This is a genomic window from Synergistota bacterium, assembly GCA_025060595.1.
In the GTDB taxonomy this organism is placed as follows: Bacteria; Synergistota; GBS-1; order GBS-1; family GBS-1; genus 42-11.
In genome coordinates this window covers 56138-113808 of the sequence record JANXBX010000006.1, presented here as the reverse complement: position 1 = coordinate 113808, position 57671 = coordinate 56138, and the positions used below count along the sequence as shown (strand labels likewise).

Below are 57671 nucleotides of genomic sequence, written 5' to 3'. Positions count from 1 at the left end.
AGTTCCTGGAGCTAGATTAGCTATAAATAGAACCTTAAGTGCCTCTCAGGCTACTTATATATCCTTTTTGCTTGAGGATAGGGGAGTTAAGGTTATAAATCCCTTTAGAACAATGGTCGTCTGTAACGATAAAGCTTTGACTACCGAGCTTTTGGCCAAGGAGGGAATTCCTGTTCCCCGTACCTATCTTGCTTTTACCCCTGAGAAGGCTTTAGAGGCCTTAGAGGAGATTGGTTATCCTGCTGTTATAAAGCCCGTTAACGGTTCCTGGGGAAGGCTCTTAGCAAAGGTTAATGATAGGGATGCTGCCGAAGCTATAATATTTTGTCGCTGGAACTTAGGAGGAGTTCATCAGAAGGCCTTTTATATTCAAGAGTATGTAAGGAAGCCTGGAAGGGATATCAGGGTTCTTGTTATAGGTGGGAAAGTTAAGTATGCGGTTTATAGAAGCTCTTCCCATTGGGTAACAAATACGGCTAGAGGAGCTAAAGCTGCGTTATGTTCCGTAAGTGATGAGTTAATTAGAATATCGGAAAAGGTGGCTTCTATCGTTGGTGGAGACTTTATAGCTTTGGATCTCTTTGAGAGCGAAAGAGGGCTTCTAGTTAATGAAGTTAATTCTACGCCAGAGTTTGCAAGATCATCCAGAGATGTTGGAATCGATGTGGGAGAGATGATAGCTGACTATGTTGAGGAGGTGCTTTCGTGATAAAGGCTATTGTGTTCGGAGGAAGGGGATACACTGGAGGAGAGCTGTTGAGGATACTTTCTTTTCATGAAGGGATAAAGGTTATAGGCGTTGCCTCTCAGGGGGCGGTAGGGGAGCCCATCTGGAGGTATCATCCTCACCTAAGGCCTTTTTTTAAGGATAACTTTATAAGTTACGGAGAAGCCCTTGATGAGGATTTTGATATAGCCTTTGTTGCTCTATCTCATGGTGAGGGAGCTGATCTCGTTAAAGAAATATACGATAAGGGGAAAAAGGTTGTTGACTTAAGCGCTAACTTCAGGCTTAAGGAGCCCAGGGAGTATGAAAAGTGGTACTCTTGGAGCCATCCTTATCCGGAGCTTCTGAAAAGTTCAGTCTATGGTCTTCCCGAGGCTCATAGAGAGGAGTTACGAAGCGCTAAGTTGATCTCGGGTGTGGGATGTAATGCAACAGCTATAAATTTGGCTCTTTTGCCATTGGCTGAGAAGAAGCTATTGGAAAGTTTTCATGCGGATGTAAGGGTTGGTTCTTCTGCGGGAGGAGCTAAGCCTTCAGAGGGCGGACATCATCCAGAAAGAAGCAGGGCCTTAAGGATCTATGCTACTTATGAGCATAGGCACCTTGCTGAGGTCACTCAAGAGACGGGAGTTAATGGAGAGATAAGGATAACAGCTGTTGAGCTTGTCAGAGGTATTCAAGCTGTTGTTAGATGTGAGCTTAAAGAGGATCTTAGTGAAAGGGAGATACTTAAGATCTATAGGGATAGATATTCTTCTGAATCTTTTATTGAGCTCTGTCCTTTTAAGCCGGAGCATCTTCGTTTTCCTGATCCAAGATGGGTTACAGGGACTAATCTTTGTATGATCGGGCTTAAACTTCATCCTGGTGGAAGAGCATTAACCGTGGTAAGCGTTATAGATAATCTGGTTAAAGGAGCATCAGGCAGTGCAGTTCAAGCGGCTAATATCGCTTTGGGATTGCCTGAAGATATGGGGTTAAAGCTTGTACCTGTTTATCCCGTTTAGGGGGGTGAAGTTTTTGATAGTTTTAAAGATAGGTGGAAGCCTGAATGGGAATTTCAAAAATGTATGCAGTGATATTAAAAGGCTTTATGATATGGGTGAAAAGCTTGTTATAGTCCATGGCGGTGGTGAGGCTACAAATGAGCTATCAAGGAAGCTAGGTGTCGAGGTAGAAAAGGTGGTTTCTCCTTCTGGGTTTGAAAGCAGAAGAACGACGAAAGAGGTTCTTGAAGTCTTTGTTATGGCGTGTGCTGGAAAGATAAACAGATTTCTTGTTGCTCAGCTTCAAAGCATAGGGGTTCAAGCTATAGGTTTAAGCGGAGCCGATGGTAGGCTGATTGAAGCCGAGAGGAAGATTATAAAGGCTCTTACACCTGATGGGAAGGTTAAGGTTATAAAAGATGACTACTCCGGCAAGATAGAGAGGATTAACGATTCTTTCTTAAGGGAGCTTTTAAATATGGGTTTTGTTCCTGTAGTAGCTCCCTTGGCCTTTGGCTTTAATGGAGAGCTCCTTAACGTTGATGGAGATACCCTTGCATCAAAGATAGCTTTGTCCTTAGGAAGTGAAAGCTTGGTTATTCTCTCGGATGTGCCAGGCCTCTTAAGGGATTTAAGTGATCCTGAAAGCTTAATTCAAGAGGTTTCTCTTGACATGGAAGAGGAGATACTTCAGATAGCCAAAGGTAGAATGAAGAAAAAGGTGATGGCATTGTTTGAAGCTGTTAGAGGAGGAGTCAGGGAAGGTGTAATAGCCTCTGGTTGTATCGAGAGCCCGATTATATCAGCTCTCCAGGGTAAAGGAACCATATTTAGAGGAAGGAGTGAGCTTAACCTTGAATCTGATAGAGCTGGAAGAGAAGTATGGAAGTGGAGTATATCCCAAGGTGCCCTTGAGGTTAGTTAGGGGAGAGGGAGCTAGAGTTTGGGATGATCAGGGGAGGGAATATATAGATTGTGTTGGAGGGCACGGGGTAGGCATAGTAGGGCATGCTAATCCTTATGTTCTTGAAGCTATAGAAACGCAGGCTAAAAAACTTATAGTTTGCTCCGAAACTTTTTATCATGAGGAGAGAGCCCTTCTTTATAAAGAGCTTCTTGATGTTATGCCGGAGTATATGGGTAGCGTTTTTTTATGTAACAGTGGTACAGAGGCTATTGAAGCGGCTATAAAGTTTGCGAGACTTCTAACAGGGAGAAAGAAGATAGTTGCTTTGAAAAGGGGTTTTCATGGAAGAACCTTTGGGGCCTTAAGCGCTACTTGGAATCCTAAATATAGAGAGCCTTTTGAACCGTTGGTTCCGGGTTTTGTTCACGTGGAACCAGAGAATGGGGAAGAGCTTGAGAAGGCGATAGATGAAGATACTGCAGCGTTTATATTCGAGCCCGTTCAGGGTGAAGGAGGGGTTTACCCTATAAGTGGGGGGTTTTTAAGATTTGCTCAGGATCTTTGTAAAAGTAAAGGGGCTTTATTTATATCTGATGAAATTCAAACTGGTTTCTGTAGAACCGGTAAGTTCTTCGGTTTCCAGTGGCATGATCTTTCCCCTGATATGGTTTGTTTAGCTAAAGGTATGGCAGGAGGTCTTCCTATAGGTGCAGTCGTAATGAGAGAGTCTTTAGGCAAAGTACCATCTAGAACCCATGGTTCGACCTTTGGCGGAAATCCTCTTTCATGTGCTGCTGCGAGGGCGGCAATAAGGTTTATGAGAGAGAAGGTCCTCGACAAAAGGGCTGAAAAATTAGGTGGTTTATTTATCGATGGATTGAAAAGCATAGATTCCCCCTTTGTTAAAGATGTAAGGGGTTTAGGTTTAATGATAGGTATCGAGTTAAAGAAAAGGAGCGCCCCTTACCTTAAGGCTCTGGCTGAAGAAGGGGTTTTAGCCCTTCAAGCTGGGCCTACTGTAATGAGGTTTCTTCCTCCTCTTGTTATAAGTGAGGAGGAAATCCTTTTTGTCGTAGATAAAGTTAGGAGGGTGCTTTCAAGAGATGTGTCCGATAGAGCTTCTTCGCAGGATGGTTGAGATAAAAAGCTTCGCTGGAGAGGAAAAGGAAATAGGTGAGTTTTTACTTGATGCTTCAAAGAATCTTAATTTTGATGAAGCTTATTTGGATGAGGTAGGAAACTTTATCGCTGTTCGTGGTAAAGGGCAAACCGAGGTTTATCTTGTGGGACATATGGATACAGCTCCTGGATGGATAGAGCCGAGAATCGATGGTGATCTTCTTTATGGTAGGGGAAGTGTTGATGCAAAAGGTCCGTTAGCAGCCTTTATAGTGGCTGCTTCTGAGGTTTCTATTCCTGAGCATCTTAAGCTTGTAGTAGTTGGTGCAGTTGAAGAGGAGGGACCATCGACAGGAGCTCTTCATCTTTTAAAGAAGGTTTCAAAGCCACCCTCTTATCTAATAATAGGTGAGCCGAGCGGTATTGATGGAGTTACATTAGGATACAAGGGCTCATTGTTTATAAAGAAGAGCTTTATCTCTGAGGTTTCTCACCCTGCTTCTGGAAACGATGGAGCTATAGAGGAAGGTTTAAGGAGCCTAAATGATATATCTAAGCTTTTAGAAGGGTTAAACGAAGGTAGAGATGGCTCTATAGATAGGGTTGATATAAAGGTTAGGGAAATAAGATCTTTTAGCGATGGTTTGTTTGAAAGGCTTGACCTGGGGATCTCCTTTAGGCTTCCCTTGTGGCTTGATCCCGATGATCTTCTTAATATATTAGGCGATGGTTGGGTACCACACTTTAAGGCTAAAGCTTATAAGTGTGACAGAAGCAATCCTTTAGTTTCAGCCTTTAACAGGGCTATAAGAAGAAGAGGCTTAACTCCGAAGCATAAGATGAAGAGCGGTACAGCCGATATGAACTTGCTTGCTCCGGCTTGGGGTTGTCCTTCAGTGGCTTATGGCCCTGGTGATAGCTCCCTTGATCACACTCCGAGAGAGCACATAAATTTGAAGGAATATCTTATTTCCATTGAGATATTGAAGGATGTTTTGAGCTCCATTCCTCCCACCCTATAGATAGATGGGGTAGGGGGTGCTCCCGCCCTCTACCCCAAAAATTTTTAATCTGATAAAATTATTGTTGTAATGTATAGAGTATTTCAGGTAGTTGAGTCCTTCGGCGGAGGGGTCTTTCAATCGGTAAGGCAGATATGTAATAATCTTCCTCGTGATCTTTTCGAAGTTTATCTCATTTATTCCTTAAGAAAGGAAACCCCTTCTAATTGGGAGTCTCTTATCAGAGAAGATGTAAAAAAGATATATCTTCCAATGACAAGGGAAATCTCTCCTATTGCGGATTTAAAGGCTCTCTTTGGTTTGATTAAGTTGATAAAAAGATATGATCCTCATATAATTCACCTTCACTCTTCTAAAGCTGGATTTTTAGGAAGGCTTGCTGCTTTTCTTCTCCGGAGGAAGAGGGTTTTTTACTCTCCAAGGGGTTTTTCTTTCTTAATGAAAGATGTCTCTGTATGGAAAAGAGCTCTATTTTTCTATCTTGAGAAGATAGCCGCTTCATTTGGGGGGGTAATACTCGCGTGTTCGCTTAGTGAGCTCGCTGAAGCTAAGAAGCTTTCGCTTAAAGCGAAGCTTTTGAATAACGCTATCGACCTTGAGGAGATAGACGAAATTCCACCTCATATCTTTAATGAGGATAAAATTAGAGTAGCTATCGTTGGTAGAGTGACTTATGCGAGAGCTCCATGGCTTTTTAAGAACATAGCTTGTAAACTTTCCTCTCCTTTAGTTGAGTTTTTGTGGATAGGCGGAGGAGAACTTGAAGACGAGATTAAAAGCTCTCCCGTAAAGGTTTTAGGCTGGCTTAGTAGAAAAGAGGCTATATCTTATCTTAAAGGCATAGATATATATCTTCAGACATCTTTATGGGAAGGTATGCCTATAGCTGTGCTTGAGGCTATGGCCTGCTCTAAACCTGTTGTTGCGACTGATGTGGTTGGAAATAGGGATGTAGTTATCCATGGGGAAACGGGCTTTGTGGGCAAAGACGAAAATGAGCTAGTTCTTTACCTTAGAAGGCTTATAGAGAATAGGGATTTAAGGTTAAAGATGGGAATACAGGGTAGAAGAAGGGTTGAAAGGGAATTTTCCCTTGAAGTTTTGATAGAAAAGCTTTCCTCGCTTTATTTAGAGGTGGTGAAAAGTTGAGAAAAATTTTCCCTATGCTTCTTTTGATCGGTGATGCTTTTGCTATACTTTTATCCTTCGTTTTATCTTATCTTTTAAGGCATGAGGTTTTAAAAGGTTTCTTCGTAGGGGGAGCTGTTCCATGGGGGGCATATCTTGATATAATACCTTTTATTCTTTTAATCTGGATATTAGCCCTAGCATGGGAAGGTCTATACGTGGAGTCCTTCTTAGATCCATTAGATGAGCTTTTTTATATAGGTAAGGCTACATTTATAACCGCTCTTTTATTCCTCTCTTTCAGCTTTCTTTATAGGCTTCTTGAGTTTTCTCGAGTTGTCGTATTGCTTTCTTTCTTGATATCTTTGCCGGTGATCTTCTATGTGAGATACTTAATAAGATATCTTTCTTTGAAGATCGGGCTTTTTAGAAAACAAACTCTAATAGTTGGAGCAGGAGAGACAGGCAAGTTAATATTGTCTAAGCTGAGGAAATACCCGCTTTGGGGATACGAAGCTATCGGTTTTATTGATAATGAAGCTTTTGAAGATGTTGTTGAAGGTCTTCCTGTTTTAGGGGGTTTAGAGGACATAGAAAGGATCATTAATGAGAGAAGGGTTGACATGGTCATCATTGCTGTTCCATCCCTGAGTCGTAACGGCCTTAACTCTATAGCCCTAAGATGCGGGCGACTTAACGTTCCAGTTAAAGTTGTTCCGGACATTTATGGGCTTTCCTCTGCCTCTGTTCGCCTTGAGGAGGTAGAGGGTCTATTTCTTATAGAAATAAAAAGAAACCTCATAAAGGGTTGGAATGCCTTAGTAAAGAGGGCTTTCGATCTTCTTATATCTATCCCTGCTTTGGTAATCTTATCCCCTATACTTCTACTTATATCTATATTAATTAAAATTGACTCTCCTGGTCCTGCTTTGTATGTAGCACCAAGACTTGGTAAGGGAGGTACTACATTTCCTTGTTATAAATTTAGGACCATGTACCTTAACGCTGACGATATCCTTGAGAAATATCTTAAAGAGAATCCAATGGCCCGAGAGGAGTGGGAAAAGTTTGCTAAACTAAGGGGACATGATCCAAGACTTACAAGGGTTGGGAGGTTTTTGAGGAGATGGAGCTTCGATGAGCTTCCTCAGCTCTGGAACGTTCTTAGGGGAGAGATGAGTATAGTTGGGCCGAGACCTTATCTTCCAAGGGAAAGGGAGAAAATAGGGGACTACTTTGACGTAATATTGGAGGTTAAACCTGGGATAACGGGGCTTTGGCAGATAAGCGGGCGCAACCTCACCACTTTCGAGGAGAGGCTGCGCCTTGATGCGTACTACATACAAAATTGGTCCTTATGGCTTGACTTGAAGATAATAATCAGGACACTCTTAGTTGTCCTTCTTGGAAAGGGAGCCTATTAAGAATAGAGGTATTAAGAAAAGAAGGTAGGAAAGCCCGTTTTCACACCCAGACGCTGTACATCCCCCTAAAAGCCAGATCTCTTCTTTACCTTCTCCTCTTAGGTAGACATAACAGGTGTCTTTTAAGGGATCGTTGCTTCGGATGACTACGTAGGCGGTATAGCTTTCATCCCTCTTTGGTTTGAAGGATACGCTTATATTACCTGATTCCCCTGGAGAAAGAGCTAAGCTTGCGGGAGATATGGAGAAGCTTGAAGAACCCTTCCCCTCTAAGCTCGCTTCTACAAATAATGTTCCTGTTCCCACGTTTTTAACCGTTATATTTCTGGTTTCGGTTTTATCCACTTTAACTTCTCCGAAGTCTATTTCCTCTGGTTTTACTTCTATCGATGGGATTTCTATCCTTTCACCGAGCTTGACCGTTCCATAATTAAGGGGAGAAAGATGTCCATAGTCAATGCCTGTTAAATCTTGTGGCCAGCAAATATCGTCCTGATTTTTTCCTCCATCATAAGCAAATATGTAAAGATGGACCTCATCACCAGGATTTGCCTTCCATCTTAGGGTATAATCTATCCTTATTTCGTAAACCAAATGTCCTGTAGAGAGAGACGTCGCAAAGGTAAGTTCGTTGCTTGAGAGACTTTCATAGTTTTCATCGGAGTTTGGCATCCCAGAATTGCCCCAGATGGCTCTAAAAACTCCCTCCCACTTTGTTCCATCGTATCTGATCCAATAGTTACCTTCGTTACCCCTGCTCTGAGGCCAGCTCCAATCTCCATTTGTATCAAAGTATATTCCTACCCTATCGTTTATGTTGAGCGTAGAGTCTTTTATATCATCTACGGCTATATAAATATATTTTTCATCGCACTTTAGGTAAATCTTAACTCCTTCCTTTTCTATAATATATGCGTCTTCCCACTCATTTCCTTTTATTATTCCATCTATATTAGGTTTAACATCGCTTTTTGGGATATCGGCTCGAGGCGCTGTTCCTTTCAGGTATTCCTTAAGCAGGTTATTCCATTTGGACAGGCTTAAGAACGTTCTTCTTGTATCGCTATAGAAAGGATTGTACTCTCTTCCTTGGGGAAAGTATATAGATATTCCTGAAGCATTGCTTAACTCTGAAGAGTTATATTTCTTGAAAACCGCGTTTCCTATTGCGCTCTTAAGGCTCGGGTCACTGGTGAAGTTTCCCAAGTCGATTTGATATCTATAATCTTCTTCATACGGAAAACTTAAAACGCTGCTTCTTGCGTTTTTAATGGAGTTCCAGTCCTTTCTTGAAATCGTTCCCTCTACGAAATTATCTAATGCCTCTATAACTTGGTTTAACTTACTCATATCTATTGCTGAGATGGTCACTGGAAGGACGCTACTTTTATAAAAGTCTCCATATTTTTCCACTATAATCTCGCATAAGCTCCTTGGTGTCATCGACGGATTAGATAAAAGGGAGCTCATTATCGTGTTGTAGGGTAGTCCATTTGCGGGTACCTCTGCTTCCGAACCTACGAAATAATCTGCTATTCCGAGAAGCTCGGTCATAGCTTCTATAGTTCCCATTAAACAGGCATCCATTGCGACTATGCTTAATCTCTTTCCTTTTAATGCCTCTTTCAACTCAAACATCCATAATACATCGTCGCTGGTATCATCGTAGAAAATCCACTTGGTGGGCTCTTTTCCTTCCTTTTCGCTTTTGTTTTTCCAACCTTGTCCGTGATTCCATAGCACAAGAAGGTAATTATTTGCTGGATAGTTAGTTATTGCCCATTCTACAAACTTCTTAAGCTCTCCTGGATCTCCCGTATTTATCTCTCTTCCACCCTTTCCATCTCCCCAATTTGAGATTGCATTACCTTCAGTTGGGGTCATTCCTCTAGTTACGTAAAACCTATGGGCTTTAGTCCAAGCCCCATATCTTGAATCGTATCCACCTCTGTCAAGCTGGACCACTATTTTAACGTTTGTGCTTGAGCCTACTGATGAAAGCTCTAAAAAATCATTTAAAGCATAATATTCTAGATCGTTATCCGCTGCCATGTAAATCATTACTGTCCAATTTGCTATCCCCCAAGCGTATCCGGGAAATAAAATCAAGGATGCAATAAGTATCATCTTTAATGTCGTTTTCAAATATATCCCCTCCTTAATAGGTTAAGATAAGCCTCTTATAACTTGCTCCCCTATATTTTATCTCGACTTCGACTGCATCAGGTTTATCTCCCTGAACTTCCCAAACCTCCATATATTTCTTATCCTTGATGAATTTAAAAGATATGCCAAAACTACCATCTTCCAACAAAACCTCATTATTTCTTAAAAGCTTTCCATCCTTTAGTTCGTAGTCGACCTTTTCTAATCCGTTTCTTCCAGCTTTTAGGAAAGATAGCCTCGTCTTTTCTCCTACAAAGTTTAAACCCGTCTTAATTTGAAAAGACGCTCTTAGATCGGAGTAAAGTAGTTCTAAAATTCCCCTTACTATCTGGTTTTCTAAAGCGACATTTTCTGAAAACTCTCTGCTTCTTGTAGCCCCCATAAGTAGCCCTAGGAGAGTTCCACCTATTAATGCTGCTATAGCTAAGGCTATAAGAAGCTCTATTAGCGTTAGCCCTTTCCTCATAAGAATGATTATATCAGAAAGCTTTGAGAGATTGTTTTACTTTTTATGAAACTGAGTTGCTTTATAGAGAACATTAAATATAATAAATCATGAGAACAAAAATGTTCATAATGAATATCAATACTTTGATCTAAATGATAGCTTGACATTGAAACCAAAATATGTTAACTTTAAATTGACAAGTAATCGCGGATGATATGAAGCTCTCAACAGGCACACTTAGGTTGAGTAAGGGGGGATTAAAAGAATGGACAAAATAATTAGGGTGGATGTTGGAACTAAGGAGATAAGAGTGGGAGCTGTTAAGGAAGATTATAAATTTTTAGGTGGAAGAGGGCTTACTTCAAGAATTGTTTTAGACGAAGTTGATGCTACCTGTGATCCTCTAGGTGAGTTTAATAAGCTTGTGATCGCTCCTGGTTTATTGGGTGGTACGGCAGTTTCAAGCGTAAGTAGGATATCTGTTGGTTGTAAAAGCCCCCTTACGAATGGCATAAAGGAGGCTAATAGTGGAGGTTTAGCCGGCACATACTTGTCGAGGGCTGGCATAAAGGCTTTGATTATTGAAGGATTGCCTAAGGATGAGGAGTTATATCTTCTGGAAATAGATGGGAATAATGTCAAGCTGTTGTCTGCCAACGATCTTAGGGGTTTAGGAACTTATGCTACGGTTGAAAGGCTTTATTCTAGGTATGGCAAAGATGTAGCGATAATCTGTATTGGACCTGCTGGGGAGATGAGGTTAAGATCTGCATCTATTGCCTTGAGTGATCCTAATGGGGAGCTTAAGTTTGCCGCTAGGGGTGGAGTTGGCGCTGTTATGGGGAGTAAGGGTATTAAAGCAATAGTAGTTAAGCCCTCTAAGGAAAGCGTTTCTTATTACGATAAGGATGCCTTTTTAGAGGTTGCGAAGAAGATAAATAGAGCGCTTTTAGAGGATCCTAAGACGGGTGATGCTTATAAAAAATATGGAACCGCTCAGATAGTCAATGCTGTAAATGCTATTGGTGCTCTTCCAACGATGAACTTTAGATATGGTGCTTTTGAATATGCTAAGAACTTAAGTGGGGAGGTTCTTTATGAAACGGTTGTGAAGAGAGGCGGAGAGGGTAGAACTGGTGTTACTTGTATGCCTGGTTGCATGATAATGTGCGGTAACATCTATCCGGATGAGCGTGGTAAGAAGATAGTTTCCACATTACAGTATGAGACTATAGCTCTTGTAGGTTCAAATCTTGGTTTTGATAATTTGGACTCCGTTGCAAGGTTAAATAGGGAGATAAACGATATCGGAATGGATACGATAGAGATAGGTGGCGTTTTAGGTGTTGCAATAGATGCTGGTTTAGCTAAGTTTGGTGATGAGAAAAGCTGTATGGTTCTCCTTGATGAGATAAGGAAAGGATCCGTTCTAGGTAGGGTTTTGGGTAATGGCGTTGAAATAACAGGGAAGGTTTTAGGTGTCTACAGAGTGCCTGTTGCAAAAGGGCAAGGTATTCCTGGATATGATCCAAGGGCTTTAAAAGGAAATGGCGTGCTTTACGCTACATCACCTATGGGTGCTGACCATACTGCGGGTAACGCTTTTGGTTCGAGGAATGAAGTTAATCCGTTAAGTAGAGAAAAGCAGGGGGAGCTTTCAAGAAACCTTCAGATAAAAATCACAACCTTAGAGTGTCTTGGTTTCTGTATATTTGCTAGACCGCCTCTTCTTAAGGAGCCTCAATTGCTTGCTGATATGCTTTATTATCGTTATGGGGTTAAGTTTACTGTCGATCAGGTATGGGAGATGGGAATCGAGACTCTCAAGGTAGAGAGGGAGTTTAATGTGAGAGCCGGAATAAGCCCGGCTCATGATAGACTTGCTGAGTTCTTCTATAAGGAGCCGCTTCCTCCAACAAACGCTGTTTTTGATGTTCCTGAAGAGGAGATGAAAAAGGCTATAGTTTAAGATATGGTAAAAGTAAGGTTTCACCTTTATCTTAAAAAGTATGCCAGGGCTGAGGAAAGGGAAATAGAGGTTAAAAATGGCCTTAAGATAGGAGATTTGCTTGTGAATATGGGAGTTCCTGTGGATCAAGTGGGAATAGTTACCGTGAACGGTAAATGGCAAGATATAGATTACCTTTTAAAAGATGGGGATAAGGTAGAGATTTTTCCCGTATATCTTGGAGGTTAAAACTTCTAGAGGAAAGGGGTAGATGAAGATGGCTAAATTCACTGTTCATGAAAGTGAAGTTGAAGGAGTAAAGAGGGTTCCTCCTAGGGTCTCTAAGGTTCTTATATGTAATAAGACTGTAGGAGCTACTAAGATTTCTATGGGGGTAAATGTTACAGAGGTGGGAAGTAGGATTCCTGCCCATTGTCATGAGGGTCATGAGGAAGCGATGTTTATTATCTCTGGTAGAGGAAAGCTTATAGTCGAGGGTTACGGTGAGTACGAGCTTACACCAGGAACAGCTATATTTGCTCCGTGTGGGGTAAAGCACGAGATAATTAATACGGGAGATGAGCCTATAAAGCTTGTCTGGGCTTATTCTCCACCGCTTCCTGAACACTTAGCGAAGTAATTTCAAAGGCCCATACGGGTAGAATAAGTAAATCCGTATGGGTTTTGTCACGCTTGGTATGGTGTTTCTATAAGGGGAGGAGGTGCAGTTTATGAGATATAAATACTCTACAGGCTCCATGGATAAAGCTGATGGTATATACTTTCAAAATATGACCTGGCGTCAGGTAGAGGAAAGACTTAAGAAGAACGATATCATAATAATTCCTGTAGGCTGTACGGAAAATCACGGTAAGGGACAGTGTTTTGGAGAGGATACTTTTATAGTTACAAGGATCGCTGAAACTGTTGCGAAGGAAACGGGTTGTACTGTATCACAGCCTATTTGGTTTGGCTCTCACCCATGGAATCAGGTAGGTCAGCCTGGTACTGTCATTGTTCCCGATGAGGTGTTTATTCCCTATCTTATGTCAGTTATAGCTGGTTACTGGAACGCGGGTTTTAGAAAGCAAATCCTTCTTAATGGTCATGGTCAAGAGTATGTTATTCCTCTTGCTATACAAGCTTTCTGGAAGCAATATCAAGTTCCTGCGATAATATGTATGGTTAACTGGCCAACGGTTGTAGCAAATGAGCTTAAAGATAAAGCTCACGGTGGGCCATGGGACACCCCCTTTAGGCATGCAGATGAGGTTGAAGCCTCTATATCTTTAGCTCTCTTTCCCGAGATGAACGAGCCTGAGCATATGGAGGACTCTGAGCCGTGGGGATTTATGCCCGAGGGGCATGTAGATAAAGGTGGGGATATATATCAATATCCCATACCTGGTCATGCTCAAGTGGGTATGGGTGGTTTGGAGCTTATGGTTTATCCTCAGGGGGTTATCGGAAAGCCATCTTTAGCCAGAGCTGAAAAGGCTTATAACGCTGTGGACAAGATTATAGATTATCTTATTAAGCTTCACAACGATATATTGGAGAGATTCCCGCCTGGCAAGCTTCCTGACGCTAAGTACTTAACAGAAAGAGATGAGAAGGAAGTTGAGGCATTGTTGAAAGGGCCTCGTAGAGGTGGAAAAAGCCTTTATTCCTTGGGGTTACCTCGCTTTTAGGGGTAACCCTGCCATAAAATTTAGGCAAGGAGGGAGCGATTGTGGATTCAAGAAAAGATACGTTTTTTCAAGTGGTTTACGAGAGAAGAAGTGTAAGGGATTATACTCCGGAAAAAGTATCTGAAGAAGATTTAAGGTTTATATTGGAATGCGCCCGTTGGGCACCTTCTGGTGAAAATGCTCAGCCTTGGAGGTTCATAATCGTTAGGGATGAGGAAGGGAAAAAGTTCTTGGCAGATGTGTCAAAGAAGGCAAGTGGAAGAAGGTTTACGGGTGAATTTTTAAGTAAGCACATGCAAGAGAGATTCAAAGGGCTTCAGGATGAACAGAAGAAATTAGCTGCTTTTAAGAAGCTTACATCTGGTGATGTATCTGGGTTCGTAAGTCAAGGAGATTTGATACTTATGGTCATAGGTAGAAAGGATGTTTGGGATCTTCCTTACGATACCTCTGCGGCTATAGAGAATATCCTTCTTGCGGTTGCAAGTCTGGGCTTGGGAGCCTGTTGGGTTATTGCTCCTTGCATAGATGTGAGGGATGAAGAGAAGGTAAGGACCTATTTTGAGATACCGGAGGACTATAAGGTAATAAGCATAATATCTATAGGTAAGCCTGCAAGAATGCCCAATCCTCGACCAAGGTTAGCTCTTAAGGACATAGTTTTTAGCGAGAAGTTTGGTAAGCCTTACTACTCCGAGTGATTCGAAAGGAGGTAAATCGAATGAGTTTATTTGAAAAGTTTATGGAGAATTTGGTTTTTGAGGTTCAGAAAGAGTTTTGGAATGAACGTGGGAAGGGAGCTCGTTATAGGCTTACGAGAGTTGGTGTTGCCTTCGCTAAGGATAAGCTTGGTGAAGGTATCAAGGATAGAGAGACGATAAAGAAATGGTTGAAGGAAAGCGGGTTCTGTGGTGAAGTGGAATTTGAAGAGGATAACTATACTCTTAAGATGAAGATAAAGGGATGTTGCTTGAAAAATGTAAGAGACGCTTTCTTAAGCTCTAAGATTAATCCTCTTTCCTGTCCTATAGCTAATATTTTCATGTACTCTATGGAGCTTAATAGTGGGCTTGCTCCTGAGCTTTTGCCTGTTGAAGTTGAAGATGGCGATTGTAAGATAACCCTTGCGAAGATGGGCACCTCCGAGGTCGTTAAGAGTTAAGGAGGTGAACCTGTTTTGAACAGCAAGGTGAGAGCTTTAAAGGATATCGTAGCTGAGATTCCCGATGGTGCTCATATAGCTCTAGGTGGTTTCGCTATAACGAGGAATCCTGTGGCCTTCGTTTTTGAGCTTATAAGGCAGGGTAAGAAGAATCTAACTGTATACCAAATAGTGGGCGGTATGGAGACAGATCTTCTTGTTGGGGCGGGATTAGTTAAGAGACTCGAGTACAGTGCTGGTTCTCTTGATAGATTTGGGAGGCTTGAGAGAATTAACGAGGCTATAGATAAAAAATTGATAGATGTTAGGGAGTATAGTGGAACAAGTATGGCTTTGAGGTTTTTAGCAGGATCTATGGGTATACCATTTATTCCTACAAAATACTTGTTGGGAACCGAAATGCTTAAAGTCTTGCTTGAGAAAAAGGATGACGCCGTTAGGGTTGAGAGATCTCCTTTTGATGGTGAAAAGTATGTATATCTTAAGGCTCTTCAACCGGATTTTGCGATTATTCACGCTCAATATGCCGATGAAAAGGGTAACGTTATCATTGAAGGCCCTTATTGGGATGTGGAGACTGCAAAGTCTGCGAAAAAGTTATTCGTTACTGTTGAAAAGGTAGTTTCAACTGAGTTTGTTAAGAGACATCCTGAAAAGGTCATTATACCCAGCGTTTATGTTCATGCTGTTGCTGAGGTACCTTTTGGGGCTTTTCCTAACGCTGTGTACAAGTGCTATGACTATGACAAGGAGATGCTTGAAGAATATGCTGAGGTTAGTAAGGACGGGGAAAAATTTAAGAAATTTGTTGATGAGTACATTTTAGGTACTAAGGATTTTGAGGAATTTTTGGAAAAAGTGGGTGGCGTTAGACGATTGAATAAGATAAAGGCGGATCCAGTATATGGTTATTAAGGGGTGATTTGAGGTGTCTTTACCTTACACAACTAATGAGTTAATGGCGGTTACGGCCGCAAGGCTTTTAAGGGATGGGGAGAATGTAGTTGTAGGATTGGGTTTGCCTCAGATAGCTGCTTTACTTGCTCAAAACACTCACGCTCCTAATTTAACGATAATTTATGAAATAGGGGTTATTAATCCTGAGGCTGAAGAGATGGGAGTGGGAGTTGCTGATCCAAGGCTTTGGTATAAAGCTGAGCACTTTACAAGCTTCGTCGGTACGCTGGGAGCTATTCTTCAGAAGGGCCTGATAGATGTTGGGTTTTTGGGAGGGCTTCAGGTTGATAAATATGGGAATATAAACAGCACGCTTGTTAAAACGGAGAAAGGTACAAGGCATATAAATGGTAGCGGTGGAGCTGCAGATATGGCTACAATGGCTAGGAGGCTTCTTATAATGATGAGGCACGAGAAGAGAAAGATAGTGGATAGCTTAGATTATCTAACGAGCGTAGGATATCTAAGGGGCTATGATAGCAGGAAGGAGGAGGGGCTTCCTGTACCTGAGGATGTAAAAATAATAACAAACCTATGTGTCTTTGGTTTTGATGAGAAGACCAAGGCTATTAAGGTTCTCTCTATTCATCCTGGTGTAAAGCCTGAAGATGTTATTCAAAATACAGGAGTCGCTTTAGATTTATCGAGCGGAGTTAAAACTACTGATGAGCCTACTGCCGAGGAAATTGATCTTCTTAGGAAAAAGATCGATCCTCAACGCATGTACATATAAAAGGGGGTGATAGAGGGAGAGGGAGGGAAAGCTTTTCATTGTCTAAATCTTAAAAATAAAGAAGGGGGTGGCATTTCATGCGTAAGGTAGTGGTATTAGGTTTGGTGGCCTTGATGGTGGTTTTGGCTTTGGGCTTTGTTACGAGCTCTTATGCGAAGTATCCTGAAAAACCTATTACTGTCTTTGTTGGTTTCCCTGCGGGTGGTGCTACTGATGTTATTGCTCGTGGTATACTCCCCATACTTCAGGAGAAGCTTGGTGTTGGAATCGGGATTACGAATGTCCCTGGAGCTGCAAGCGCTATAGCTGCTTCACAGGTTATGTCTCGTCCAAAGGATGGTTATACCTTAATGTTTGGTTCTGAAGCGATGTCTACTTGGCAGGTTATGGGAACAGCCGAGTTAAGTCCTTACATAGATTTTATCCCAATTAGACTTGTAGCTGAAGCTATTCCTGTGGTAGCTGTTCCTCCTAATTCTCCCTTTAATACCGTAGAGGAGTTTATAAAGTATGCTAAAGAGAATCCTGGAAAGCTTAAGTTGAGTACCGCTGGTCCGGCTACTGTTCCTCATGTTTGTGGACTTCTTTTGGAGAAGGAACTTGGTTGCAAATTCACCTTTGTTCCTTATCAGGGTGGAAAGCCAGCTGTAACTGCTTGTATGGGTGGCCATGTTGATTCTACTATAGAGATGGTTCAGCAGATGATCGAAGCTCACCAGAGTAAGATGATAAAGATATTGGCTTCCTTCACTAACGAACCTGTCCCAGGCTTGGACGTTACTCCTATGGGTAAGGCTTTCCCATCTCTTGCTAAGCATTTGCCTTATGGTCCTTACTTTGGGCTCTTTGCCCCAAGAGGTGTTCCACAAGAGGTTGTAGAGGTCTTAACGAAGGCTATGGATGAAGCTGCGAAAGACCCAAGATGGCTTGAGTATTGCAAGAAATTCTTCCTGGTGCCTTTGGATTACTCTGGTCCTTATGCTTATGAGTATGTTAAAAACTGGACGGCTAAGGCCGCCTGGCTTCTTTACGATGCTGGCGTTGCTAAGAAGTCACCAGAGGATTTCGGCATAAAGAGGCCTAAATAAATTTTGAGATTTAAAGGCTCACCCCTCCCTTTTAAAGAGGGGTGAGCCTATTTTAAAACGCGGAGGATACTTAAAAGGGGGAATAATCAATGCTGGTAGTCAATGTTAGTAAGTGCGAAGCTTGTGAAGCTTGTATTGCGGTCTGCGGAACTGGTGCAACTCAAATGGTTGATGGTAAGGCTTATATAAATGTGAATTTGTGTGTGGAGTGTTATGCCTGTAAGAGCGTTTGTCCAAGCGAGGCTATTGAAGAAAAAGCTTAGAGAAGGTGAGGGTGATGGATTACTCTAGGCTATTAGACATAGTAACCTTAGTTGTTATGTTTGTTGCGAATTCCCTTGTTTTTTATAGCCTTTACACTTTCAATAAAGTTGATAACATTCCTTTATTGACTATTGATTCTCCCTTGATCTTTCCTTTTTTGGTTGCTGTTACGCTTTTGATTCTATTGTTATCTATATTGATAACTCAGTTTAAGTTTTGGAAAGAGCATAAAATCGATAGAGAAACTCATCTCGCTAACATGAGGGACTTGCGGACTGTTATATTATATTTCCTTGCGCTCGTGGTGTATGTTATGGTTGTGGAGAAGCTTCACTTTAAACTTACTACGCTGATTTTCTGTATGGGAACGATGTTCGCTTTTTCTGGGAACGAGCTTAATGGGAATATCTTAAAGAAGACTGTAATTCTTCTTGCCATGTCTCTCTGTATCGTGTACTCAATAGATATTGTTTTTAATAAGATCTTTTTAGTTGCTTTACCGTAGCGTAAGGAGGGATTAGGATGAGTATAATTCTTCTTCTTGTGTACATCTTGATAGGAACAATCATTGGGTTAATAATGGGGGCACTGCCTGGTTTAACGGTGACCATGACTATGGTTCTGGTCGTCTCCTTAACCTTTGGCTGGCATATGATGGATGCTTTGGCTTTTATAATAGGTGCCTTCTGTGGAGGAGTTATGGGAGGTTCTATCTCAGCTATCACTTTGAACATTCCTGGAACTGCTGCTGCAGTAGCCACAGTATTCGATGGTTATCCCTTAAAGCAGAAAGGGGAAGCAGATACTGCCTTAGGCCTTTCCATGTTTGTAAGCTTACTTGGTGGTTTTTTTGGGATACTCTTTCTTGCTGTTCTTGGCCCCATTATTGGAAAATTTGCTTTAAGGTTTGGAGATCATGAGTACTTCTTGATGTGTCTTTGGGGTTTAACTCTTGTTTCCGTTTTAAGTAAGGGGAGTATGCTTAAGGGGCTGGCAGCGGCCTGTTTGGGTTTAATAATAGCCTTTGTAGGTATGGATCCCATAACAGGCTTAATGAGATTTACCTTTGGTATAACTGCTCTAGGGGGCGGGATAAACTACATCGTTGCAATGATTGGTCTTTTTGGTATGAAGGAGGTGTTTGTCCAGCTAAGTAGCAGGAGATCTTTTAAAGTTGAGGGATTTTATTTCAACCTTAGAGGGTTATTCCCTAGATTTGATGTTTTTAAAAAGGTAGCCAAATGTTTTATCTGGTCTGCCCCTATAGGGGCTATAATAGGGCTGCTTCCTGGAACTGGTGGAGACATAGGAGCGTTGGTATCTTATGGTGTTTCAAAACAGCTGATAAAGGAACCAACCAGACCTTTTGGTGAGGGAGCTTATGAGGGAGTTGCTGCACCTGAAATAGCCAATGATGCTGCTATTGGTGGAGCTATAACAACCCTTTTAACTCTTGGAATACCCGGTGATTCTGTTACAGCTGTTATGTTGGGTTCTTTCTACCTTCATGGGTTATTACCAGGTCCTACCTTTATGCTAACGGAAAGACATTATTTTTATATGATACTTGTTTTTCTAGTTATAGGAACGATTTTCGCTTATGTTCTTGGTATTCTTGGAAGCAACTTGATGCTTAGGATGTTGAACCTTCCTAAGTGGTTCTTGATTCCGTTTATTTCCGTACTTTGCATCGTTGGTTCTTATGCTCTGCAAAACAACGTTTATGATGTCCTTTTTATGATCATATTTGGCCTTCTTGGATATGCTATGGAAAAAGGTGGTTTCCCCGTCAGCCCCATAGTTTTATCTTTAATACTTGGTTCCATGATAGAGACGAACTTCAGAAAAGCTTTGATAATTTCTGGTGGCCTTGGAAATCTTTTCATATCTTTCTTTACTCGTCCCATAAGTCTTGTAATAATCCTGCTAGTGGTGGCAAGCTATCTTTTGCAGTATAGATATGTGAAGAAGGGAGTTTAAAGAGGTTTGGAAGGGATAGTGGCCCATGCGGGTATATTATCCGTATGGGCTCTTCTTTTATTGATGTTCGTTTTTGTAACAAGAATGTTTACAAAAAATATTTATAAGTTGTGCTCGAAGATTATATTGACAAGTTGGTTTGAAAGTGCTATATTAATGTTAGCATTGAAGAGAACTTAGATTTTTAAGGAGGGAATGAGTTATGTTCGATCGGACAAGAGCGTTTTTAAAGAAGCTTGGTTTACCTGGTTCAGATTCGTGGGATTTACCTACTTCTAATATGAGGTTTCCGGATGGGGCTCACTTCCGTATAGAGGTTCCCACCGTTAACTCTGCTGAGGCTTTGAGGGCCCTTTTGGATACTGCTAAAAGTTTGGGAATAACTATAAACCGTGTTGATGATACGTTCGGTATGATGCGTTACACCGCTAAGGAGATAAAGGAGTTTGTTGCTATTTGTAAGGATAATGGTATAGAGCTTAATATGTCTGTTGGTCCCAGAGCTACTTATGATACGAGCGCTACCATGTTAACTTCTCAGGGTGTTAGAATCGGTTATAGGCTAAGGGGTGCTGAGCAGCTTGTCAGGGCCATTGAGGATGTTTTGCGTGGTGTTGAGTTGGGTGTTAGGGGAATATTGGTTTATGATGAAGGTATGCTCTGGGTACTAAATGAGATGAGAAAGGCCGGAGAGCTTCCTAAGAATGTGAGGTTCAAGGTATCCGCTCACTGTGGACATGCTAATCCCGCGTCCTTCAAGTTGCTTGAGAATCTAGGTGCTGATTCTATTAACCCTGTTAGAGATATGCAGCTTCCCATGATAGCTGCCTTAAGACAGGCTGTTAAAGTTCCCTTGGATGTTCATGTAGATAATCCTCCAGCTTCTGGTGGTTTTATAAGGGTTTTTGAGGCTCCTGAGATGGTTAGAATAGCTGCTCCTATACATCTTAAGACGGGTAACTCCGTTGTTAGCGCTCATGGTGTAAAGACGACCGCTCAAAATGGTAAAGATATGGCTTATCAGGCTGCTCTAACTGTCGAGTTTGTGAGACGCTACTATCCTGAGGCTGTTCAGAGTGCGAACGGTCAGCCTGATATGGCTATTCCTGAGTAAAGAGATATCAACCCTTCGGGTTAGGATAAACATAATAAGATCGAGAGGGGGAAGTGATAGCGTAGCGATCCCCACCCCCCTCCCCCCTCCTTTTTTTATTTTACTTTAATTGATATAATAGCCTCTTGAAAGGTTCTGAAGGAGGTAAATAAAATGGAGTGCCTTATGAGTAATGTTGAGGTGAAGATGGATAGTTTGCGGAGTTTTTGCTCTTCCCTGTTGTCTTTAGTAGGAGTTCCTCAGAAGGATGCTGAGCTTTTCGTTGATTCTTTAATTTTTTCTGAGCTTAGAGGAGTAAAGTCTCATGGTATAGCTCGCCTTCCAGTTTATATTAAGAGGATAAACTTGGGCCTCATGAACCCTAAAACGGATATAAGGGAGGTTTCCTCGCGGGGGGCGGTTATACTTGCTGATGCGGGTAATGGTATAGCACCTGTTGTTGGATGTTGGGCGATCGATAGATGCATTGAGCTTGCCGGTAAATATGGTGTTGGAGTTGTAGGAGTTAGAAATTCTAATCATCTAGGAAGCTTGGCTTACTATGTTATAAGAGCTACTAAAGCTGGCATGATCGGTTTGGCCATATCTAACACTGCTCCAGCAATGGCTCCGTGGGGTGGGAAGACTCCTCTTTTTGGGACCAATCCTATAGCTATAGGTATACCAGCTAAGAACAAGCTTCCCATTGTTCTTGATATGGCTACCTCTGTAGTTGCTCGTGGAAGGATAAGATTGGCGGCTTTAAAAGGTGAAAAGATTCCTTTAGGTTGGGCTATAGATGAGAATGGATTGCCTACTGATGATCCGGTTAAGGCTTTGAAAGGGACTTTGCTTCCAATAGGCGGGCCTAAAGGTTATGGTCTTGCCTTGATAATAGATCTGTTAAGCGGCTTGTTGACAGGTTCGGCTTTTCTTGAGGATGTAGGAGCAAATGATGACTTTTCTAAGGTGATGAGAATAGGCCATTTATTTATGGTTTTGGATCCGTCAGTTTTTGTTCCTGGAGATTTCGAGACTCTCGTTGATGATTACATCAGAAAGGTAAAATCTTCTCCGACCAAAGAAGGGGAAAGGATTTATATGCCAGGAGAGATAGAGTTTCTAAAGGCGGCTGAAAGCGAAGGTAAAGACGTGCTTTTGACTTCTGAAGTGTTGAAGGAATTTAAAGATGTGTGCGAAAGAATAGGTGCCTCAGAGCTCTTTAATAGGTTTTTAAGTGAAGCAAGGAAAAAGGAATTATAGAGTTCATTAAAATAAAAGGGTTGATTCGATGGTAGATTAGGAGGGGGATTTGAGAAATAGGGGGGGTTGCAATGAAAAGGGGTAAAAGAGGATCGTCTTCCTCGGCTGAGGCATTAACCTTCGAAGAAGTATTTAATAAGGTTTACACGTCGCTCGTTACAGGTTATTTTCCAGAAGGAATGAGACTGAGAGAGGCTGAACTTATGGAGAAATTCGGGATATCAAGGAGGATTGCGAGGAAGATCCTTGAGAGACTTGCTTATGAGGGACTTGCAGTTTTAGAGGTAAGAAAAGGCGCTGTAATTGCTCCTGTGTCTGAGAAAACTTTGGCAGAGTGTTTTGAAGTTCGTGAAGGGCTAGAGATCACGGCTATTAGGCTTGCTTGTACTAGGGCAAGCGAGAAGGATATCGCTGAGCTGGGTGACATAATAAAAGAGATGAAAGATGCCTTAGAGAAATACGATTTTGTTCGTTACTCTGAGCTAAATAGTAAGTTCCATGATAAAATAATAAATCTCGCTAATAACTCCGTTTTGAAACAGCTTTATGAGCGTGCTAATGTTCATCTTATAAGATATAAGTTTCGCTCTCTTCTTACTGCAGGTAGAGCTTTGGACTCTTTGAGGGAACATGAAAAGATTTGGGAAGCTATAAAGGAAAGGGATCTTGTAAAGGCTGAGGAAGCAATAAGAGAGCATATACAAAATATATCCAAGAATGTGCTTTCTTCCCTTTAGCTCTATGTAAAGGAGGAGTGATCTGTGTGAGGGAGCTTCATGTAAACGAGATTATTCCTGTCATTGAGAAGATGTGTATAGAAGCTTGTAATATATTGCCCTCTGATGTTATGGATGCTATTAAAAAGGCTTACGACATTGAAGAATCCCCTATTGGTAAGAATATTCTCAATCTCCTTGTGGAAAACGCTCTCGTTGCTGCCAAAGAGGAGGTTCCTATTTGTCAAGATACAGGTATTGTGCTTGTTTTCGTTGAGTTAGGTCAGGATCTTCATATAGTTGGCGGTAATCTCTATGATGCTATAAACGAGGGTGTAAGGCGCGGCTATATAAACGGCTATTTGAGGAAATCTATTGTTGACGACCCGATCTTTGAGAGAAAGAATACGAAGGATAATACCCCTGCCGTGATTTACACTGATATCGTTCCTGGAGATAAACTTAAGATAGCTGTTATGCCTAAAGGTGGCGGTAGTGAGAACATGTCTCAGGTTAGAATGCTAATTCCAGCGGATGGCCCTCAGGGAATAAAGAAAGTTGTTTTAGAGGCTGTTGAAAAGGCTGGCCCTAATCCTTGTCCTCCTATATTAGTTGGTGTGGGTGTCGGCGGGACTATGGATAAGGCGGCGGTTCTCTCGAAGAAAGCTTTACTTAGAAAGGTAGGAGAGTTTCATCCGAATCCTAAAGTAGCTGCTCTTGAGAGGGAGATTTTAGAGGAAGTAAATAAATTAGGTATAGGTCCTCAGGGATTGGGTGGTAGAGTAACTGCTCTGGCAGTTAACATCGAGATGTATCCGACGCACTTGGTTGCTTTGCCTGTGGCAGTCAGTATTCAGTGTCATGTTGCAAGGCACGTTGAGGTAGTCCTTTAAGGGGGTGCTAACGCATGGTTAAAAGGATAACTACTCCTTTAACGGATGAAGTGGTTTTAAGCCTTAAATCGGGAGATGAAGTGTTGCTCTCTGGTGTTATATATACTGGTCGTGATGCAGCTCACAAGCGCTTATTTGAGATGATATCTCGTGGAGAAAAGCTTCCCGTTGATCTTCAGGGGCAAGTAATTTATTATGTTGGACCTTGTCCCCCTAAGCCTGGTCAGGTGATAGGCTCTGCTGGTCCTACCACGAGCGGTAGAATGGACCCTTATACTCCTACGTTAATAGAGCATGGGTTAAAGGGTATGATAGGTAAGGGGTTAAGAAAGCCTCAGGTTATTGAGGCTATGAAAAAGCATAAGGCAGTTTACTTTTTAGCCATAGGTGGACTTGGAGCTTTGCTTGCAAAGCGCATAAAGAAAGCAGAGGTTATAGCCTTTCCAGATCTCGGGCCCGAGGCCATATACAGGCTTGAGGTGGAGGATTTTCCTCTGATAGTGGGTATAGATGCTAATGGTAACGATCTTTATGTAGAGGGAGTAAAGAAATATAGAGTGCTTTAAGGGAGGGATACAGATGTTAACTAAGGAGGAGCTCTTAAAGAAGGCGAGCAAGCCAGCTGAGGATGCGATGAGATTGCACAAGTTTTACCGCGGTAAAATTCAAACTGGCTTAAGGTGTGCTGTAAGAAGCATCGACGATTTTGCTATTTGGTATACTCCTGGTGTTGCTGCTCCATGCAAAGCTATTCAGGCTAATAAGGAGCTTGTGTATGAGTATACCTGGAAGTGGAATGTAGTTGCTGTAGTAACTGATGGGACAAGGGTATTAGGATTAGGTGACATAGGTCCTGAAGCTGCCATGCCTGTTATGGAGGGTAAGTCTCTGCTCTTTAAGTACCTTGGTGGAGTTGATGCTGTTCCTGTGTGCCTTGATACTAAGGATCCCGATGAGTTTATTAAGACCGTTAAATACCTTCAACCTTCCTTTGGTGGAATAAATCTCGAGGATATAGAACAGCCTAAGTGTTTCTATATACTTGAGAGGTTAAGAAATGAAATGGAAATACCTGTATGGCATGATGATCAGCAAGGTACCGCCGCTGTGGTATTAGCTGGCTTGATTAACGCTGCTAAGATAGTAGGGAAGAAACTTCAGGATATGAAAATAGTCATTTTAGGTGCAGGTGCTTCCGGTATATGCACTGCGAGGCTTCTTATGGCTGCTGGCGTTCCTGGTGGAAACTTAATACTTTGTGATTCTAAGGGTACCCTTCATAAGGGTAGGACCGACATAGAAAAGAACAAAGATAAGTTTAAGGAGAAGTGGGAGATGTGTGAAAAGACCAACGCTGAAAAGGTGGCTGGGGATGCCCAAGCCGCTATGAAGGGTGCCGATGCATTAGTAGCTCTTTCCACCCCTGGGCCTGATACTGTGAAGAAGGATTGGGTAAAGGGTATGGCTAAGAATGCAGTGGTATTTGCTTGTGCTAACCCTATTCCTGAGATATGGCCATGGGATGCTAAGGAGGCGGGGGCTAAGGTAGTTGCAACAGGAAGATCTGATTTCCCAAATCAGGTTAATAACTCTCTTGGTTTTCCAGCCATATTCCGTGGAGCGTTGGATGTTAGAGCTAAAACTATAACTGATGAGATGTGTATAGCTGCTGCTACCGCCTTGGCTGACTATGTTGAGAAAAAGAATCTTCTTTCAGAGGATTTTATACTTCCTACCATGGAAATGTGGGAGGTATATGTGGAGGAAGCCGCGGCTGTCGGACTTAAGGCTATAGAGCAAGGTATAGCGAGGGTTAAGCTTACTCGTGAGGAACTGCTTAAGAAGGCGGAAGAGGCGATAAAGTCGTCAAGGGAAATGGTCAAGCTTTTAATGGAGTCGAAGATAATCCCACCTGCTCCAGAAGTTTAAGTAAAGGTTGAATTAAAGGCCTCCCCTTTTAAAAGGGGAGGCCTTATTTATTTTATGCTACCTTAAACTTCCTTATCATCTCCTGCAGGCTCTCAGTTATGGAGGATAGCTCTTCTGCAGAGGCACTGACGTTCTGGCTTGAGTCCGCTTGCTTCTTTGATACCTCAGTAGCAGCTTCAACCTGTTGAGCTATAGAGGTTATGGATCTTGTAGCTATGTCTAGAGCGCTACTCATCTCTTGAGTAGCTGCGCTTTGTTCTTGAGCTGTTGCCGCTAGGCTCTCTATTTGAGAGCTCATTCCTTCTATCTCTCTTAATATACTTAAGAGCTTATCTTTCACTCTTATGGAGCTTTCCATAGCCTTTTCTACCGCTTTTGCAGTTTCAGATGTGGCTAGGCCTGCAGTTTGAGCCCCTTGCTTTATTTGGTTTAGTATCTGGGATATCTTATTTGTCGCCACTTTGCTCCCTTCAGCAAGCTTTCTTATTTCATCAGCTACAACGGCAAATCCGCGACCAGCCTCTCCTGCGCGAGCTGCCTCGATAGCGGCATTTAATGCTAATAAGTTAGTCTGTTCAGCTATAGAGCTTATAGTTTGGAGTATATCTCCGATGTTTTTGGCCATTTCGGAAAGCTCAGATACCGCCCTTTCTGTATCTTTAGACTTTTCCTTAGTTTGATTTATTACATCAACTATAAGCTTTATGGCTTCCTCTCCCTCTTTAACGGCATTATCAACCTCTTTTGCCCTTTCCGTTAAGTCCTGTGCGGCTTTTGAGAGGTTTTGAGCGCTTGATGCTATCTCTTCGATACCAGCATTGACCTCTTCTATGGATGCAGAAGCATCTTGCGCTGCCTTGTTTATTTCCTCCATTTGCGCTACAAGCTCCTCACTTGCTGTGCTTACATTTTCTGCTATAGTTGCGAGGTTTTCTGCCGAGGATGTTACCTGATTGGATCCTTCACTTATGGTCTTTAAAGATTCTCTTAAGGAATTCGCCATTAGGTTTAATGCCTGAGCTATTTGGGCTACCTCATCTTTACCCTTTGCCTGGAAGCTAACCGTTAAATCTCCCTTACCGAAGTTTGCCACCTTCTGGGCAAGCTCCTTTAAAGGCTTGGATATGGAAAAGCTCACAAGGAGGATTATTAAAGCTGTTGCGCCTATTAATATTCCCAAAAGCACTATTATGTTTCTTACTATGCCTGCACTATAAGAATATAGCTCCTTCTCAGGCATGTCTACTAGGAAAGCCCAGCCCTTAGCGACCTTGATGGGAGCATAGAAAGTTAAATTAGTAGATCCATTAGGTAGAGTAACTTTGGTGTATCCTGTTTTGCCGTTTAGAATGTCTCCTGATGCTTCCTCAAGTCCCTTAAAGTTAGCTTTGGAGGCCTCGCTTATCTTAAGCTTCATGAGATATTCCTGGCGAGGATGCGCTACAACAGTTCCGCTTGCGTCTACTATCCATCCATATCCCGATTTTCCTAACTTTATTTCCGAGGCTATCTTAGAAAAGGTGGTAAGAGGTATGGCTGCAAAAATTATTCCCATAGTATTACCCTTTTCATCTTTCACTGCTTTAGCAATTACAAAGACAGGTTCATTTGTTACTCTTGAGATAATAGCGTTTCCGATATGGAGATCTTTACCTTGCTGAAATATTTGCTTAAAGTATTCTCTATCTTTTACATCTACAGTTGAGTCAGGGGTGGTCGGGCTTGCGGCCTTTCCCGTAGCATCAGCTATAAACAAATCTTGGAATGGTTTATTCTTTATTCTTGGCGGAAGGTAGTTTTTTAGCAGATTATTCCAGTCACCGCTCTTTAATGCATCCTTTACCGCATTCGTTCCTGCAAGCCAGTCCATGTCATTTACTACGCTCTTAAGCCACTCATCAATTATGTTAGCTCCTTTAACAGATAACTCAAGCGACATGTTTTCAACTATGGAGGCAATTGAGAAACTCAGTCTTTTTTCAGTAATAAATGTTATAATAGTTGATAGAGCTATGGTGGGAAGAAGTAGAAGGATTAACATCTTTAACCTGAGGCTTTTAATACCGCTCATAACTGAATAACCTCCTTTAAGGTTTTGGAGATATTTGTTGCGAAATCTCCAAAATTATATTGTTTTGATTTTGAAACTCTGTTGAAATGACCAGGAAGATTTTAATCTTTGTTTTTTCTTCTGTCAATAAGCTCTTAAAATTTTATGTCATGAGGGGGTATCTTGATGAGAGGTGAGGTCGATTACGGGAGCGACTTAAACAAGTTAAAGGCTCTTTTAAATTTAGCTCAAGTGATCATTCTCACCCTTGATAGGGATGGAAGGGTGACCTTCATCAATCGCAAGGGTTGTGAGATTTTAGGTTGTAGTGAAGAGGAGATTTTGGGTAAGAGCTGGTTTGATAATTTTCTCCCTCAGGAGATTAGAAAGGATGTTGAAAGGGTCTTTCAAAAGCTAATTAATGGGGAGCTTGAGCCAGTTAAGTATAATGAGAATCCGATACTTACTAAGGATGGCAGAAGAAGGCTTATAGCCTGGCACAATAGCTTTTTACGTGATGAGTCTGGTAATATAGTGGAAATTATAAGCGCTGGAGAGGATATAACTGAGCTTAAAACATATGTTAACTCAATGACTAATATGTATAACCTGGCTAAAGAGCTTATATTGGAAGATCTAGATTTTCTTAAGAGGGCGAGAATAGTCGTTAAAAGCTGTGTTGAACACTTTGGCTCTTATATGTCTCTGATAGGTTGGGCTGAGCCCGATGGACGGGTAAGGATATTAGCTAATTATCCTGAAGGTCACCCCTATTTCGATGGTCTGATAGTACGCTGGGATGATAGCCCTTATGGTATGGGTAGCGCTGGTAGGGCAATTAGAAGCGGTCTTCCTCAGGTTATAGAGGATATATATAAAGATGTTTTCTTCAAGGTATGGGGGGATAGGGCTGAGCCCTTCGGTATTAAAACGGTTGCCTCTTTCCCTATGATAAGTAAGGAAAAGGTCTATGGGGTTTTAACCTTGTACTCTAAGGAGCTAGGCTTCTTTACGAAAGAAAAAGTAGAGGTCTTTCAGGCCATTGCTAACTTTGCTGCCTCTTCTTTGGAAAGCGCTAGACTCTTTGAGGAGTCTCAAAAGAGGCTTAATAGGCTTCAAGCTTTAAGGAACATAGATAGGGCGATAAGTGGTAGCTTAGATCCAAAGTTAACGATAAAGGTTGTTCTCGAGGAGGTGGTAAATCAGCTTGGCGTTAACGCTGCTTCTGTGCTTCATCTTGATCCTTGGGTTATGGAGTTGGGGATCAATTGCTGTGGTTTCGGTTTCACTACCAGGAATTGGGAGAGGATCCGAATCAGGGTGGGGGAAGGATTAGCTGGAAGAGCTATCCTTGAAAAGCGAGTTCTGTGGCTAGAAAACGCGGATGAGGATCCGGTTAGGGGAAGGCTTATGAGAGAAGAGGGCTTTAAAAGCTATGTTGTTGCTCCACTTATAAGTAAGGGGAAGGTCCTGGGAGTTTTAGAAATTTTTAAGAGAAGTTTTATTGATGTCGATGAGGAGTGGCTTAGTTTCCTTGAAACCTTAGCTGGGCAGTTGGCAATAGCTATAGATAACATTGAGCTTTTAAGATCCCTTGAGACCACCAATTTTAAACTGATTCAAGCTTATGAGGCTACTATCGAGAGCTTGGCTAAGGTGCTTGAGCTTCGAGATAGGGAAACCGAAGGGCATAGCGAGAGGGTAACGGAATTAACGGTTAAAGTGGCGAAAAAGCTCGGGATATGCGGGGAAGCTCTCCTTCACATAAGAAGAGGGGCGTTGCTTCATGACATAGGTAAGCTCGCTATTCCAGATAGTATATTATTTAAACCTGGTAAGCTGAGCGAGGAAGATTGGGAGATAATGAAAAAGCATCCGGTTTATGCTTATGAGCTTCTCTCAAAAATAGAGTATCTTCGGCCAGCGTTAGAAATCCCCTATTATCATCACGAGAGATGGGATGGAAGCGGTTATCCTAAGGGCTTGAAGGGAGAGGAAATCCCTATTTCAGCGAGGATATTTGCTGTAGTTGATGTTTATGATGCTTTGATACATGATCGTCCCTACAGAAAAGCATGGAGCAGGGAAGAAGCCATCGATTATATAAAAAGAGAAAGCGGAAAGCTTTTTGATCCTAAGGTAGTTAAAGCTTTTCTTGAAGTTTTGAGAGAGGAGGGAAATGGTACAAAGAATAGTATATATTGACATAGCTAAGTTTTTAATTTATCATTTTTGCAGAAATATTTTATTTTAGAGAGGAGGGGAAGTTTAGATGAGAGTCCGTGTTCCTCACACCTTTGTTTTGCTCTTTTCCTTAGTGGTGATAGCTGCTATTCTTACTTATGCTCTTCCAGCTGGGGAGTTTGATAGGGTAAAGGATCCGAAGACTAATAAGACTGTGGTTGTTCCTGGAACCTATAAGCTGGTTGATCCTAATCCTGTCGGTTTCTTTGAAACCTTTATTGCCGTTCAGAAAGGGATGATAGATGCAGCTGAGGTCATATTTTTCGTCTTCATCGTTTATGCTTCCTTCTATATGGTTTTGAAGACGGGAGCATTGCACTCCTTTATAGGTTTCTTGCTGAGAAAGCTTGAGGGCAAAGAGATATTTATGATTCCTGTCTTCATGTATTTCTTCGCCCTATGCGGATCTGTTTTCGGTATGTTTGAAGAGGCCTTAGGCTTCGTTCCCCTTTTTGTTGGACTCGCTATAGCTATGGGTTATGATGCCATAGTTGGTTTAAGCATGGTTTGTTTTGGCGTTGGTATGGGATTTGCTGCAGCTTTTATGAATCCGTTTACCGTTGGTTTGGCTCAAAAGTTTTCGGAGTTACCGCTCTTTTCAGGTTTGGGCTTTAGGATCGTAAGCTGGTTTACCTTTGTAACTTTGGCCGTTTGGTGGACCATAAGATATGCCAGAAGAATTAAAAAGGATCCTAAGAAGAGCTTAATGTATGGCTTAGATATGGGTGTGTTAGCCTTAAGGCATGATGAGCTTATAGTTAGGGAGTTTACACTAAGGGAAAAATTAATTTTTGGTATTGTTATCTTTACAGTGGGCTTGCTTATTTGGGGAGTTATAGAGCTTGGTTGGTATTTCAATGAGTTAGCGGGTTTATTTTTAATTATGGGCGTTGTTTGTGCCCTAATAGCTGGTTTTACTCCTAATAAGATTGCTGAGTCCTTCCTTGAAGGTGCAAGAGATATAGTTTTTGGGGCGCTTGTTATAGGACTCTCAAGAGCGATACTCATAGTTATGAGAGAAGGACGAATAATAGATACCGTTATATACGGTTTGTCAAAACCTCTTGAGGGACTTCCTCCATGGGTTGGAGCTGAGGGTATGCTTGTTGTTCAAACAATAATAAACTTCTTCATACCTTCTGGTTCAGGACAGGCCTCTGTTACCATGCCTATTATGGCTCCCCTATCTGACTTGCTTGGCATAACGAGGCAAACTGCTGTTTTAGCCTTCCAGTATGGAGATGGTTTCTCTAATCTCCTTTGGCCTACGACTCTTCTCCCGGTCATATGTAGTATAGCTAAGGTCCCTATAGAAAGGTGGTGGAAGTTCTTTACTCCTTTCTTCCTGTTAATATTCCCTGTTCAAATGCTTTTTATAGCAATAGCTACTTTCATAGGATATCAGTGACATGATTTATGATTTAGCCATAATGGGAGATAAGGTCTGGGATGGTGAGTCCCAGACCTTTAAATCTGCTCTTATATTAATAAAAGATGTATATATAGAGAAGGTTGCAGATCTAGAAGCCGAGGTGAATGCTAAGAGGGTTATTGATGCTACTGGTCTTGTTGTTTCACCTGGCTTTATAGATACTCATATGCATGTAGATGAGGATCCTTCTGATCCTTATACGGTACAGAAGTTGCTCCTTCTTCAAGGTGTAACTACTGGGATTTCTGGAAACTGCGGCTCTGGTGCTTTGGTTAGAGAAATAGAAAAGGTCGTGAAAGATAAGTATATCAACCTTGGCTTTTTAACGGGTCATAGAGCCTTAAGGGAGTCTATAGGTATAAATGATCCTTATAGGTGTGCCAGTCCCTCTGAGATCGAGGCCATGAGAGAGATATTGAGAGAAGAGTTAAGACATGGTTCTTTCGGTTTTTCTCTCGGTCTTGAATATACTCCATATGTTGATAAAGATGAGATATATGGTCTAGCTTGGGTTTTAAGGGAATTCGAGAGGAGATTCATTTCTATACATATAAGGTATGATGGTCCAAGGTGTATTGAGGCAGTGAAGGAAGCCATTTCTTTAGCTAAAGATGTTAAGGTGAGAGTTATTATATCTCATTTAGGGAGTATGACGGCTTTTGGCTATTCTAAAGAGGCCTTAAGATTGATTGAGGAAGCGATATCGGAGGGTGTGGATTTGAGATTCGATAGCTATCCCTACTCTGCCTTTTGTACCTACATAGGTTCGGCTGTTTTCGATCCTGGGTTTGAGGAGAGGTGGGGTAAGGGGCTAGAATATATAGAGGTGGCAAGTGGAAGTTTCAGGGGGCGTAGGCTTGATCCCGAGCTTTTTAGCTTTTTAAGGCAAAATGCGCCAGAAACGTTGGTTGTTGCTCACGTTATGAATGAAGATGAGATGAGGCTTTGTATCCTTCACCCCATGTGTGCTATAGCTTCTGATGCTGTTATAAGAGGTGGTTGGGGACATCCCCGGGCATCTGGTGCCTTTCCTAGGGCGTTGTTGTGGCTTAGGGAAGCGGGATTTAGTTGGGAAGAGGCTTTAAGGCATGCTACAACGATTCCCGCAGATAATGCCTTCATGGAATATAGAGGAAAGATAAAGGAGGGCTTTTATGCGGATATAACCATATTTGATCCTAAGGAGTTTAAAGATATGGCTACCTTTAAGGAGCCATTAGCTTCCCCAAAGGGTATAAGGTATGTTGTGGTTAATGGAAAGGTTTCTGTGGAAGATGGGAAAATTATAGAACCGCCAGAAGGGAAGATCATAAGGAGGTAAATCATGGAAAAATACAGAGGGCTTTTTAACGAGATTGATAGATTAGTAGAGGAAAGCGCTCAGGAGGCCATAGCCTTAAGTGATTACCTTGCGGATAACCCTGAGCTTTCCGGAGAAGAGGAAAGATCAAGTAAGATCCACATGGATCTTCTTAGAAGACATGGATTTGATATGGAATCGCCATTTATAGGTATACCCTATTCCTTTATCGGTAAGGTGAAAAATGGTGATGGTGCTAAGGTGGTTCTTTTAGTGGAGTATGATGCTTTACCAGAGATTGGTCATGCTTGTGGTCATAACGTTCATGGTGCTATGTCCACATTAGCTGGGATAGCTTTGATAAAACTCTTTAAAAGGGGTGAGCTAAGAGGGGAGCTTTTAGTCATAGGTACTCCTTCTGAGGAAACGAGCGGGGCCAAAGTTTTGATGGCTGAAAGAGGAGTTTTTGATGATGTGGACTTAGCTATGATGATCCATGCGGGTGGAGGTATAAGTTTTGCCAAATATCGTTCGTTGGCTCTTGATGCCATAGAGTTTGAGTTTAAGGGGAAATCCTCCCATGCTGCTTCAGCTCCTTGGGAGGGTAGGAACGCTTTAAATGGTCTTCAGCTTTTCTTTCATGCTATAGATATGTTAAGGCAACATGTGAAGCCGGAAGTTAGAATGCATGGTGTTATAGTTGATGGTGGTAGTGTTCCTAATATAGTCCCGGAAAGGGCTGTAGCGAGGTTCTACTTTAGGGCACCATGGAGGGGTTATCTTAAAAGACTCGTTGAGCAGGTCTTTAATTGCGCTAAGGGTGCTGCTTTGGCTACAGCTACAGAGGTGACTTGGCGAAACTATGAGTTTAGCTTTGATAACATGCTTCCAAATGAGGTGGCTGAGAGGCTTTTCGAGGATATATTACGTGATCTTAAGGTTGAGCTGTCCGAGCCACCAGGTCCTATGGGCTCATCAGACATAGGTAATGTCAGTCATAGATGTCCAGCCATTCAACCTGTCTTAGATATAACTGGAAAGAAGGTACCTCTGCACACAAGGGAATTCTCAGAGCTTACTAAATCTGAGAGAGCTCATGAGGCCATAGTTTTAGGCGCTAAAGCCTTAGGAAGAATGGCTATTCTGGTTCTTAAGGACAAGGATATTAAAGAGGCATTAAGGAGGGCTTTCATAGAGGCTAAGAGGAAGGAAGAAAGCTTACCTTGAAAAGCGAGCGATACGCCTATAAAGCTTTCTTAATCGAAATTCTCATTGGTTATTCTCAGTGAGTTTAAGATTGTCATAAGAGCTACTCCTACATCCGCAAAGACCGCTTCCCACATATTTACCATTCCTAGCGAGGCCGTGATTAAAACGAGAAACTTTATGGATAAGGCAAGGAAGATGTTTTGCCACACTATCTTTTTGGTTTTTCTTGCTATATGTATAGCTGTAAGTATACTTTTAATTTGATCGTTCATGATGACCACGTCTGCAGCTTCGATGGCTGCATCTTGTCCTAATGCTCCCATTGCGATGCCTATATCTGCTCTAGCGATGACTGCTGCATCATTTATGCCATCTCCTGCGAAAATTATATTTCCTCTGCTTTTCTTGGTTTTTAATTCTTCCAGTTTCTCCACCTTTTGGTGGGGTAAAAGGTCATGGTAAAATTCGTCTATCCCTAGGCTTTCTGCAACGTATTTCGCTGCATTCTTATGATCCCCTGTGAAAAGTACGGTTTTAATTCCGATTTCCTTTAGGCGGTCGATCGTTTCCTTTGCGTCTTTCTTTATCTCATCTTCAAAGGTGATGTATCCTGCAAGCTTATCGTTGATGGCTACGTAAACTCCCGTTTCTGTTTCGATTTCTTTATCAATATCTATTCCTCTATCCGATAACAGTTTAGCATTTCCTACTAGAACTCTTTTATCGTTTATTTTCGCTTCTACCCCAAAGCCGGGTATTTCTCTGTACTCCTTTATCTTAGTTTCGTCTATATTGCTGTATTCGTTTAAAATTGATTGGGCTATGGGATGATTAGAGTAGAACTCTGCATGGGCTGCATAATTAAGGATATCTTCTCTTTCGTATCCTTTAGCTGACCATATGTTTTTTATTTTAAATCTTCCCATGGTTAAGGTTCCGGTCTTATCGAAGATTATCGTATTAACGTCGTTTAAGGCTTCTAAGTAGTTACTTCCTTTCATCAGAATGCCATTCCTTGAAGCTGATCCGATTCCTGCAAAGAAGCCAAGGGGTATCGATATTAGCAGTGCACATGGGCATGAGACTACTAAGAAAACCAAAGCTCTATATATCCATAGGGAGAAGGGTCGTCCGAACGCCATAGGCGGGATTAAAGCTATAAGTAGAGCCAGGAGAATGACAATAGGTGTGTAAAACCTTGCAAACTTAGTGATAAAGTTTTCGGTTCTTGCCTTTCTGGCACTTGCATTTTCAACTAGCTCTAAGATCTTACTAATCGTCGATTCCTTGAACTCCTTGGTTACCTTTATCTTTAACAGGCCATCTAGATTTATAAATCCCGCTAAAACCTCGTTTCCAACTGTTACGCTTCTCGGCATAGATTCCCCTGTAATAGTAGATGTGTCAACGCTTGAGCTTCCCTCTATGACTATGCCATCAAGCGGGATTCTCTCCCCCGGTCTCACAATTATTGTGTCTCCTATCTTTATCGCTTCTGCTTTAGTTTTTTTCGTTTCGTTTCCAATTAGTAAGTTTGCAAACTCCGGACGCAGGTCCAATAATGCGGTTATAGATCTTCTTGAGTTTTCTACTGCTATGTTTTGCAAAAGCTCGCCTATCTTATAAAAGAGCATTACGGAAATTGCTTCAGGCACCTCACCTATCAAAAGCGCTCCAGAGGTGGCAATTGACATTAACAGGTTTTCGTCGAATACTTGGCCGCTTAGTATATTTTTAAATGCCTTTAAAAGCACGCTGTGTCCAATTGCAATATAGGAAAGGATAAATAGCGCCTGCTTTAAGCTGCCATTAGCGAGAAAAGCTATCACAAAGGGAGAGGTTCCTAAAGCTAGTTTTATAATCTCTTTAGTTATCTTATGTTTATCTTCAAGGTCCTTTTCTAAGACTTTTATGTTTGTATCGTACTTATTAACCACAAGCTTTACCTGATTTAAGATGTCTGGCCAGCTACTTTCCTCCTCTATCGTTAAGGTTAGTTTTTGAGAGCTTAAGGATACTATCGCATCTTTAACTCCCTTTATGCCCTTTACATCCTTTTCGATTTTTACTGCACAGTTAGGGCAATCAAGTCCAATGAGGGATAGCTTTTTATATGTTCTCACTTTTTACACTCCATTAATTTTAAAACTTATGACTATTAGGGCTCCAGTATAATACTGGAGCCCTATAACATACTTGGTATCTAATTTTAATCTGATTTGAAGGTAATTTTCTATTTCTTTATCCTTTTTGCAAGTTCAACAAGCTCAGGTGGGTTTACTACGACCCCTTTATCTGTTATTTGAACTCCATCGATCCATACTGATGAATTTAAGCATATTCCATCGGTATGGGAGGCTGCAGGTACCCCTCCTGGTATATCTGGAACTAATCTGGGACCTATGTTTCCTATTCCCCATTCGGTTGCTCCCCATACTCTTTCATCTTCAACTATATCACCGGTAAGTTTTGCTCCCGGATTAAACCCATAAGAAATGTGGGCTAACTGATACATGTTTGGATCGTTAAAGCTTTTGATCCAGCTTTCAAGCTCCCTTGCCTCTCTTCCCCCTTCTATTTTTACTATTCTGCCCTTCTCGATGGTTAGTTTAATAGGTTCTTTTAGCAACCCTATAGGTGGATATATGGAGCCATCGAAAACTATGTACCCTTTTATAGTCTCGAGCTTGGGTGTCCAGCTTATCTGTCCAGGTAGCATTCCATAGGTCCCTTTAGGTATGTATCCTGAGTGAACTATAGGTGGCCTTTGCGGGTGATTATCAAATTCCACATCTGTTCCAGCGGGTGTTGTTACTCTCACGTGTTTCCCTTTCATAGTTATCTCTGCAATCGTTTTTAGGAATTGTGCTAAAACCTTTATATCCACCCTTCCTATGACTCTTACCATCATATCTGGGTTCATTCCCACAAGGCATATATATCTTAGGTTTTTGTTTTCCGCAATCACCCTATCAAATACCGTTGAGTATAAGAGCCACTGGTAGTTAAACTCTATCCATACATCTGCATTGTTTAAGGCTCCTATTAAGGCTTTTTGAGGAAGCATCGGATCAGCGGCTTTTCCAACCCCCAAGGGTGTGGCAACCCATATGGTCATAGGTTTTGCTCCAGCTTCGAAAACTGCTCTTGCGGTGGCGTTAGCCACAGCTTCGCTGGATAGCGTATCTGCTGTTATCGCTACTATTTCATCAGGTTGAACATCAAGTATATCTCTAACGAGCTTTTTTGCTGCAAGCCCAAGCTCAAACTCGTAAAGGGTCATATATCTTTTCACTTCCTTCCAAGCCTTAGTGTTGATCTGAAGAAGCTAACAAGTGTGGCTCCCGCTATAAAGCCTGCTCCAAGAACATAAAGGACGTTTTGTCCTTCCTGCTTATATTTGCTTAAGACCAAAAGCCTGATTCCTAAGGCCGCAAGTACTGTGAAACCAGCTAAGGGGTTTAATATTAGAAGACCTGTAGCGAGTAGTATTCCTATCTGTCTATCCGGTCCGCCAATTGCCTGTATTATAGCTCCAGGTATAGCCCATATGATTAGATATTTAGCTATTTGAGGGTTAGCTCCAGCTTCTATGGTCTTAACGTATACTCTGTCAACAGGGGGTACAAGATCCTGAACTAAGTATGTTTTGGCTAAAATCATTACCATGATGACTGCTACTACAAGTCCTGTTAACTCAGCTATATATTGTTGTTTCCTTCCTTCCATTTCTAGGGCTGGGTCTTTTCCATATCCTCTTATTATCCAACCAGTTTTAAGGTCGTATCCCATGTCTGCAAAAGCCGGTCCAGTTGAAGCCGTGTATCCTACAAGTAAGCCTAAAGCTATGGGTGGAAATCCCATAAGCATTCCTATGGTTAGGAATATTAATGCCGTTGCGAAAGCTGGGAACCACCCCGCATGCATTGCTGAAAGCCCCACCATAAGCTCAGAAACAAGCGCTGCTATAGCCGCAAATATTATCCACCATATAAACATTCCTGCTGACATATTCGTATATAATCCGCTGGTAACAGCTATAAGCAGGCCTATAGCTATGTATAGTATGAAACCTTTGCTTAAGCCCAGAGCTATGTCTTTATCAGGTCTCGAGGGCTTGTACTCTTTATGCTCTTCTCTAGTATAAGCTTTTTTCTCGCGCAAGACCATGAACATCTGGACTAAGGCTGCTACACCGGCACCTATCATTATCCCATGAGGTATGTAGTACTTATTAATATCGATGCCAAATAGCTTAACTGAGTATCCTCTAATTATTAAGCCTATGCCGAACATCGCTAAAGCCCATATATTCCCTATCCAAGCTACTCCAGCTACGTCAGCAGGTATGCCAAAATAAGCTAGGGTTCCCCCACCAAGCATTCCATATATGAGATACATAGCTCTTTTACCCTTTTGGGCGGCTGCAAGAAGGGTCTCAGCTGTAGCGATTCCTGGTGGCCAAGCATGTTTTGCTGGGAAAGCTCTTGTATCGAAAAGCCAATAAAGTATGGTCATGTCTACTACTGCTCCTAAGAAGGCCCCTATTAACATAGGCATAACAAGGTCAGGTCTTTTAAGAAGCCAAGGTATCGCTGCTGGCAGGAATATGGCATTTGCTGCTCCGAAGGTTGCTCCTGATATCGTGGTTTGAACCAAGTTTTGCCTATTAATATCTAAGAACTTCTGTAAAGCCATAACCGGAACCCTTGCAAGGATAATAGCTATTAAGGCACCGATAATTGAGGTATTGGTTGATATACCTAAACGAGTTATAAGTTCAAGCCCTATTATGGCTCCGAATACGGCCATCGCTATGTTAAGTATAAGGACCGCAGGCTCAAGCGCTGATGGGTGTCTTCCTTTCGCTTCCATTTGATTCCCCTCCTTTCTAAATTAGGAGCTTACCCTCTCTTATGAGAGGTCTTCCGTCTACGATAACTGTTGGAACCTTTATTACACCATCAAGATGAATTGGTGCCTTGATCGTTCCCCCAAAGTCTATATTGTTTCCTATCGCTATATGAATGGTTCCCAAAACCTTTTCATCTTCAAGAGTGTTTCCGCTTATCATGGCTTTTGGATTAGTTCCTATACCAAACTCTCCTATATTTTTCGCCTCTTCGCTATACCTCGATAGAATATCTTTGAGCTTTTCCGCCTCTTCACCTCCTTCTATAGTTTTGACCATTCCTTCATTAATTATTAGACGAATAGGCTTCTTTAACAAGCCTATTCCTGCCATCGATCCATCTATAATTGCTACTCCTTGAGCCGTCCCCTCTACCGGAGCTATGAAAGCTTCCGCTCCAGGGAGGTTGCCACACTCTCCAACCTTTCTATATATCCCTGTGCTTCTTTTAGCCTTTCTACCCTTTATGGAAAAGCTTAAATGTGTTCCAAGGGAAGTTATTATTTCAATGTTTTCTCCTTCGTCAAGGATGTCTGCCACTTTATTAGTTATCTTAAGCATTTCCTCATAGTTCGCGTTTAATGTTCTTATAAATATGTCTTCCGTTATTCCAGGAAGGGTTGCTACTCTCGTTCCACGTTCGCAAGCCTCCTTTTTAGCAAGGGTATGCGTTATGGATTTAGAGGTAGGTGCTAAAACTACATCTGCTGATTTCATAGCTTCAGCTATGGGTAGGGGTGGCTCTTCTCCGTGCATCTTTCTCGGTAACATTTCTACGTATATTGCTTCCGTTTTAAGCTCTTTTGCCTTTATCCATAGGTGTAAGCCTATATTTCTTTTTTCCTCGTCAGCTATTATAAGCACTATTTCATCTTCTTTTACTCCCATGCATTCCCTTAAAGCTGTCTCACAGGCGCTATATAGATCCCTATTAATTTCTATTTTCAATATTTCATCACCTCTCTAAGAGCTCTCCTATAACTCTTGCCATAAGGGTTCTTGGTAGGAGAACCGGTCTTTCTGTTATTTTCCCTATAAGGCTTTTTACCTTTAGGTTGTAGCCTATGCAGTCTAAAACCACCATGTCACAGTTCTTTAGTTTCTCTCCAGCGCTTAAAAAATCCTCTTCCCTTCCGGTATAAGGAGATACGCTACTTATCAATATTTCTTTTGCCTTGCCATCCCACTTTCTTAAGGTCATCTCCTCTTGTTCAGGTTCGGGAATCAGCACTCCGAGTCTTTCAACATTTAAAGCTTCAACTACCTTAGTTAATATAAGAGATGGCTCAATTAGAATTTTATTTGAGCGTAACTCTTTAAACTCTCCTGTGCACAATAGCCCTATTATATCTACCTCATTTTCGAGCCTTTTCACGCACTCTTTTAATCTTTGGGCTATTATGTTTCCGTTTAGCTTAACTTGTGTGCCATCCCTAAGTCTACTTACCAAAACTGGCTCTCCCTCTTTAGGATGAAGCTTTTTAATCTCCTCTAAGGAGAGACCATCTAATGCGCCAAGTTCGAATATCTCTACATCTTTGATATATGGTCGCATCTCTGGGACTACATCTGACCTTGGTGATTGACCTATGGTTATAAGGCCGAGCCTCATTTGCATTGCCTCCCCAGCCCTTGCAGATGGTTCATGGGACCGTAAAGTTCTATTAACCTTTTGAACTCCTCTTCGTTATAGAACTTCACCTTTCCTCTTCCAAATCCCTTTGCTACCTCTATACAAAATCTCCCAGCGAGCTCTATATCTATTGCTTGACTTGCTCCGGTAGCACAACCTGGAACCGGGATCTCAGCGGTGATGGCAACTCCTACAACTGGTGCATTTGTTGCTGTTGCAGGCTGCATGATGCTATTTAGGTGGTAGATGCCGTTGCCGTAAGGAGTTATATCTTGCATAGTTATAGGAACAACCGCTGGCATTCTCCCTGTTACATAGCCCATTATGTCAAGAAGGTCATCGCTTACTCTTAAAATCCATCCCTCTTTTACTGTTGGAGTTATGGCGAAGCCTCTAACGTTTATTATCCTGTTTCCCCTAGTGGTATCTATAGATAATATAGCATCCATTTGGGGATCTACCTCAAACTTGTTCATTGTAGCCATATCAACAGGTGAACCCATGAAGGGAACAGGCTCATGAGGCTGGGTTGGAGCATTTGGACATATGTGAGTTGCGATTATGACATCTCCCTCAAGGACGTCACCGTTTTTAATCATGTCTCCGAGTTTTAGCGCTACAGCTATGGCAGTTATAGCTCCGTCAGCGTCAGATACGAGTCCAATTCTTTCTGGTCTTGCTCCTATGCCTCCAAGCCTTCCTATTATTCCTAAAGTATGTGCGCTTCCACCAGAGGATTTTCCTCTTTTACCAGGTATCAGGATCTTTATAAAATCTGTAGAGCCCTTTTCTCCGCTGATCCTTTTAACTTCCACGTTATTAAGACCCCTCTGGTTTAAGGCCTCTTTTACCCTCTCCCCGTTAATATAAGCGCTGTCAAGAAGCTCAAATGCCTCAATGACCTGTTTTAGCATTTTTAATCGCCTCCTACTATCTTTTTACCTATAACTTTTTCTATCCCTTTTAAAATCTCTGGGTCCTTTACGCCTGAGCCTAGAAGGATTTTCTCTTTTGGTATCACTAGTAAAAGCGCTTCCATGCCTTCCTTCGCCTGAGAGGAAGTTAGAGGGATAGAGCTCCCAATTTCTATCATGGATATAAGGTCTGGGAAGGTTCCGAGCCTTTCACCGCTTAAGCTCTCCAAGGTCATAAATTCATTCCAGAAGGTTATTTCATAGCTGTCTTTTTCCCCTTTAACCATTATTTTCCCAACATCGAAGCCTCCCTCGGTCTTTAAAGATACTTCTTCTATTCTTACCTTGTCTATTATTTTTCCTTCGCCGAAGTAAGCTATGATCTTCTCTGATAGCGTGTATGGATCATCTTTGTATTTTTTCATAAGCCCTCCGATCTCTATTGCTTGTGTTATTCCTCCGATAGCTCCGTTTTCCTTAACGTACTCCCTTTTTACAGGGTTTCTTGTTACCGCTACTAAGCCTCCAGCTTGAACCGCAGCCTCTCTTACCATCCTTGAGGCTCTTTCAAGGCTTCCCTTAACGAGGATTTCTGTATATCTTCCCTCATCCTTATTTCCTCCTACGGCAGTTTGGATTGATATATAATCTCTAAGTTTGTGTAATCCCATAGCCCCCATTACTCCTGTTGGATGAGCTCTTCCATCTGCAGGCGCATCTACTATTGGTATACCGGTAAGTGCTGAAACTATCCATCCATTTATAGTTGAGTATCCACCGTTTTCAGAGGATATTATTCCATTAATTTCAAGTTTAATTGTTTCCCTTAGCAACTCGAAGGATTTGACCATGTGTGATGGAAGTACGTATCTTTCCTTTGCAGCTGGGGCACCTACTAAGGATGCAGTTACTATATAGCTATCTTGAGGTAAACTATCTATATCTGCTATTACTATTTCACCTAAGCCTAGTGCTAAGATGGCGTGAGAAAGCCCTAACTTTAAATCTCCGCCTCCACCGCCGCCTAGAAAGGCCCCTCCTAAAACTGCAGCCTCAGCGATTTTTTCATTCACCTTCAGTATCATGCTCTTCTCACCTACCTTTAAATATCTTTAAAGCATAAAGTGTAACTGCTCCTGAGGCTAAGACTGCATCTACTATGGGGATTTTAATCTCTTTCTCCAGTAAGGGGGCGAGCTCGATCGTTGAATATCCAGTGCAGGCGAAAGCTATAACCTGAGATCCTCTTTCCTTTAACCTTATGGCGGCTTCCAATGCCTTTTCCTTGCCCCAATCGGTTAGGAGATCTAAGGTGTTTTTAACTCCTTCGGGGCTATCTTCGGCAACCAAGTTTTCCTTTAAAATGCTTTTGAAAACCTTCGGTGTTTTTTCCGTTAAGTTTAGCACCCCCACCTTTTTACCAAGGGCCAATGCCATTGCAGCAGAGGAAGACCCTGCGCCTATTACTGGTATCTTCGATGTTTCCCTTGCCTCTTCAACTGCCGGATCCGCAGCACAGCTTATGATTATAGCTTCAACGCTTTCCTTTTCCTCGAATTCTCTGATTAACCGTAAAATCTTTGGCTTTGCTATTCTTTCTGTTTCTTCATCGTAAATTCCATTTGGTTGATCCTCTATGCATTTGCTTATAACTTTAAGTTCAGGGAAGGCCTTTTCTATCATTCTGCCATGAGCGTTTAAAAGCTCCTCGTTTTCTATAGTTAGAACCCTTATTAATCCCACTCTGTGTCTATTCATAAAGGCACCCCCTTGATGCTATTTTACCATTGCGAAGTCCTTTCAACAATGTCTTTTATAATGTCGAATCTAAATTTTAATATAGTTTTAATAAATTTATCCATTTTTCTTGGATCTTTTTGGAAATAAAGTAAGTGGCTTTTGCAGTTGCAGTCGCTTGATCCGAAGTTTAGGATGTAGCTATCTGCTATTGTCATAAGCTCATTAGCTATTTCGCACTCTATCTTGTTAGGGCTTTTTATGGTTATAGCTTTTAGAGTTTTCATGTGTCTTTTTATATAATCTATATGCCAGAAGTTTTTTCCTTCTTTTTTAATATGTCTCTTTATCCTTGAGGAGAGTCCCTTTAACGCTGAACCGGTATATATGTAAAAGCCTCTGGGGAAAAGGGCAGATTTTTCCCTTAATCCTCTTGAGAAGCTTATCTGTTTATCTTTCTCGTTAAACATGAGTATCAGATATACACCTTTGTCCTCTAAGAAGGGCTTAGTTGCTTCCCAGGGGATTTCCACCTTAGATATGGAATCTTCGATAAGGTTTAACTCTTCATCCCATTTTAAGCTTATAGCTTCTATAAGAATTTTATCCTTTGCCTTGAATATCTCCCTTGCGAACTCTAAATCTGTATGAAAGTTAGGCAGGAAATATTTAACCGGCTTTTGGATTAAAAAGAGGATACCACCTTTAAGGTCTGATTGCAGGTCTGAAAGCAGCTTTAAATGTTTGACTCCTCTTTTAGTAGGAGCGTCTGGAAAGGATGCCACATCTTGTGTAAATAGGGTACATCCCTTAATTTCTAATATAAGCTTTTCTCCCTCTTTCTCTAGTAGAAAATCGAATCTTGCGTTTTTATATCTCACCTCTCTTTGGGATATACTATATCCTTTTAATGAGGGGATATTATTTATAATTGCCGGGAATATCTCATTAATCTTTAAGGAGTCTATCATTATTGCGTTTCCATCTTCATCTATGGTTCCTGCTACCCTAAGAGGCAGTCCTCCACCGGGATTTTGAGTAACTAATATAACTCTACCGGGGATTAATAACTCCTCTAGGCTACCTGAATTAGGAAGATAGGCTTTCATAATATCTCCCTTATCGTTTGAGACTAAAAGTGTAAATCGATTCAACCTGTCTATTAAGCTTACCCTTTCTAGTTTTTGGAATAGCTTTATCATAGGAATATGATAGCAAAACCTTGACCGTTTTTTTAGACATGCTATCATTTATTTTAGGTTTTCATGTTTTTAAAATTTAATGGGAGGAGGGATTTTTGCCTTGAAAATCAGAGTATTCGCTCTATTTATTTTAACAGGTCTTTTTTTAGAGTTTATAGTTATTATTTATTTTTTAAGGGGGATTCCCTGGGCTCGACTGTCGCTACCATTGGGCTTGGCCATCCTGGGTGTAGGTAGCGGTATCTTTGGTCTATTTTGGGCCTTAAAGGATTTAAGGTTTTTGTCTAGGATTGAGGCTCTGATTAAGCTCCTAGGGAGCGGCGATATCGTAGGTGTTGATCACGCTCTTCTCAGAAGGAAGGAGGGGTTCCCTCAAAATGTCAGAAATGCTATCTTACCTCTTCTTGATGTCTTCTTCAAATTAATAGGCAATGTTCAGAGAAGCTCGGAGGAGCTTAGCCACTTTATATCTCTTCTTGATAAAGATGTTGAAATTAACAGGAAAGGGTTGAAGGAGGCATCTAATGCCATGAATGAGGTATCTACTGCCGCTGATGAAGAGGCTGGGGTAGCTCAGAAGGTAGCTAATAGCATAGAGGCTTTAGCTTCTTTGGCACAGGATATATCGAGCACTACATCGGGTGTAAGGAAGTTATCTGGTGAAGCAGAGGTTTTATCTCAAGAGGTTAAGGAAAAGATGGGATCGCTGTTGAGAGATATAAGACAGGTTACAATTTCCAATGAGGAGACCGCTAAAAGGGTGTTGGAGCTCGCTGAGCAAATGGAGCAGATTAATCGTTTTGTCGATACCTTGGCTGAGATAGCTGAGCAAACCAATCTTTTAGCCTTGAACGCTGCTATAGAGGCTGCTCGAGCTGGGGAAAGCGGAAGGGGCTTTGCTGTTGTGGCTGAAGAGGTAAGAAAGCTCGCTACAAGATCGAGAGCTTCGGCTTTGGATATAGCTACGCTAGCTAAGGAGATGAGGGGAAATGCTACATCTGTAGCTGCCGAGGTAACTAAGGGAGCTGAGCTTGTTAAAGGTAACTTGAAAAAGGGTGAAGAGGTTGTATCTTCCTTAGATAGATTTTCCCAAACCTTCTCTGAGGTTTCTAGGGCCTTAGATCTTATAGATGATAAGGTTAAGGGGCAGGTTGAGAGATTAAACGAGATAGCCCATGAGTCTGAAAGGTTGGCCTCCCTTTCTCAAGAGATGGCAGCAAGTATCCAGGAAGTTACCGCTTCCATAAATGAACAGAGCACCGCCATAGAGCATATAGAGGGCTATGTTAAGAGACTTGTTGATGTAGCTGGTCGATTGAGGAATATAGCTGGTCAATATACTAAGGAAACGTGGAGCAAAGAAACCAAGGAGCGCATGGCCAAAGAAAGCTTAAGTGTACTCTTGAAGTTAGCTGAAACTCCAGAGTTTAAAAATCTTGAACTTAATCGTTTAATTCCTCTTTTTGATAAGGCCTTTCAGGGCCATCCTTACATAAGAACGCCCCTTCTTGTTGGTTTAAACGGTAAGATAATCCACGCTGATTCTAAGCTTGATAGGAATATCGATTGGTCTTTTAGGCCCTGGTTCCAAGGCGCTTTGAAGGGTGAGCCCTTTGTTGGGGAGCCCTACGTGAGTTTGGGAACAAATAGACCTGCTTTTGCGGTATCTTGTCCCGTTAGAAATGACAAAGGAGAGATAGTGGCTGTCTTGGCTGCGAATGTAGATGATAGAGGATAAATTATGATTAATTTAAGCATGTTATAATTATAGTAGTGTAAGTTGTTAAAATCTTATTTAGCGAGGGGGGTAGGGATATGTCCGAAGCTAGGGGAAGTGCTCTAACACGTTTTGTCAACTGGATAGAAAGGGTAGGTAACAAGCTTCCGCATATGTTCTGGATTTTCCTTTTTCTTTGGATTTTAGTAATATTACTCTCTGGTGTGTTTGAAGGAGCCTCCGCTATAGATCCTTCAAAGGGTAAGGAGATAAAAGTGATAAGCCTTTTAAATAGGAGCGGTCTCGCTTGGATCCTTAATAACGTGGTTTCCAATTTTGCGAAGTTCCCACCATTAGGTTTGGTGTTAGTTATGGTTATGGCTGCTGGATTTGCTGAAAAGGTGGGTTTCATCCCGGCTCTCATGAGGACCATGACGAGAGTCTCGGACAAGTATCTTATACCAGCTATTTTTATTTTCGGCATTTGCGGTAATTTAGCTTCCGATGCGGCTTTAGTCATCATTCCTCCTTTATCAGCGGCTTTATTTTATTCAAGAAGACAGGATCCGATCTTTGGGCTTATTTTAGGCTATGTTGCAGCAGCTTCAGGTTTCACCGCTAACTTATTTATAGCTGGTACTGATATCTTGCTTGCGGGGATTACTGATACCGCTGTTAAGGCGGTAAATCCCAAGTATAGCGTATATCCTACCGCTAATTATTACTTTATGGTAGTTTCGACCTTCGTGCTTACCATAGTTGGTACTATATTCACCATAAAGTATGCTATGCCGAGATTCGCTAAATGGGAGGAAGAGTATGATCGTGCGCAAGTCCCACCTGAGTATTTAAGTCATCTTAGTGACAAGGAGATTAGTGCGCTTAGGAAAGCCTTATGGTCTTCTGGCATATATCTTTTAATAGTTCTTTTGCTAACGTTTATTCCCGGTGGTCCTTTAAGAGACCCTGCCAAGAATACGATAGTACCATCTACTCTCCTTGAAGGCATGGTTCCGATACTCTTTATCTTTTTTGTGATAGGAGGATATGTCTATGGTAAGAGCATGGAAAAGATCAAGAGGCCAACTGACATGGTTAACTACATGGTGGAAAGCATGAAAACTATGGCATCGTATATCGTTATAATACTTCCCATAGCTAACTTCATTTATACCTTTACTCAGACAAACATGGCCTCTGTGCTTGCTATAAAGCTTGCGGACTTCCTTAAGGGTGCAGGGTTCACAGGAATAGGTTTATTTGTTGCCATCACATTGATTTCAACCTTCATAAATCTTTTCATAACAAGCGGTTCTACCAAATGGGCGTTTATGGCTCCTGTTATAGTACCCATGATGTACTATCTTGGTTATACTCCTGAGTGGACATTAGTTTTATACAGAATAGGTGATTCAAGCACTAACTCATTTACTCCGCTTATGACTTACTTCCCGATAGTTATAGGTTATGCCTCAATTTACAAAAAAGACGTAGGTATAGGTACTATAATTTCAAGGACCTTCTTATATTCTATGCTGTTCTTAGTGACTTGGATAATTATGGCGATAATATGGTATTTCTTAGGCCTTCCGGTGGGACCAGGAGCTGGCATAAGACTTAAGTAGGGGGGATTAGGGTGAATGTGGAAGATAGGATCAAGGAGATCGCTAAGGAGTTAGAGCCCTATATAGTTAAAGTTAGGAGAGATCTTCATCAGCATCCAGAGCTTAGGTTTGAGGAATTCAGAACCTCTCAGTTTGTGGAAGAAGAGCTAGGGAGTCTGGGATTTAAAGTATTTAAAGCGGCTCAGACGGGCGTTGTGGGGGTTATTGTGGGTAGCGAGAAGGGAAAGACCGTTGCCCTCAGGGCAGACATGGATGCTTTACCTGTAGAGGAAGAAAATGATGTTCCTTACAAGTCTAAAGTTCCTGGCAAGATGCATGCTTGTGGGCACGATGCGCACACTGCTATGCTGCTTGCCTCAGCTAAGATATTGGCTGAGGTTAAAGATAATATTCGTGGTAAAGTAAAGCTCATCTTTCAACCAGCTGAGGAAGGTGGAGCTGGAGCGAAAAAGGTCGTTGATGAGGGGCATTTAAATGATGTAGATGCTATCTTCGGAATTCATGTATGGGCACATCTTCCCTCTGGAGTGATAGCTACAAGAAGGGGTCCGTTTATGGCTTCCTCTGATGGATATGTAATAAAGATTAAGGGGAAGGGAGGGCATGCTGCCTCTCCTCATCTTGCAATAGATCCAACTAATCCTGCATCTGATATTTACAATGCTCTTCAAAAGGTCGTTACAAGATATGTTAATCCCCTTCACCCTGTGGTGATAAGCACTCCAGTTATTAAGGGAAGTAACGGATATAACGTTATACCTGATGAGGTAGAGATAACTGGAACGCTTAGGACTTTTGATATGGAGCTCAGGGATAAAGTCATAGGGAAGATAGGGGATATAGTTAAGTATTACTCAAAGGCCTGGGATTGCGAGGGCAGTTTTGAACTCTTTAGGGTTTCCTATCCGCCTACGGTGAATACGCCTGAGTTTGCGGATTTCGTTATGAATGTAGCAAAGGCTATAGGTCCGGTTACCGAGGCTGAGATGACTATGGGGGCAGAAGATTTTGCCTTCTATCTCCAGAAGGTTCCAGGCGCTTTTATATTCTTGGGTATAAGAAATGAGGAAAGAGGGATAATCTATCCGCATCATCATCCGAAGTTTAATGTTGATGAAAGCGTACTATGGGAGGGAGCTGCCCTATACGCCCTTCTGGCTTATAGATATTTTGAAAAATTTTAAGGCTTAAGAGAAAATAAAATCTAGATAGCGAAATAATAAGGTCATAAGATTAGATATAGGGGGAGCCCTTTAGGAGGGTTTCCCCTATAGTTTTATGAGAAAATAGATATAAAAGTTTGACCTTTAGCGCTCTTAAAGGAGGTTATCGAAAGTGAACCTTAAGGCTCAAATTGTGATTTTATTTTTAACTCTGTTCTTTTACGTTTGGGCCCTTATAAGAGATAGAGGCAAAGTCAAAAAAGCATCCTCAAGAGGTCTTAAAAACTTATTAAGAAACTCAATTAGGATCCTTTCTATCTTCATCATTATAGGTATACTGCAAAGCTTTCTCGCTGAGGGAACGGTCGGGAAGTTTTTAATGAGCTTTTCTGGAATCAAGGGTATATTGATTGGTACCTTTGTAGGTGCCATAATGATGGGTCCTGTTATTTCCGGATACCCCATATGTAGATACCTTCTAGATCATGGGGCTAGCTTTGGTCTTATTTCCTCTTTTCTCTTCTCTTGGGTTATGGTAGGTGTAATTTCTATTCCCATTGAGTTAAAGAACTTTGGTGGGAGGTTTACTTTGCTTAGGAACTCTTTCGCTCTCATTTCTGCTATTATCTTAGCTTTGATAATGGAGGTTTTGCTATGAAGAAGCTCTTCGAGGACTATCCTGTTGAGCTTTCTATTGCCCTTCTGACTTTAAGCTTGGTTTTATTAAAACCTGACAGGATGATATCAGGTTTAATTTACGCGGTTAAAACGTATATAGAGCTTTTTCCTATGGTCCTTTCAGTGGCTTTTCTTGCAGGGTTGATATCTGAGCTTTTGACTTCGGATCTTGTTAAAAAGATAGTGGGTAAAGAAAGCGGTTTTAAGGGGATGCTTATAGGCGCTACCTTCGGAGCGCTTATGGTGGGACCCGCTTACGTGTTTTATCCCCTATTTAGGGATCTTATAGATAAGGGTGCTAGTTTAAGGGTGATCGCTGCTACTATAGGCGCTTGGGCTATAAGGCTTCAGGCTGTGCCTCTCGCTGTGGCGATCCTTGGTTTTAAGTTTATATTGTTTTTCAACTTACTGATATTTGTATATGCTTTAGTGTCTGGTTTCGTTATAGGTTTTTTCTGTGAGAAAGGTTAGCTTATAACTTATATAGGGTTATCGTGAATGATCTTAAGCTTTTGTGCCGCTTTTTGAGGAGCTACTGAGATAGTTTAAAAAGAAATTGAAGATTCAGATGGAGGTGTTTAACTTGCTTATTACTGATAGCATGGTATTTCTAATGGCTTCTGGATTATTTCTTTTAGCCTTGATATCTGGTATGTTAGGTCTTGGTGTAGCTTTCGTTGCTGTTCCCTTTTTAAGCTTCTTTTTCTCTGATCTCGTGCATCAAGTCCAGCCTCTATCCTTACTTCTTAATGGTGTGACTGCCTTCTTCGCTGTTTTTGGTTTTGCACAGAGTCGTTTGGTGAGTTGGCGCAAAGCCGTTCTTTTAGCTCTCGTTACTACGACCTTTGCTCCTTTGGGATCTTGGCTAGTACATCAGGTTGAGGTTCGTTTAGTTTGGTGGATTTACTTGGGGGCGGTGATTTACTTAGCTTATAATCTCTTTAAGCCAGTTAGAAAGGGATATGTGAGAGAAAGGTTTTCAATAGCGATGATTTTAGCCATGCCTATATCTGTTCTTTCGGGTTTCTTAGGTGTTGGGCCGGGCTTCCTTCTTATGCCCGTGTTGATTCTTACAGGTCATGATCCAAAACAAGCTGCAGCTATTAATGCTTTTGCTGTTATGCCTCCCTCATTTTCTGCTCTTTTACCTCATATTCACACCGCTCAGTTGAATTTAAATACTACTCTTATTCTTGTAACTGTGGGAGCTTTAGGAAGCTACTTAGGGTCTCGTATCACAAGCCTCTATGTGCCTCAGAGGCATCTGAAGCATATTTTTGGAGTGGTTCTTGTATTAGTTACTCTATATAGGTTTCTTCGAGTTTAGGAAAAATTTTATTTAACTATTGATTTTTTGAATGTTCCTGGTTATAATATACCAGAATAGATTAGCAGGGCTTAATAGAGTTAAAGGCTGTGAAGGGGTGAAGTAAGCTTTACCTTGCCGACAGAGAGGGAGCATCGGTGGGCTGAGAGTGCTCCTCGGTTTTAAGGTTAAGCTGAAACGGGCCCCTGAGCTGAGACTCGAAGAAAGGCTTGTGCCAAGTAGAGTCTCCGGATGGCTCCGTTAGCGGCCGTTAGAGTGGACAGGGAAGCTTAAAGTAAGATATGTATTCCCTGTCAAGAAGGGTGGCACCGCGAGGCTTGATAAAAAGCCCCGCCCCTTGTGGGGGGCGGGGCTTTTTTACGAGGAGGTGTAAAGATGAAGGCTCTCCTGGTTTTGGAAGACGGGACCGCCTTTGAAGGCTATTCATTTACCGGACCTGGCGAAGCTATTGGAGAAGTGGTATTTAATACCAGTATGACCGGTTATCAGGAAATAATAACCGATCCTTCTTACAAAGGGCAAATAGTCACCATGACTTACCCGTTGATAGGTAACTATGGAATTAATGAGGAGGATGTGGAGTCATCGCAAATTCAGGTTGAGGGGTTATTGGTTAAGGAGTATTGTCCGTTTCCGAGTAACTGGCGGTCCAAAAAGAGCTTAGCTGAATATTTAAAGGGAGCTGGAGTTTTAGGGGTTGAGGGCATAGATACGAGGGCCTTGACAAGAAGGTTACGTCTTTATGGTGCTATGAAGGGAATAGTTTCGACCGAGGATTTGAATCCTTCATCACTATTTGAACGACTCAAAGCTTTCCCAAGCATGGTCGGAAGAGATTTAGCTACGCCGATATCTACTAAGAAGCCTTATTTTTGGAGCGGTGGAGAAAGGATTTATGTAGAGAGCCTAAGTTGTTTGTCTTGGAGGGAGAGTGATAAACCATATAAAGTTGTGGTTTATGATGGGGGAGTCAAGCTTAATATTCTTAGGGAGCTTGAGAAAAGGGGTTGTGAGCTTTTGGTTGTTCCTATAAAGACCTCCGCTGAGGAGGTCTTTTTTTTAGGGCCTACAGGAGTTTTTCTTTCAAATGGACCGGGAGATCCTGCAGCTATAAAGGGGATCGTTTCTGAGGTTAGGGAGCTCATAGGAAAGATACCTATCTTTGGTATATGCCTTGGTCATCAGATAATAGGGCTTGCTATGGGTGGAAAAACCTTCAAGCTCAAATTCGGTCATAGGGGAGCTAATCATCCAGTAAAGAATTTAATAAGCGGTAGAGTTGAGATAACTTCTCAAAATCATGGCTTCTGCGTAGATGTGGATTCTTTAGTTGGGACCGGTATGGAGGTAACTCATGTGAATCTTAACGATGGTACTCTTGAGGGTATGAAGCATAGTAAGTTTCCGCTATTTTCTGTTCAATATCATCCCGAATCAAGCCCAGGCCCTCATGATTCAAAGTATCTCTTTGATGAGTTTATAGAGATTATGAGTTGAGGGGTGAGGGGAAGTGCCTAAGAGGACTGATATAAAGAAGATCCTTATTATAGGCTCGGGGCCGATAATAATAGGACAAGCTTGTGAGTTTGACTATTCAGGGAGCCAAGCTTGCAAGGCTTTGAAGGAAGATGGCTTTGAGGTTATTTTAGTTAATAGTAATCCAGCTACTATAATGACTGATCCTGAAATGGCTGATAGAACATATATAGAGCCTATTCTTCCGGAGGTAGTTGAAAAGATAATAGCAAGGGAGAGGCCGGATGCTATTCTCCCAACGTTAGGTGGTCAAACAGCTCTTAATACCGCTGTTGCTTTGGCTGAATCTGGGGTCTTAGAAAGATATGGTGTTGAAATGATAGGGGTTTCCGTTGAGGCCATAAAGAAGGCGGAAAGTAGAGAGCTCTTTAAGAAGGCCATGGAGAAAATAGGTTTAAGGGTTCCAAGAAGCGGCATAGCAAGGAGCATGGCTGATGTGAGGAGAATAGCTAAAGAGTTAGGCTTTCCTATAATAATAAGGCCGAGCTTCACCCTTGGTGGGACCGGTGGTGGGGTTGCTTACAGTTGGGAGGAGCTCGAGATCTTGGCCCAGGCTGGGCTTTCCGCAAGTATGGTTCATGAGATTTTGCTTGAGGAGTCTGTATTAGGCTGGAAAGAGTATGAGCTTGAGGTGATGAGAGATAAAAAGGATAACGTAGTTATAATATGTTCCATTGAGAATTTCGATCCGATGGGAATTCATACTGGTGATAGCATTACGGTTGCTCCGGCTCAAACTCTAACCGATAAGGAGTATCAGAGGATGAGAGATGCAGCCATAGCAATTATAAGGGAGATCGGTGTTGAAACGGGTGGAAGTAACATTCAGTTTGCTGTGAATCCAGAGAACGGTGAGATGGTTGTTATAGAGATGAATCCGCGCGTTTCTCGTAGTTCTGCTTTGGCTTCCAAGGCGACAGGTTTCCCAATAGCTAAAATTGCAGCTAAACTTGCTGTAGGTTATACTCTTGATGAAATACCAAACGATATAACGAGGGAGACTTTAGCTTCTTTTGAACCCACTATAGATTACTGTGTAGTTAAGATACCGAGATGGGACTTTAAGAAGTTTCCAGGTGCTAAGGATGAGCTTGGGACTTCTATGAGATCCGTGGGCGAGGTTATGGCTATAGGGCGCACTTTCAAGGAAGCTCTTCAAAAGGCCTTGAGATCCCTTGAGATAGGAAGATATGGGCTAGGTTCCGATGGAAGAGACCCTAAGGATCTAACAAGAGAGGAGATAGAGAGAAAGCTCTCTTATCCAAACTCTGAGAGGGTATTTTATCTTAAATATGCTCTTGAAAGCGGATTTACGGTTGAGGAGGTATATAAATTAACTAAGATAGATCCTTGGTTTTTGAATAACATAAAGCAGATAATAGAGCTCGAGGGGGAGCTTAAAAAGTTTAAGGGTCTTCCATTAGTTGAGATTCCACAGGATATATTTAAAAAGGCTAAATCCTATGGTTTTTCTGATAGACAGCTTGCTTACGTTTGGGGAAGCACTGAAGATGAGGTTAGAAAAGAGAGGGAAAGAAGGAATCTTTTCCCAGTTTACAAGCTTGTTGATACTTGTGCTGCGGAGTTTGAGGCTTACACGCCCTATTACTATTCCACATATGAGGTTGAGAACGAGGCTAAGATATCTACTAAAAGGAAGGTAGTTATACTAGGTGGGGGACCTAATAGGATAGGTCAGGGGATAGAGTTTGATTATTGTTGCGTCCATGCCTCCTTTGCCTTGAGGGAAGAGGGGATAGAAAGCATAATTATAAACAGTAACCCTGAAACGGTAAGTACAGATTATGATACCTCTACGAGGCTTTATTTTGAGCCATTGACCTTAGAGGATGTTTTACACGTAATTCGTCAAGAAAAGCCATGGGGAGTGATAGTTCAGTTTGGAGGGCAAACCCCATTAAACTTATCTTTACCCCTTTATAGAAATGGTGCTCCTATAATAGGAACTAGTCCATTGGATATAGATAGAGCTGAAAATAGGGATGAATTTAGGAAGTTCCTTGATAAGCTTGGTTTAAAACAGGCTCCTAGCGGTATAGCTTTAACGCTTGATGAGGCCTTAGAAATAGCTGAGGAGATAGGTTATCCTGTTTTAGTAAGGCCATCTTACGTTTTAGGTGGTAGAGCTATGGAGATAGTTTATAATGAGGATAGCTTAAAGAGCTTCTTTGAGAAGGCTATGGATGTGGCTCCTGGGGCTCCTATACTTGTAGATAAGTTTCTCGAGGGAGCCATAGAGGTTGATGTGGATGCCGTAGCTGATGGAGAGATATGTGTTATAGCTGGTGTGATGGAGCACATAGAGGAGGCAGGTATCCACTCGGGAGACAGCGCTTGTGTTCTTCCCCCTCATACTCTCCCGAGGGCTGTAGTAGAGGAGATAAAGCGTCAGACGAAGCTTTTGGCTAAAGAGCTTAATGTAATTGGCTTGATAAATGTTCAATATGCTGTTAAAGATGGAGATATCTATGTCCTTGAGGTCAACCCAAGGGCTTCTCGAACCATTCCTTTCGTTAGCAAGGCTACAGGTATCCCCTGGGCTAAGATAGCTACTAAGGTTATGATAGGTAAAAAGCTAAGGGAGCTTGGAATAGTAGAAGAGGTGGAAATAGATCATGTGGCTGTTAAGGAGGCGGTACTTCCCTTCTCTCGCTTCCCCAATGTTGATCCCAAGCTTGGTCCAGAGATGCGTTCTACAGGTGAGGTCATGGGTATAGATTATAGCTATCCAATGGCCTATGCTAAGGCTCAGCTTGCAGCAGGTATGAGGCTTCCTGTGGAAGGTAAGGTTTTATTGTCCATAGATGAGGATGTTTCACTGAAGATAATACCTATAGCTCATAAGCTTTTAAGTTTTGGATTTAATCTTGGTGTCTTTGGCCCTGCTGCCTTTAACTTAAGGCGTAACGGGATAGCCTGTGAGGTGGTTAGAGATCTATCTAAGATTAGGAGAGGGGATTACTCTCTTATAATAGGCATAGGGGCAAGTAAGGAGGCTTCGGAGGTTAGAAAGCTTGCCATTAGTTTGAACATTCCTTATGCTACTACCATTGCAGGTGCTAAAGCTATGATTGATGCTATAGAGGTTTTAAGGAAAGAGGATTTAGATGTAAGGGCGCTTCAGGATTACTATGTTCGGCATGCCTTATATCGTAAGGGGATTGATAAAAGGTTAAGGATAGTTTAATATCATATAAGGTGGTATTTTAGTGGAGTATACTTACATAATTATAAAGCCTAATGCGGATAAGTGGGCAGAGAATATCATTAGTGAGCTTCCCTGTGATCTTGAGATAGTTGCTCTTCATGTTTCCCTGCCCCGGCAGTTTTGGGAGAGCTTCTATATTGCTCATAGGGGGAAGAGCTTCTTTGAAAAGCTCCTTGATTTTATGTCAGGTGGGAGCACAAGTCATCTTATAGGTTATGGTAAGGATGTGATAAGGAAGGTTAGAGAGGCCATTGGTGTAACTGACCCATCTAAGGCGGCTCCTAATACCATAAGGGCAAGGTATGGCAAAAGTGTAACTGAAAACGCTATTCATGCTTCAGATAGCCTTTCCTCAGCGCATTTCGAGCTGAGTTGCGGATTGACTGGTCTGCTTGAATATGGCTACATAGACTTAAAGAGGTTTATAGAGCTTAAGGAGAGGTTTTTGGGCAAGGAGGAAGTGGGGTATGCCTAAGAGGCTTGTTGTCATAGGCGGTGTTGCGGCGGGCCCATCTGCAGCCTTTAAAGCTAAAAGGACGAACCCTGATCTGGAGGTCCTCTTGATAACTGATGAGGAGGATCTTTCATATGGTGCTTGTGGCCTTCCCTATTTGATATGTGAAAAGATCTCACATAGAAGGAGTCTCATAGCAAGGGATGTCGAAGCCTTTAAGAGAAGCGGTATCGAAGTTATGCTTAAAACTCGAGTTGAGTCTATAGATGTTAACAATAAGTTGGTTTCTGCTGGAGCTAAAAAGATACCTTACGATTTTCTTGTAATAGCTACGGGTGCAAGCTCGATAGTTCCTCCCTTTGAGGGTATTAACCTTGATGGCATCTTCACCCTGAGGACCCTTAGGGATGGAGATAAGATAATAGATTTTATAAGAAGGGAGGCTCCTAAAAGGGCTGTTATAGTTGGTGCTGGTTATATAGGGGTTGAAATGGCGGAGAGCTTTTTCTCCCTTGGTATTAAAGTTACCTTGATTGAGCTTATGCCTCAAATATTGATAAATATGGATTTCGATATGGCTGAGAAGGTGGAAAAATATCTTAATAGCAATGGAATTGACATATTGACTTCTACTAAAGTTTTGGGCTTTGAGGGAACGAAAAGGGTTGAAAGAGTTATAACCGATAAAGGAAAGGTAGAGACTGACATGGTTCTCCTTGCGATAGGAGTTAAGCCTAACTCAGAGCTCGCTAAGGAGGCTGGCCTAACCCTAGGGCCCAAGGGCTCTATCGATGTCAATAACTTAATGGAGACGTCTGTACCTGGAGTTTACGCTGCAGGTGATTGTGCGGATGCTTTGCATCTAGTTACGGGGAAGAAGGTTTACATCCCTTTAGGTAGCACTGCTAACAAGCAGGGAAGGGTTGCCGGAAGCAACGCGGCGGGAGAAAGAGCGGTGTTTCCTGGTGTTGTAGGTACTGCTATAGTTAAGGTTTTGAATATGGAGGTATCAAGAACCGGTTTAAGTTTAAGTGAAGCCAAATCTGAGGGGTTGAAGACGAAGAGCTCTCTTATAGAAAGCCATACTACAGCTGGTTATTATCCAGGTGGTTCATCTATATGGGTGAAGATAATTACTGAAGAGGGAACAGGCCGTATACTTGGCGGTCAGATAGTAGGTGGCCCTGGAAGCGCCACCAGGATAAATGTATTGGCTATTGCAGCCTCAGCTGGTATGAAAATATGGGATTTCGCTTATGCTGACTTAGCTTATGCACCTCCCTTTGCTCCCGTATGGGATCCTTTGCTAATAGCTGCCCAAAGCCTTCTTAAGGAGTATTAGCTATAGAATCGTAAACGAATTGGGCTAAAGTTAGAAAGTCAAACACAGGTAAACCGAGCTCCATCTGTACCCTCGGTGTATAAGGTGGAAGGTTATGGCATTCGAAAACGAAGCCCCTTATGTCTGGATGCTCTATAACTAGCTCTTTAGCGGTTTCTAATACCTCTTTTTCTATCTTTGTGAAATCTCCATCGGGAGAGTCTTCTAAAATAACCCTTCTAAACTCCTCTTTACCTTCAAGCCCTTTTATTACTACTGGAATTCCATTTGCTCCTGCAGCTTCAAGATGAGCTTGGGATAAGGACCTTGAGTTGGCGGTGATA

53 protein-coding genes and 1 other annotated feature (2 of these 54 running past the window's edge) are annotated in these 57671 nt (G+C 41.8%); of the genes, 40 read left to right on the top strand and 13 right to left on the bottom strand.

What is annotated here, in order from left to right; translation table 11 throughout:
• The 7 genes from lysX to NZ900_05725 form a co-directional block, all read left to right on the top strand.
• Nucleotides 1-709, top strand: partial view of a lysine biosynthesis protein LysX gene (gene lysX / locus NZ900_05755; protein MCS7233591.1) — the 3' portion only. Its footprint begins 167 nt before the window's first position; 709 of the gene's 876 nt are visible here — the last part of the coding sequence; its start codon lies off the left edge, out of view; its stop codon occupies nucleotides 707-709.
• Nucleotides 706-1734: an N-acetyl-gamma-glutamyl-phosphate reductase gene (gene argC / locus NZ900_05750; GenBank protein MCS7233590.1), complete on the top strand. Its 1029-nt coding sequence runs from the start codon at nucleotides 706-708 to the stop codon at nucleotides 1732-1734. Before lysX ends, argC begins: the two co-directional genes overlap by 4 nt.
• Before the next feature lie 13 nt (nucleotides 1735-1747).
• Nucleotides 1748-2638: a [LysW]-aminoadipate kinase gene (locus NZ900_05745; protein ID MCS7233589.1), complete on the top strand. Its 891-nt coding sequence runs from the start codon at nucleotides 1748-1750 to the stop codon at nucleotides 2636-2638.
• A complete protein-coding gene (locus tag NZ900_05740; protein MCS7233588.1) occupies nucleotides 2568-3758 on the top strand; it encodes an aspartate aminotransferase family protein in 1191 nt (396 codons plus the stop codon). Before NZ900_05745 ends, NZ900_05740 begins: the two co-directional genes overlap by 71 nt.
• Nucleotides 3724-4761 carry a M20/M25/M40 family metallo-hydrolase gene (locus NZ900_05735; protein MCS7233587.1) on the top strand — a complete coding sequence of 346 codons (1038 nt, stop codon included), beginning with the start codon at nucleotides 3724-3726 and terminating at the stop codon, nucleotides 4759-4761. The genes NZ900_05740 and NZ900_05735 overlap by 35 nt, the downstream gene beginning before the upstream one ends.
• A gap of 69 nt (nucleotides 4762-4830) precedes the next feature.
• The gene (locus NZ900_05730) at nucleotides 4831-5910 is read left to right on the top strand and encodes a glycosyltransferase family 4 protein (protein MCS7233586.1); all 1080 of its coding nucleotides are present in this window, start codon (nucleotides 4831-4833) and stop codon (nucleotides 5908-5910) included.
• Nucleotides 5907-7313, top strand: coding sequence for a sugar transferase (locus NZ900_05725; GenBank protein ID MCS7233585.1), 1407 nt, complete (start codon nucleotides 5907-5909; stop codon nucleotides 7311-7313). The genes NZ900_05730 and NZ900_05725 overlap by 4 nt, the downstream gene beginning before the upstream one ends.
• Here the strand turns inward: NZ900_05725 and NZ900_05720 are convergent.
• Both NZ900_05720 and NZ900_05715 read right to left on the bottom strand, forming a co-directional pair.
• Nucleotides 7281-9458, bottom strand: a complete 2178-nt coding sequence (locus tag NZ900_05720; protein ID MCS7233584.1) for a clostripain-related cysteine peptidase — start codon at nucleotides 9456-9458, stop codon at nucleotides 7281-7283. The two genes, NZ900_05725 and NZ900_05720, sit on opposite strands and share 33 nt — an antisense overlap.
• A gap of 13 nt (nucleotides 9459-9471) precedes the next feature.
• Nucleotides 9472-9945, bottom strand: coding sequence for a type II secretion system protein GspJ (locus tag NZ900_05715; protein ID MCS7233583.1), 474 nt, complete (start codon nucleotides 9943-9945; stop codon nucleotides 9472-9474).
• A gap of 247 nt (nucleotides 9946-10192) precedes the next feature.
• On the opposite strand from NZ900_05715, the gene NZ900_05710 reads away from it, so the two are divergent.
• The 19 genes from NZ900_05710 (at nucleotide 10193) to NZ900_05620 (ending at nucleotide 25644) form a co-directional block, all read left to right on the top strand.
• Nucleotides 10193-11896 carry an aldehyde ferredoxin oxidoreductase gene (locus NZ900_05710; protein ID MCS7233582.1) on the top strand — a complete coding sequence of 568 codons (1704 nt, stop codon included), beginning with the start codon at nucleotides 10193-10195 and terminating at the stop codon, nucleotides 11894-11896.
• A gap of 3 nt (nucleotides 11897-11899) precedes the next feature.
• The gene (locus NZ900_05705; protein MCS7233581.1) at nucleotides 11900-12124 is read left to right on the top strand and encodes a MoaD/ThiS family protein; all 225 of its coding nucleotides are present in this window, start codon (nucleotides 11900-11902) and stop codon (nucleotides 12122-12124) included.
• 22 nt (nucleotides 12125-12146) lie between these two features.
• Nucleotides 12147-12515, top strand: a complete 369-nt coding sequence (locus NZ900_05700; GenBank protein MCS7233580.1) for a cupin domain-containing protein — start codon at nucleotides 12147-12149, stop codon at nucleotides 12513-12515.
• A gap of 91 nt (nucleotides 12516-12606) precedes the next feature.
• Complete coding sequence (iolN, locus tag NZ900_05695) at nucleotides 12607-13566, top strand: 3-dehydro-scyllo-inosose hydrolase (protein ID MCS7233579.1); 960 nt, start codon at nucleotides 12607-12609, stop codon at nucleotides 13564-13566.
• A 41-nt stretch (nucleotides 13567-13607) separates the two neighbouring features.
• Nucleotides 13608-14267 (top strand): nitroreductase family protein, encoded by a 660-nt coding sequence (locus tag NZ900_05690; GenBank protein MCS7233578.1) that lies wholly within the window; start codon nucleotides 13608-13610, stop codon nucleotides 14265-14267.
• A gap of 20 nt (nucleotides 14268-14287) precedes the next feature.
• Nucleotides 14288-14728, top strand: a complete 441-nt coding sequence (locus NZ900_05685) for a hypothetical protein (protein MCS7233577.1) — start codon at nucleotides 14288-14290, stop codon at nucleotides 14726-14728.
• Nucleotides 14729-14743: 15 nt separating this feature from the next.
• Nucleotides 14744-15643 carry a CoA transferase subunit A gene (locus NZ900_05680; protein ID MCS7233576.1) on the top strand — a complete coding sequence of 300 codons (900 nt, stop codon included), beginning with the start codon at nucleotides 14744-14746 and terminating at the stop codon, nucleotides 15641-15643.
• 13 nt (nucleotides 15644-15656) lie between these two features.
• Nucleotides 15657-16418, top strand: a complete 762-nt coding sequence (locus NZ900_05675; GenBank protein MCS7233575.1) for a hypothetical protein — start codon at nucleotides 15657-15659, stop codon at nucleotides 16416-16418.
• Nucleotides 16419-16495: 77 nt separating this feature from the next.
• Complete coding sequence (locus NZ900_05670; GenBank protein ID MCS7233574.1) at nucleotides 16496-17506, top strand: tripartite tricarboxylate transporter substrate binding protein; 1011 nt, start codon at nucleotides 16496-16498, stop codon at nucleotides 17504-17506.
• An 89-nt stretch (nucleotides 17507-17595) separates the two neighbouring features.
• Complete coding sequence (locus tag NZ900_05665; protein ID MCS7233573.1) at nucleotides 17596-17769, top strand: 4Fe-4S binding protein; 174 nt, start codon at nucleotides 17596-17598, stop codon at nucleotides 17767-17769.
• A gap of 14 nt (nucleotides 17770-17783) precedes the next feature.
• Complete coding sequence (locus tag NZ900_05660) at nucleotides 17784-18275, top strand: tripartite tricarboxylate transporter TctB family protein (protein ID MCS7233572.1); 492 nt, start codon at nucleotides 17784-17786, stop codon at nucleotides 18273-18275.
• A 17-nt stretch (nucleotides 18276-18292) separates the two neighbouring features.
• Complete coding sequence (locus tag NZ900_05655) at nucleotides 18293-19750, top strand: tripartite tricarboxylate transporter permease (protein MCS7233571.1); 1458 nt, start codon at nucleotides 18293-18295, stop codon at nucleotides 19748-19750.
• A 6-nt stretch (nucleotides 19751-19756) separates the two neighbouring features.
• The gene (locus NZ900_05650) at nucleotides 19757-19930 is read left to right on the top strand and encodes a hypothetical protein (GenBank protein ID MCS7233570.1); all 174 of its coding nucleotides are present in this window, start codon (nucleotides 19757-19759) and stop codon (nucleotides 19928-19930) included.
• 22 nt (nucleotides 19931-19952) lie between these two features.
• Nucleotides 19953-20864: a peptidase gene (locus NZ900_05645; GenBank protein MCS7233569.1), complete on the top strand. Its 912-nt coding sequence runs from the start codon at nucleotides 19953-19955 to the stop codon at nucleotides 20862-20864.
• A gap of 153 nt (nucleotides 20865-21017) precedes the next feature.
• The gene (locus NZ900_05640; protein ID MCS7233568.1) at nucleotides 21018-22106 is read left to right on the top strand and encodes an Ldh family oxidoreductase; all 1089 of its coding nucleotides are present in this window, start codon (nucleotides 21018-21020) and stop codon (nucleotides 22104-22106) included.
• 71 nt (nucleotides 22107-22177) lie between these two features.
• Nucleotides 22178-22843 (top strand): GntR family transcriptional regulator, encoded by a 666-nt coding sequence (locus tag NZ900_05635; protein MCS7233567.1) that lies wholly within the window; start codon nucleotides 22178-22180, stop codon nucleotides 22841-22843.
• Nucleotides 22844-22869: 26 nt separating this feature from the next.
• Complete coding sequence (locus NZ900_05630) at nucleotides 22870-23715, top strand: fumarate hydratase (GenBank protein ID MCS7233566.1); 846 nt, start codon at nucleotides 22870-22872, stop codon at nucleotides 23713-23715.
• Between the two features lie 14 nt (nucleotides 23716-23729).
• On the top strand, nucleotides 23730-24281 hold the full coding sequence (locus NZ900_05625) for a Fe-S-containing hydro-lyase (GenBank protein MCS7233565.1): 552 nt from the start codon (nucleotides 23730-23732) through the stop codon (nucleotides 24279-24281).
• Between the two features lie 13 nt (nucleotides 24282-24294).
• The gene (locus NZ900_05620; protein ID MCS7233564.1) at nucleotides 24295-25644 is read left to right on the top strand and encodes an NADP-dependent malic enzyme; all 1350 of its coding nucleotides are present in this window, start codon (nucleotides 24295-24297) and stop codon (nucleotides 25642-25644) included.
• Between the two features lie 52 nt (nucleotides 25645-25696).
• On the opposite strand, the gene NZ900_05615 is transcribed toward NZ900_05620, so the two are convergent.
• Nucleotides 25697-27715, bottom strand: coding sequence for a methyl-accepting chemotaxis protein (locus NZ900_05615; protein ID MCS7233563.1), 2019 nt, complete (start codon nucleotides 27713-27715; stop codon nucleotides 25697-25699).
• A gap of 165 nt (nucleotides 27716-27880) precedes the next feature.
• Here NZ900_05615 and NZ900_05610 point away from each other — a divergent pair, with 165 nt between their 5' ends.
• The 4 genes from NZ900_05610 to NZ900_05595 all read left to right on the top strand — a co-directional run bounded on the left by NZ900_05610 (nucleotide 27881) and on the right by NZ900_05595 (nucleotide 33897).
• Nucleotides 27881-29899: a GAF domain-containing protein gene (locus NZ900_05610; GenBank protein MCS7233562.1), complete on the top strand. Its 2019-nt coding sequence runs from the start codon at nucleotides 27881-27883 to the stop codon at nucleotides 29897-29899.
• A 67-nt stretch (nucleotides 29900-29966) separates the two neighbouring features.
• Nucleotides 29967-31346, top strand: a complete 1380-nt coding sequence (locus tag NZ900_05605; GenBank protein ID MCS7233561.1) for a TIGR00366 family protein — start codon at nucleotides 29967-29969, stop codon at nucleotides 31344-31346.
• A 1-nt stretch (nucleotide 31347) separates the two neighbouring features.
• Nucleotides 31348-32691 carry an amidohydrolase family protein gene (locus NZ900_05600; protein MCS7233560.1) on the top strand — a complete coding sequence of 448 codons (1344 nt, stop codon included), beginning with the start codon at nucleotides 31348-31350 and terminating at the stop codon, nucleotides 32689-32691.
• A gap of 3 nt (nucleotides 32692-32694) precedes the next feature.
• Nucleotides 32695-33897 carry a M20 family metallopeptidase gene (locus NZ900_05595; GenBank protein MCS7233559.1) on the top strand — a complete coding sequence of 401 codons (1203 nt, stop codon included), beginning with the start codon at nucleotides 32695-32697 and terminating at the stop codon, nucleotides 33895-33897.
• Between the two features lie 29 nt (nucleotides 33898-33926).
• Here NZ900_05595 and NZ900_05590 read toward each other — a convergent pair whose 3' ends face one another.
• The 9 genes from NZ900_05590 to sfsA all read right to left on the bottom strand — a co-directional run bounded on the left by NZ900_05590 (nucleotide 33927) and on the right by sfsA (nucleotide 44277).
• Nucleotides 33927-36002, bottom strand: coding sequence for a heavy metal translocating P-type ATPase (locus NZ900_05590; GenBank protein MCS7233558.1), 2076 nt, complete (start codon nucleotides 36000-36002; stop codon nucleotides 33927-33929).
• A gap of 110 nt (nucleotides 36003-36112) precedes the next feature.
• Nucleotides 36113-37162 carry an aminopeptidase gene (locus NZ900_05585; protein MCS7233557.1) on the bottom strand — a complete coding sequence of 350 codons (1050 nt, stop codon included), beginning with the start codon at nucleotides 37160-37162 and terminating at the stop codon, nucleotides 36113-36115.
• 8 nt (nucleotides 37163-37170) lie between these two features.
• Complete coding sequence (locus NZ900_05580) at nucleotides 37171-38754, bottom strand: OPT/YSL family transporter (GenBank protein MCS7233556.1); 1584 nt, start codon at nucleotides 38752-38754, stop codon at nucleotides 37171-37173.
• Nucleotides 38755-38770: 16 nt separating this feature from the next.
• On the bottom strand, nucleotides 38771-39739 hold the full coding sequence (locus tag NZ900_05575; GenBank protein MCS7233555.1) for an aminopeptidase: 969 nt from the start codon (nucleotides 39737-39739) through the stop codon (nucleotides 38771-38773).
• A gap of 7 nt (nucleotides 39740-39746) precedes the next feature.
• Nucleotides 39747-40403 (bottom strand): AroM family protein, encoded by a 657-nt coding sequence (locus tag NZ900_05570; GenBank protein MCS7233554.1) that lies wholly within the window; start codon nucleotides 40401-40403, stop codon nucleotides 39747-39749.
• Nucleotides 40400-41338: a DUF1177 domain-containing protein gene (locus NZ900_05565; protein MCS7233553.1), complete on the bottom strand. Its 939-nt coding sequence runs from the start codon at nucleotides 41336-41338 to the stop codon at nucleotides 40400-40402. Before NZ900_05565 ends, NZ900_05570 begins: the two co-directional genes overlap by 4 nt.
• Nucleotides 41339-41340: 2 nt before the next feature.
• Nucleotides 41341-42423 carry a DUF917 family protein gene (locus NZ900_05560; protein MCS7233552.1) on the bottom strand — a complete coding sequence of 361 codons (1083 nt, stop codon included), beginning with the start codon at nucleotides 42421-42423 and terminating at the stop codon, nucleotides 41341-41343.
• A gap of 7 nt (nucleotides 42424-42430) precedes the next feature.
• Nucleotides 42431-43096 carry an aspartate/glutamate racemase family protein gene (locus NZ900_05555; GenBank protein ID MCS7233551.1) on the bottom strand — a complete coding sequence of 222 codons (666 nt, stop codon included), beginning with the start codon at nucleotides 43094-43096 and terminating at the stop codon, nucleotides 42431-42433.
• Nucleotides 43097-43119: 23 nt separating this feature from the next.
• Entirely contained in the window at nucleotides 43120-44277 is a 1158-nt protein-coding gene (gene sfsA / locus NZ900_05550) for a DNA/RNA nuclease SfsA (protein ID MCS7233550.1), read from the bottom strand.
• Between the two features lie 100 nt (nucleotides 44278-44377).
• Here sfsA and NZ900_05545 point away from each other — a divergent pair, with 100 nt between their 5' ends.
• The 10 genes from NZ900_05545 to NZ900_05500 all read left to right on the top strand — a co-directional run bounded on the left by NZ900_05545 (nucleotide 44378) and on the right by NZ900_05500 (nucleotide 57348).
• The gene (locus NZ900_05545; GenBank protein ID MCS7233549.1) at nucleotides 44378-46015 is read left to right on the top strand and encodes a methyl-accepting chemotaxis protein; all 1638 of its coding nucleotides are present in this window, start codon (nucleotides 44378-44380) and stop codon (nucleotides 46013-46015) included.
• Between the two features lie 77 nt (nucleotides 46016-46092).
• On the top strand, nucleotides 46093-47619 hold the full coding sequence (locus NZ900_05540; GenBank protein MCS7233548.1) for an AbgT family transporter: 1527 nt from the start codon (nucleotides 46093-46095) through the stop codon (nucleotides 47617-47619).
• Between the two features lie 11 nt (nucleotides 47620-47630).
• Nucleotides 47631-48803, top strand: a complete 1173-nt coding sequence (gene cpsA / locus NZ900_05535; protein MCS7233547.1) for a carboxypeptidase CpsA — start codon at nucleotides 47631-47633, stop codon at nucleotides 48801-48803.
• A gap of 151 nt (nucleotides 48804-48954) precedes the next feature.
• Complete coding sequence (locus NZ900_05530) at nucleotides 48955-49440, top strand: permease (protein ID MCS7233546.1); 486 nt, start codon at nucleotides 48955-48957, stop codon at nucleotides 49438-49440.
• Nucleotides 49437-49931, top strand: a complete 495-nt coding sequence (locus NZ900_05525) for a permease (protein ID MCS7233545.1) — start codon at nucleotides 49437-49439, stop codon at nucleotides 49929-49931. The genes NZ900_05530 and NZ900_05525 overlap by 4 nt, the downstream gene beginning before the upstream one ends.
• Before the next feature lie 112 nt (nucleotides 49932-50043).
• Nucleotides 50044-50787 carry a sulfite exporter TauE/SafE family protein gene (locus NZ900_05520; protein ID MCS7233544.1) on the top strand — a complete coding sequence of 248 codons (744 nt, stop codon included), beginning with the start codon at nucleotides 50044-50046 and terminating at the stop codon, nucleotides 50785-50787.
• 80 nt (nucleotides 50788-50867) lie between these two features.
• Nucleotides 50868-51128 (top strand) — a binding site (T-box leader).
• Nucleotides 51129-51162: 34 nt separating this feature from the next.
• Nucleotides 51163-52284, top strand: coding sequence for a glutamine-hydrolyzing carbamoyl-phosphate synthase small subunit (gene carA, locus NZ900_05515; GenBank protein MCS7233543.1), 1122 nt, complete (start codon nucleotides 51163-51165; stop codon nucleotides 52282-52284).
• Nucleotides 52285-52297: 13 nt separating this feature from the next.
• Nucleotides 52298-55531: a carbamoyl-phosphate synthase large subunit gene (carB, locus tag NZ900_05510; protein MCS7233542.1), complete on the top strand. Its 3234-nt coding sequence runs from the start codon at nucleotides 52298-52300 to the stop codon at nucleotides 55529-55531.
• Nucleotides 55532-55553: 22 nt separating this feature from the next.
• Nucleotides 55554-56027, top strand: a complete 474-nt coding sequence (locus tag NZ900_05505) for a nucleoside-diphosphate kinase (protein ID MCS7233541.1) — start codon at nucleotides 55554-55556, stop codon at nucleotides 56025-56027.
• A complete protein-coding gene (locus NZ900_05500; GenBank protein ID MCS7233540.1) occupies nucleotides 56020-57348 on the top strand; it encodes an FAD-dependent oxidoreductase in 1329 nt (442 codons plus the stop codon). The genes NZ900_05505 and NZ900_05500 overlap by 8 nt, the downstream gene beginning before the upstream one ends.
• Here the strand turns inward: NZ900_05500 and NZ900_05495 are convergent.
• On the bottom strand, nucleotides 57335-57671 hold the 3' end of the coding sequence (locus NZ900_05495) for an aspartate/glutamate racemase family protein (GenBank protein ID MCS7233539.1). It continues 350 nt past the right edge of the window; 337 of the gene's 687 nt are visible here — the last part of the coding sequence; its start codon lies beyond the right edge, outside the window; its stop codon occupies nucleotides 57335-57337. The genes NZ900_05500 and NZ900_05495 overlap by 14 nt on opposite strands.

Bases quoted from the DNA above. Each gene is read 5' to 3' on its own strand.
- NZ900_05580 (MCS7233556.1), bottom strand. From the start codon at position 38,754: ATGGAAGCGAAAGGAAGACACCCATCAGCGCTTGAGCCTGCGGTCCTT.
- NZ900_05615 (MCS7233563.1), bottom strand. From the start codon at position 27,715: ATGAGCGGTATTAAAAGCCTCAGGTTAAAGATGTTAATCCTTCTACTT.
- NZ900_05570 (MCS7233554.1), bottom strand. From the start codon at position 40,403: ATGAGGCTCGGCCTTATAACCATAGGTCAATCACCAAGGTCAGATGTA.
- NZ900_05640 (MCS7233568.1), top strand. From the start codon at position 21,018: ATGGAGTGCCTTATGAGTAATGTTGAGGTGAAGATGGATAGTTTGCGG.
- sfsA (MCS7233550.1), bottom strand. From the start codon at position 44,277: ATGATAAAGCTATTCCAAAAACTAGAAAGGGTAAGCTTAATAGACAGG.
- NZ900_05600 (MCS7233560.1), top strand. From the start codon at position 31,348: ATGATTTATGATTTAGCCATAATGGGAGATAAGGTCTGGGATGGTGAG.
- NZ900_05655 (MCS7233571.1), top strand. From the start codon at position 18,293: ATGAGTATAATTCTTCTTCTTGTGTACATCTTGATAGGAACAATCATT.
- NZ900_05685 (MCS7233577.1), top strand. From the start codon at position 14,288: ATGAGTTTATTTGAAAAGTTTATGGAGAATTTGGTTTTTGAGGTTCAG.
- NZ900_05715 (MCS7233583.1), bottom strand. From the start codon at position 9,945: ATGAGGAAAGGGCTAACGCTAATAGAGCTTCTTATAGCCTTAGCTATA.
- NZ900_05625 (MCS7233565.1), top strand. From the start codon at position 23,730: ATGGTTAAAAGGATAACTACTCCTTTAACGGATGAAGTGGTTTTAAGC.
- NZ900_05710 (MCS7233582.1), top strand. From the start codon at position 10,193: ATGGACAAAATAATTAGGGTGGATGTTGGAACTAAGGAGATAAGAGTG.
- iolN (MCS7233579.1), top strand. From the start codon at position 12,607: ATGAGATATAAATACTCTACAGGCTCCATGGATAAAGCTGATGGTATA.
- NZ900_05525 (MCS7233545.1), top strand. From the start codon at position 49,437: ATGAAGAAGCTCTTCGAGGACTATCCTGTTGAGCTTTCTATTGCCCTT.
- NZ900_05730 (MCS7233586.1), top strand. From the start codon at position 4,831: ATGTATAGAGTATTTCAGGTAGTTGAGTCCTTCGGCGGAGGGGTCTTT.
- NZ900_05665 (MCS7233573.1), top strand. From the start codon at position 17,596: ATGCTGGTAGTCAATGTTAGTAAGTGCGAAGCTTGTGAAGCTTGTATT.
- NZ900_05610 (MCS7233562.1), top strand. From the start codon at position 27,881: ATGAGAGGTGAGGTCGATTACGGGAGCGACTTAAACAAGTTAAAGGCT.
- NZ900_05735 (MCS7233587.1), top strand. From the start codon at position 3,724: ATGTGTCCGATAGAGCTTCTTCGCAGGATGGTTGAGATAAAAAGCTTC.
- NZ900_05620 (MCS7233564.1), top strand. From the start codon at position 24,295: ATGTTAACTAAGGAGGAGCTCTTAAAGAAGGCGAGCAAGCCAGCTGAG.
- NZ900_05700 (MCS7233580.1), top strand. From the start codon at position 12,147: ATGAAGATGGCTAAATTCACTGTTCATGAAAGTGAAGTTGAAGGAGTA.
- NZ900_05705 (MCS7233581.1), top strand. From the start codon at position 11,900: ATGGTAAAAGTAAGGTTTCACCTTTATCTTAAAAAGTATGCCAGGGCT.
- NZ900_05605 (MCS7233561.1), top strand. From the start codon at position 29,967: ATGAGAGTCCGTGTTCCTCACACCTTTGTTTTGCTCTTTTCCTTAGTG.
- NZ900_05560 (MCS7233552.1), bottom strand. From the start codon at position 42,423: ATGATACTGAAGGTGAATGAAAAAATCGCTGAGGCTGCAGTTTTAGGA.
- NZ900_05670 (MCS7233574.1), top strand. From the start codon at position 16,496: ATGCGTAAGGTAGTGGTATTAGGTTTGGTGGCCTTGATGGTGGTTTTG.
- NZ900_05660 (MCS7233572.1), top strand. From the start codon at position 17,784: ATGGATTACTCTAGGCTATTAGACATAGTAACCTTAGTTGTTATGTTT.
- NZ900_05645 (MCS7233569.1), top strand. From the start codon at position 19,953: ATGTTCGATCGGACAAGAGCGTTTTTAAAGAAGCTTGGTTTACCTGGT.
- NZ900_05585 (MCS7233557.1), bottom strand. From the start codon at position 37,162: ATGACCCTTTACGAGTTTGAGCTTGGGCTTGCAGCAAAAAAGCTCGTT.
- NZ900_05500 (MCS7233540.1), top strand. From the start codon at position 56,020: ATGCCTAAGAGGCTTGTTGTCATAGGCGGTGTTGCGGCGGGCCCATCT.
- NZ900_05635 (MCS7233567.1), top strand. From the start codon at position 22,178: ATGAAAAGGGGTAAAAGAGGATCGTCTTCCTCGGCTGAGGCATTAACC.
- NZ900_05595 (MCS7233559.1), top strand. From the start codon at position 32,695: ATGGAAAAATACAGAGGGCTTTTTAACGAGATTGATAGATTAGTAGAG.
- carA (MCS7233543.1), top strand. From the start codon at position 51,163: ATGAAGGCTCTCCTGGTTTTGGAAGACGGGACCGCCTTTGAAGGCTAT.
- NZ900_05555 (MCS7233551.1), bottom strand. From the start codon at position 43,096: ATGAATAGACACAGAGTGGGATTAATAAGGGTTCTAACTATAGAAAAC.
- NZ900_05540 (MCS7233548.1), top strand. From the start codon at position 46,093: ATGTCCGAAGCTAGGGGAAGTGCTCTAACACGTTTTGTCAACTGGATA.
- NZ900_05565 (MCS7233553.1), bottom strand. From the start codon at position 41,338: ATGCTAAAACAGGTCATTGAGGCATTTGAGCTTCTTGACAGCGCTTAT.